Here is a 42,123-nt window from a genome sequence, read left to right as displayed (position 1 = left end):
GCGGTATGTCATCGAGGCGCCACACGGGTGCGTCGGCCTGCTGAGCATGCATGACCTGGTCAGCCACATCCTCTCGGACCCGCCCGATGACCAGTCGGAGGTGTCCCAGCGCTACCGCAGTCGGTTCGTCTCCACGCTGGAGATGCACTACCCGGGGCTCCTGCCGTCCGATTACTTCGACGACCTCACCACGGAAGAGGAGATCAAGGCTCGTACCGCCAAGCTCCGCAAGCAGTACGACACGCTCCGCGGACTCATGGGCGACCTGGAGAACACCTTCGACGCGCTGACCCGCCGGCTCATGGACATACAGGAAGCCCGCCCGCCACGCGAAGTTGCTGAACGCAGCAGTGGAGACGGCGGCTCATGAAGGGATCTACGTACAAGCGGTGCAAGTGCCGCGGCGACGACGGACGCGAGCTCGGTGCCGACTGCCCGAAGCTACGCCGCAAGGACGGGTCGTGGAACCCGCGGCACGGGTCCTGGTACTACTCCCTGGAGTTGGACGCCGGCGCGAACGGGAAGCGGCGCCGTCTCCGCCGCGGCGGGTTCGCGTCCGAGACCGACGCCGAGAAGGCGATGGCCGAGGCCCTCCAGAAGGAGGCCCGCGGCGGCAACGCCCAGAGCAAGATCCTCGTCGGGCAGTACCTCGACGACTGGCTGAAGGCCCAGAAAGGTTTGCGCCGCAACACTCACCGGTTGTACGGGGGCCACATTGCCGCCTATCTGAAGCCGCACCTGGGGCACATCGAGCTGGACCGGCTCCGGGTCCGGCACCTGGACGAGATGTTCGACGCGATCGACGCCGCGAACGAGGGCATCGTCCAGGCTGGGGAAGACCGGCGGCGGCTGCGCGCCGAGGCGCGGGACGCGTGGCGGGCCGGCGACAAGAAGGCGCACCGTGAGGCCCTCGCCGCGATCGACCAGCTCCCACCGCACCGCCGACCGGTCGGCGCGGCGACCAAGCAGCGGATCAAGGCGACGCTGCGGACGGCGCTGTCGGACGCTCTGCGTGAAGGCCTCATCGGCACGAACGTCGCGAAGCTCGTCAAGCTGGAGGCGGGGAAGCGACCGAAGGCCCTGGTCTGGACGCCGGACCGCGTGGCCGCGTGGCAGGTCCGCTACGAGCGCGAGGTCGACGCCGCGCGCACGGCCGCGGACGGCAGGCCCGTCAACGTGATGGGCATCTGGCAGTCCCAGCCCCGGCCGTCGAAGGTCATGGTGTGGACGCCGGAGCAGACAGGGGTGTTCCTCGACCGTGCCGCGCGCCACAGGTTGTACGCGCTGTTCTACCTGGCGGCGTTCGCTGGCCTGCGGCGCGGCGAGGTCTGCGGCATCGAATGGGCTGACGTCGATCTCGACGCTGGCATGGTCGCCATTCGCATCCAGCGCGTCGCGGTGACCTACCGAGACGTCGAGGACAGCGCACCCAAGACCGACTCATCCGACGACACGATCCCGCTCGATGAGTCCACGGTGAAGGTGCTGCGGACGTGGCGCGCGGCGCAGAACGAGGAGCGGCTCGCGTGGGGCGAGGCGTGGGTCGAGTCGGGGAAGGTCTTCACGCGGGAGAACGGGGAGCCGCTCCACCCCGAGATGGTCTTCGACCTCTTCCAGCGGCTGGCGTTCGAGGCCGGCCTGCCACCGATCCGGCTGCACGATCTCCGGCACGGCGCCGCGACCCTGATGCTCGCCGCCGGCGCGGACATGAAGCTCGTTCAGGCTCTGCTGCGCCACTCGTCGATCACGATCACGAGCGACACCTACACCAACGTTCTCCCGGATGTGGCTCGGCAGGCGTCCGCGGCGGCGGTCGCGCTCGTTCCGAGGGCTGCGGCTGGGGGTGACTCCCGGACGGATGGTCTCCCTTCGGTCTCCCCTAGCGGGGGTCCGAACCCATCAGTTTCCAGTACACCGAGAAAAACCCAGGTCGTGAGGCTGGACGGTGGAGCCGGCGAGGGGACTTGAACCCCTAACCTTCTGTTTACAAGACAGATGCTCTGCCAATTGAGCTACGCCGGCGGGCTCGTCCCGCATCGTAGTCGACTTGGGGGCTCGGGGGGATCCGGGGAGGTTTTCTGGGGTGGGTGTCGATCTGCGGGGGGACTCGTTCGTGTAGGGGGCGGGGCGCCGGGTGCGCACGGGCGGGCGTCGCGGGGAAGGAGTGGGGGCAGGGGTGCTGGTGGTCGTGGAGGAGGAGAGATGAAGTCCTACGTGCTCAACATCATCCAGCCGGTGGGGGAGGTGCCGCCGCCGGAGGTGCTGGAGCCGATCATGGCGCGGCTCGCCGAGGTTCGGCGGGATCTGGAGCGGCAGGAGTGCTGGGTGTTCGGGCGGGGGCTGGACCAGCCGGAGGCGAGCACCGTGGTGTGCATGCGGGGGGACGAGGTGATCGCGACGGACGGGCCGTGGACGGAGGGCAAGGAGCACGTCGGGGGCCTCGCCATCGTCAGGGTGAAGGACCTGGACGCGGCGCTGAAGGTGGCGGCCAGGTTCACGCAGGTGACCGGGTTGCCGATCGAGGTGCGGCCGTTCCTCGGCGAGGGGTGATCGAGCGGGTCTTCCGGGAGGAGGACGGGCGCGCGGTGGCCGTGCTGGTCCGGGTGTTCGGCGATGTGGACGTCGCCGAGGAGGCCGTCCAGGAGGCGTTCGCCGAGGCGGTGCGCCGGTGGCCGGTGGAGGGGGTCCCGGCGAGCCCGGCGGGGTGGATCATCACGACGGCGCGGAACAAGGCGATCGACCGGCTGCGGCGGGAGGCCGCGCGGGCCGGGAAGTACGCGCAGGCCGTGCTGCTCAACGCGGCGGAGCCCGTCGAGGCGCCGGTGGTGGAGGACGATCGGCTGCGGCTCATCTTCACGTGCTGCCATCCGGCGCTGAGGATGGAGGCGCGGGTCGCTCTGACGCTCCGGTTGCTGGGCGGGCTGTCGACGGCGGAGATCGCGCGGGCCTTCATGGTGCCGGAGAAGACGATGGCGCAGCGGCTGGTGCGGGCGAAGGCGAAGATCCGGGAGGCCGGGATCCCGTTCCGGGTACCGGAGGAGGGGGAGCTGCCCGGACGGCTCTCCGGCGTGCTGGCGGTCGTCTACCTGGTGTTCAACCAGGGGTACGGCGGTCGGGAGGAGTTGGCGGCCGAGGCGGTTCGGCTGGGGCGGGTGCTGCGGGAGCTGATGCCGGACGAGCCCGAGGTGCTGGGGTTGCTGGCGTTGATGCTGCTCGTCGAGTCCCGCAGGGGCGCCCGGCGGAGGGACGGGGAGCTGGTGCTGCTGTCCGAGCAGGACCGCGGGCTCTGGGACCGGGGGCTCGTCGAGGAGGGGCAGGAGCTGGTGCGGCGGTGCCTCCGGATCGGGCGGCCCGGGCCGTACCAGATCCAGGCGGCGATCAACGCGGTGCACGGGGACGCGGCGAGGGCCGAGGACACTCGGTGGGATCAGGTTCTCCAGCTGTACGACCAGTTGATGGTCGTGGCGCCGAGTCCCGTGGTGGCGCTCAACCGGGCCGTGGCGGTCGGTGAGGTGGAGGGGGCCGGGGCCGCGTTGGAGCTGGTCGAGCGGCTGGAGCTGGGCCGGTACTACCTATTCCATGCGGTGCGTGCTGATCTGCTGCGGCGGCTGGGGCGGGGCGGGGAGGCGGCCGAGGCGTATGGCGAGGCCATGCGGCGTACGGAGGACGAGGCCGAGCGGGCCTTCCTCAGGAGGCGGCGGGCCGCGGTCGCCGGTTGAAGGTCTGGCCGGCGACGAGGGCGCCGAGGGCGACGGTGAAGCCGACGACCTGCCACGGGGTCAGGGTCTGGCCGAGGATCAGCAGGCCCGCCAGGGTGGCGACCATGGGGTTGGTGAGGCCGAGGAGCGAGACGGACGTCGGGGGCAGGCGGTCGATGCCGCGGAACCACAGCGCGTAGGCGATCGCGGTGCCGACGATGCCGAGGTAGGTGAAGCCCAGGAGGTTCTCGCCGGTCAGCGAGGACGGGGCGCCTTCGAGCGCCAGGGTGAGCGGCAGGAGGACGAGGCCGCCGACGGTGAGCTGCCAGCCGGTCATGACCAGGGGCGACTCGGGGCGTCCCCACTTCTTGGCCAGGACGATCGCGGTGGCCATGAGGGACGTCGCGGTGAGCATGGCGGCGATGCCGAGGGGGTCGAGCCGGGCGTCGGCGCCGAGGGTCAGCAGCGCGACGCCGCCGGTGCCGGCGAGGGCCGAGTACAGGACGGCGCGGGCCGGGGCGATCCGCAGGACGCCGAGCGACAGCAGCGCCACGACCAGGGGCTGGACGGAGCCGATCGTCGCGGCGACGCCGCCGGGGAGGCGGTAGGCCGCGAAGAAGATCAGCGGGAAGAAGGCGCCGAAGTTCAGCAGGCCGAGGACGATCGACTTCCACCACCACTCGCCGCGCGGCAGGCGGCGGGTGGCGGCGAGCAGCACCAGTCCGGCGGGCAGGGCGCGCATCGTCGCGGCGAGCAGGGGGCGGCCGTCGGGCAGCAGCGTGGTGGTGACCACGTAGGTGGTGCCCCAGCTCGCCGGAGCGAGGGCGGAGAGGACGAGGTCGGAGGCGTAGCGGGTGCGCAGGGCCGGGGCCGGGAGGGCTGTCGTCTGATTCACTTCAACGTCAATTATCTGAACGTTGAGATTATTTCCGATCTCAGGCGCGAAGGCGGCTGATCTCGTACAGCGCGATGCCCGCGGCGACTCCGGCGTTGAGCGACTCGGCCCTGCCCGGCATCGGGATCGTGACGAGCATGTCGCAGGTGTCGGCGACGAGCCGTCCCAGGCCCTTGCCCTCCGAGCCCACGACCAGCACGAACGGCCCGGACGCGAGTTCCAGGTCGGCGACGGTCACGCCGCCGGCGGCGTCCAGCCCGGCGACGAAGCAGCCGGCCTTCTGGTAGGCCTTGAGCTGGCGGGACAGGTTCGTGGCCTGCGCGACCGGGATGTTCGCGAGGGTCCCCGCGGACGACTTCCAGGCGCCGGCGGTGACGCCCGCCGCGCGCCGCTCGGGGACGACCACGCCGGTCGCGCCGAACGCGGACGCGGAGCGGACGATCGCGCCGAGGTTGCGGGGGTCGGTGATGCCGTCCACCGCGACGATCAGCGGGGCGGTGCCCTTGAGCAGGTCGTCCGGGTGGGCGTAGCGGTAGGGCTTGACCTGCAGCGCGATGCCCTGGTGGACGGCGCCGTCGGTCAGCCGGTCGATCTCGTTCTTGCCCGTCTCCAGCAGCGGGATGCGGCGGTCGGCGGCGATCTGGATCGCCTCGCGCACCCGCTCGTCGGTGCCGGACGTGACGTACAGGGCCGTGCCGGGAACGCCCGCGCGCAGCGCCTCGACGACCGGGTTGCGGCCCGTGACCAGCTCGGGGACCTCGCCGGTCGCGCGCCGCGCGCCCGCGGGACGTCCCGCCGGGCGGTTCTCCGAGGGGGCCTGGCCGCGGCCGCCCGGCCCCAGCGTCGGCGTGCCGGTGCGCTTGGAGTTCTTGACGGCGCGGGCCTTCTGGCGCTTGCCGTGCCAGTGCCGGTCCTCGGCCTTGGGGGTGGGTCCCTTGCGCTTGGCCATTGTCGGTTACGCCCCTCGCGACGATTGCGTGCTCGCCCCTGCCGGGCGGCTCAAGATCTCAGCGGACGGCGACGAACCCCCGCGAACGTTCGATTTTATCCGCAGCGCGGGGTGCGCGATGCACGTCAGCCGCGCTTCAGTTCCCAGCGGGGGCCCTGCGGGGTGTCCTCGACGAGGACGCCGGCCGCCGACAGGCTGTCGCGGATGGCGTCGGCCGCCGCGTAGTCCTTGCGGGCGCGGGCCGCCTGCCGCTGCTCCAGCGCCACCTTGACCAGGGCGTCGACGACGGGGCGCAGGTCGTCCTCCCCCGAGACCGCCCACTGCGGCGAGAGGGGGTCGATGCCGAGGACGCCGGCCATCGCCCGGACGGACGCCAGGTGGCCGTGCACCGCGTCGAGGTCGCCGGACGCCAGGGCGCTGTTGCCCTCCCGGACGGTCTCGTGCAGCACCGCCAGCGCCTGCGGGACGCCGAGGTCGTCGTCCATGGCGGAGGCGAACGCGGACGGGACGGAGGACGGCGTGCCGCCCCCCACCTGCTCGGACGCCCGCGTCACGAAGCCCTCGATCCGCTGGTAGGCGGAGACGGCCTCGGCCAGGGAGGCGTCGGTGTAGTCCATCAGCGAGCGGTAGTGCGCCGAGGCGAGGTAGTAGCGCACCTCGGCGGGGCGGGCCTTGCCCAGCAGGTCGGGCAGTAGCACCACGTTGCCGACCGACTTGCTCATCTTCTCGCCGTCGACGGTGAGCAGGCCGTTGTGCAGCCAGTAGCGCGCGAAGCCGTCGCCCGCGGCGCGGGACTGCGCGATCTCGTTCTCGTGGTGCGGGAAGATCAGGTCGACGCCGCCGCCGTGGATGTCGAACGTCGGGCCGAGGTACCGGGTCGCCATCGCCGAGCACTCCAGGTGCCAGCCGGGGCGCCCGTCGCCCCAGGGCGTCTCCCAGGACGGCTCCCCCGGCTTGGCGCCCTTCCAGAGGGCGAAGTCGCGCGGGTCGCGCTTGAGCTCCTCGTTGGGGGTGTCGCCGGCGGAGCGCATGTTCTCCAGCCGCTGGTTCGACAGCGCGCCGTACTCGTCGGCCCAGGACTTGACGTCGAAGTACACGTCGCCGCCCGCGGCGTACGCGTGGCCGTTCGCGATCAGCCGGCGCATCAGGACGATCATCTCCGGGACGTGCCCGGTGGCGCGCGGCTCGATCGTCGGGGGCAGGCAGCCGAGCAGGTCGTAGCCCTGGGTGAAGGTGCGCTGGTTGCCCTCGGCGACCGCGAACCACGGCACGCCCCGCTCGGCCGCCACCGCGATGATCTTGTCGTCGACGTCGGTGACGTTGCGCGCGAACGTCACCTCGTAGCCGGACGCGCGGAGCCAGCGCAGCAGGACGTCGTAGATGACGCCCGAGCGCAGGTGCCCGATGTGGGGGGCCGCCTGCGGGGTCGCACCGCACACGTACATCCCCACGCGGCCCTCTTCCAGGGGCTCGAACGTGCGGACGCTACGGGTACCGGTGTCGTAAAAGCGCAGGCTCACGGGTTCAGGTTATTGGATCGGCGTCCGGCTCCGTGGCGCATCGCACAGGCCGGAACACGCCATCGCGCCGCGGAGGTCATTCCACCGGGAACGTCTCCGCCAGCCGGGCGGCGAACGCGGCGGCGTGCGGACCGAAGCCGCCGTGGTCGCCGGGGTAGGTCTCGGCGGACGTCCCGAGCCGGTCCGCCAGCTCCAGCGCGGCCCGGTGCGGCGGCTCGCCCGCGGACTCCTCCCCGGCCGCCGGGACGATCCGGACGGACGACGCGCGCAGCGCCTCCACATCGAGCTCGTACCGCCCGAAGCCCGGCACCTCGTACCCGACGAAGAAGTCGGTGTTCCTCTCGAAGCGGGCGAACATCTCCAGCATCTCCGGGCTCGGCGGCTCCTGCTCCCCGGCCGGTCCTTCCTCGGCGGAGCCGTCCTCCTCGCCGCCGCCCATGCCCAGCGCGGCGCCGAACGTCCCCATCGCGGGGCCGGCGCCGCCGTCGCGGTAGGCGCGCTCCACGTCCGCCATGACGGTCTCCCAGTGGTCCGCGTCCGGCAGCAGGGTCAGCAGCGGCGGCTCGTGGGCGACCAGGGCGCGCACCTGCTCGGGATGCCGCGCGGCCAGCTCCAGCCCGATCTGCGCGCCCGAGCTGTTGCCGAACACGAAGGCCGGGCCGTCCGCGACCTCGGCGAGCAGGCGGGACGCGTCGTCCGCGTGCGTCTCGACGCGCTGCCGCTCCGGCGGCCCGTCGAGCGGGCTGCGCGAGTTGCCGCGCCGGTCGTACGTCACGACCGTGTACCGGCCGGCGAGCAGATCGGCGAGGCCGGCGTAGCCCGCCGCGTCGTAGATCCCGCCGCAGATCAGCAGCAGGACGGGCCCGGATCCGCGCACCTCGTAGTGGAGGGTCGCGCCGGGGACGTCAAGCGTTCCCATCGGTGTCTCCTTCGTCGAGCCGGGCGGCGCGGGATTCGAGGTAGCGCCGCTCCGGCAGGCTCGTCGTGCCGCGGGCGGCGTCCCGGTACGCCTCCCGCGCGGCCGGCGCGTCGCCGGCCTTCTCCAGCAGGTGGGCCCGGACGGCCGCCAGCCGGTGGTGGCCCTCCATCCGGGTGTCGCCGTCCAGCGTGCGCAGCAGGTCCAGGCCGGCGGACGGCCCGTCCACCATGGCCAGCGCGACGGCCTCGTTCAGCGTGACCATCGGGTTGGGCGACAGATGGGCCAGCAGCCGGTACAGCGCGAGGATCTGCGGCCAGTCGGTGTCCTGCGGCCGGGCCGCCTCGGCGTGGACGGCGGCGATCGCGGCCTGCACCTGGTACGGGCCGGGCGGCGACCAGGTGAGCGCCTCGGTGATCAGCTCGGTCCCCTCCCGGATCTCCTTGGCGTCCCAGAGCGTGCGGTCCTGCTCGGTGAGCGGGACCAGCAGCCCGCCGTCGGCGGTGCGCGCCGCGCGGCGCGCGTCGGTGAGCAGCATCAGCGCGAGCAGCCCGGCCGCCTCGCCGTCGCCGGGCAGCAGCCGGTGCAGCGCCCGGGCGAGCCTGATCGCCTCGGCGGTGAGGTCCGCGCGCCGCAGGTCGGGCCCGCTGGACGCGGTGTACCCCTCGTTGAAGACGAGGTACAGCACGTGCAGCACGGCCCGCAGCCGCTCGTCGCGCTCGTCCGGCGGCGGGGGCCCGAACCGCGCCCCCGCCGCCTTGATCTTCTGCTTGGCGCGGCTGACCCGCTGCGCCATCGTCGCCTCCGGGACGAGGAAGGCGCGGGCGATCTGCGCCGTCGTCAGGCCGCCGACGGCCCGCAGCGTCAGCGCGACCTGCGAGGACGGCGACAGCGCCGGATGGCAGCACAGGAACAGCAGGGTCAGCGTGTCGTCGCGGTCGGCCGCACGGTATTCATCGGGGCCGGGCTCGGCGGGGTCCTCCGCGGCCACGGCCGCCTCGCGGTCGCGGCGGGCCCGCTCGCTGCGCCACTGGTCGGTGAGCCGCCGGGTCGCGACGGTCAGCAGCCAGCCGCGCGGGTTCTCCGGAACGCCCTCCCCCGGCCATTGGACGGCGGCGGCGAGGAGCGCCTCCTGGACGGCGTCCTCGCACGCGTCGAAGGCGCCGTGCCGCCGCACGAGCGTGCCGAGCACCTGCGGCGCGAGGTCGCGCAGCAGGTCCTCGACGGCCGGGGGCGTCCTCACATCTCCGCCCCGGACTCGTGCATGAGCGCCCTGACCTCCATGTAGCCGCCGTACCGGACGTCGGGCCAGCGGGAGGCGATCTCCACGGCCCGCTCCTCGGTCTCGCAGTCCACGGCGACGTAGCCGGCGAAGTGCTCCTTGGCCTCCAGGAACGGGCCGTCCGTCACGGCCGGCTGCCCGTCCCTGCCGACCACGGTCTTGGTCAGGGACGGGTCGGCCAGCGCCGCCCCGCCGACCAGCTCGCCCGACTCCGTCAGCTCCTTCATGATCGCGTCGACCTCGCCGAACAGCGCGGTCCGCTCCTGCTCCGTCAGGTCCTCCAGGAAGCCGGGACGGTTGTAGATCATCAGCATGTACTTCACGGTCGTCTCCTCGTGGTCGGGCGGCCCCGTCTCCGGGCCCGTCAGAGAAGGATCGGAGCGGCCGGCGCGTTCTCGACACCCCCGCCGAGAAAATCTTCAGAAATCTTCGATCAGGTCCCTGACCTGGTGGCACAGGACGCTGAACGCCAGCGCGTCCGGCATCCGGGAGGCGACCGTCGCCAGATCGGCCCGGCCCGGACCGGCATGGACGGTCACCATCCCGCTCCCGATCACCACGTCCTGGACGGCGCTCCAGGGCAGCCGCTCGCCGTCCTTCCCGACACCGTCCAGGTCCACGGTGAACGGACCGATCCGCACGGACTCCCCCGCCTTCACCGCCGCCAGGAGGCGCGGGACGATCCGGGCGGTCACCTCCTGGGCGACGGCCACGCCGAGCGTCCGGACGTCGGGGATGTCGTCGCCGAGCCGCAGCACGCTCCCGTCGTCCGCGACGACCGTGAAGCACCACCGGACGCGCCCGCCGGGCCCGCCCGGCACCCCGGCGACCGTCACCGAGACGAGCTCGTCCCACGTGCGGGCGCCGCCGCCCGGCCCGGTGACCTCCAGGCCGCCGGTGTGGAGGACGGCGACGCGGGCCCGGACGCGGGGACGGTCGCGTCCCGCGATCCACCCGGCGGCGGCGGCGTACCCCATCGACAGGAGCAGCGCCGGGACGCCCACCCACCACACGTGGTCGTGCAGGTACACGACGGCCGCCGGGACGAGCGCGGCGGCGGCCAGGCACAGCAGCGCCAGCCACGCCCAGGTGCGGCGGGCCGCGGCCCGTCCGTCGAAGATCCGGACCGGTTCGCCGAGCCGGGGCCGCGGGGGCGCCACGGCGGCGCTACCCGGCCGCGCGGGCCCGCGTGACCCGCACGAACCTGCCGCACGCCATCGGTGCCTCCCTCGCCTGACCTCTCCAATACCGTACGTCTCCCCACTTATAGTGCGCAGCGTCACAGTGATCACTAAGAAGTTGCGGTTCGGCGGCGTCCTGGCTGGTTAATCTCGGCGGAGGACCCCTCCCTTCCGGAACGAGAGACATGCCGACTGATCCGACCCGGCCCTCCTACACCGCCGTGCAGCGGCGGCTGCTGACCACCGTCGCCGGCCTCGTCGTCGCCGCGCTGGCGGGCGGCGCCTTCGCGCTGACCTACGACGTGCTGCGCGAGCTCGCCGTCGCGGGCGGGGTGGGCCGCCGCTGGGCGCCGCTGTACCCGGCGATGGCCGACACCCTCACCGCCGTGACGATCCTGTCCCTCGTGGTCACCCGCAACGCCCGCTGGTGGACGCGGCTGCCGCGCTGGACGCTGCTGGTCCTGCTCCTCGCCGGGGGCGCCGCGGCGTCCGTCCAGCGCTCGGTCCGGGGGTTCGGCCCGCTGCCGGACGACGCGGTGCGGACGGGCGTGGCCGTGGCGCCGCACGCGATGCTCGTGATCGCCGTCTGGCTGTGGCTGACGATGGTCAAGCAGATCCGGGTGGCCAGGCCCGCCGCCGGGGAGGAGGCGCCGCCCGAGGCGCAGCGCGGCCACGTCAAGGTCCTCGGGCCCGCGGCGCCGCCGCTCGCGCTGGAGGCGCCTCCCGCGCACGAGGCCGGGCCGGAGCGCGTGCCCGAGCCGGACCCCGAGCCCGAGCCGGAGCGCGAGCCGATCCTGCCGTTCAGGGACGAGCCCGAGTGGCCCGTCGCCGACAGGCCCGAGCCCCTCCCGGAGAACCCCGGGCCCCTCGCCGAGGAGCCCGCGCCGGAGGAGCACGACCCCTTCGCCTTCACCTTCGAGGAGAGCCTGTCGTCGGAGCCGGCGCCGCCGCTCGACCCGCTGCCGCAGCCGCGCCGGCCGCTGGACGCGGTGCCCGACCGGCTGCCGACGGACGTCGAGCTCGTCCGGGGCCGGGACCGCGCCGCCGAGGAGCCCCCGCCCGCCGCGACGACCCGCCCCGACATCGTGGTGCCCCCGCCCTACGACACCGGCGAGGACGAGGACGACGGCCCGCCCGCCGACCGCGCCGAGGACCCCGACGCCGGAGACCCCGGCACGGAGGCCCTCAAGGCGGGCGATCGTCCGGGGGAGGACGACGGGAACCCGCCGCCGTCCAGCAACTTCCGCAGCGGGCCCGTCCCTCCCGCCGAGTAGGGAGCGGGCCCCGGCATGGCAACCGCGGCCTTTGCCCTGATCTGAAAAGCCGCCTTTCCTCCCACCTCGGCTGATCTACCCGCACCGGGTGAAAGGGAGGCGGCGGGGGAAGGTATGCCTCCATGACGACCGTTTCATGGGTCGAGGGCAGCCAGGACGGCGGCTTCGGTATCGAGAACCTGCCGTACGGGATCTTCTCGCGCCCGGGAGAACTGCCGCGCGTCGGCGTGGCCATCGGCGACCGCGTCCTCGACCTGGCCGAGATGTCGGCCGCGGGCCTGGTGGAGGACCGGCGGTACTTCGCCTCCGGGTCGCTGAACGCCTTCATGGTCGCGGGACGCGCCGCCTGGCGGGCGAACCGGGAGCGGGTGACGGAGCTGCTCACCGACGAGGCGTACCGCGAGCGCGTCGAGCCGCACCTGATCCCGGTCGCGGACGTGGAGCTGCAGAAGCCGTTCGAGGTCGCCGACTACGTCGACTTCTACTCCTCGGAGCACCACGCGACGAACGCGGGACGGATCCTGCGGCCCCAGGGCGAGCCGCTGCCGCCGAACTGGAAGCACATGCCGGTCGCCTACCACGGCCGCTCCGGGACCGTGTACCCGGCGGGGACGCCGATCATCCGGCCGTCGGGGCAGCGGCGGGCGAAGGACGACCCGGCGCCGTCCTACGGCCCGTCGCGGCGCCTGGACTTCGAGGCGGAGGTCGGCTTCGTCGTGGGCGTCCCCTCCCCCGCCGGGCGCGGGGTCCCGGCCTCCGCGTTCCGCGACCACGTGTTCGGGTTCGTGCTGGTGAACGACTGGAGCGCGCGCGACCTGCAGATGTGGGAGTCGCAGCCGCTCGGCCCGTTCCTCGGCAAGTCGTTCGCGACGTCGGTCTCGTCGTGGGTGGTGCCGGTCGCGGCCTTGGAGCCCGCGCGCGTCCCGCCGCCCGTCCAGGACCCGGCGCCGCTGCCCTACCTGCGCTGCGACGAGCCGTGGGGCCTGGACCTGCACCTGGAGGTCCTGATCAACGGGCGGGTGGCGGCGCGGCCGAGGTTCGCGTCGATGTACTGGACGCCGCCGCAGCAGCTCGCGCACGCGACGGTGAACGGCGCCCCGCTCCGCACCGGCGACCTGTTCGCGTCCGGCACGGTTTCGGGACCCGAGCGCGAGGAGCGCGGCTGCCTTCTGGAGCTCAGCTGGAACGGCCAGGAGCCCCTGCTGCTGGACGACGGCACGGAGCGCACGTTCCTGGAGGACGGCGACACCGTGACCATCCGCGCCCAGGCGCCGGGAGCCGCCGGTTCCCGCATCGCCCTCGGCGAGGTGACGGGCACCGTCCACCCGGCTCCGTCGTAGCCGCGCCCGTCAGGCGGGCGGGAGGACGAGGGCGTTGGCGATGGCCGCGAGGCCCTCGCCCCGCCCCGTCAGGCCCAGGCCGTCGGTGGTGGTGGCGGAGACGGTGACCGGCGCGCCGGACAGCGCCTCGCTGAGGGTCTTCTCCGCCTCGGCGCGCCGCTTGCCGATCTTGGGGCGGTTGCCGATGACCTGGATGGCGACGTTGCCGATCGTGTGACCGGCCTCGTCGACGAGGCGGGCGACCTCGCGCAGCAGGGCGACGCCGGACGCGCCGGACCAGCGCGGGTCGGACGTGCCGAAGACGGCGCCGAGATCACCGAGACCGCAGGCCGAGAGCAGCGCGTCGCAGGCGGCGTGCGCGGCGACGTCGCCGTCGGAGTGCCCGGCGAGGCCGTGGCCCTCGCCCGGCCATTCGAGCCCCGCGACCCACAGGGGCCGGGGCTCGGACGCGAACGGGTGGACGTCGGTGCCGACGCCCACCCGAGGGAGCCTTGAGTTCAACGCGGCCGGCCTCTCAGCTGGCCAGGACCTCGTCGAGCAGAGCCTCTGCCTTGTCCTCGTTGGTCTTCTCGGCGAGCGCGAGCTCGCTCACGAGGATCTGGCGCGCCTTGGCGAGCATCCGCTTCTCACCCGCGGACAGCCCACGCTCCTTGTCGCGCCGCCAGAGGTCGCGGACGACCTCCGCGACCTTGTTGACATCGCCGGAGGCGAGCTTCTCAAGATTCGCCTTGTACCGGCGCGACCAGTTGGTGGGCTCCTCGGTGTAGGGTGCGCGAAGCACCTCGAACACCTTCTCCAGCCCGTCCTGGCCGACGACGTCCCGGACGCCCACGTCCTCGACGTTCTCGACCGGGACCCGTACCGTCAGGTCACCCTTGTCAACCTTCAGGACCAGGTAGGTCCTGTCCTCACCCTTGATGGTGCGAGTCTCGATGGCCTCGATCCGAGCAGCCCCATGGTGGGGGTAGACGACGGTGTCGCCGACCTGGAAAGTCATGTGACAAGTACCCCTTCCGCTAGAACCAGGGTAGCACGGAAACGAGCGTGCCCGAACCCGCCTTCCTGACAAATGCGCAGGTCAAGCCACATATTGAGGTATTGACAAACCCCTTTATTGGTGCATCGAGGACCAGTTCCCCTCGCTCAGCGTAGCCGGAAGAACACCGTGATCCCTCCCCGCGCCCTTACCGGCAACCGGCCCCCGGATACAAGCATCATTCCGCCGACGGTGCGGACGGGTTCCATACTGGGATGTGAGCACCCTGCGCCGCGCGGGTACGAAGCGCCCGGAAGGGTCTTAATAGGACACGGGGTCGGGACGCGCGTCCCGCGGGAACACCGATCGGCGAGGGAGGTGCCGCGTGAGGCCGGACGGCGGCGACCCGGAACCCGACGACTACGGGCTTCCGCGCGTTGACGTCGTCGTGCCCGACGACGCCCGCGAGCTGGAGCGGGACGTCGCCGCCTACCACCGGGAGCGGCGCCGGAGGCGGCGCAGGGCCCGCGTGCGGCGGCTGTACCGCCCGCTGACGCGGTTCGGGGTCGCCGTCCCGATCATCGCGGGCGCGCTGCTGGTCGCGCTGCTGAGCGGCGTGCTGATGACCGCGTTCGGCCCCCGTCCCGCCCCGCGGCCGACGACCGCCCAGCTGGCCCCGCGCCCCACCGCGAGCCCCGGCAGGGTCGGCGGGCTGCTGCCCGACCGCCGGGTCGACCTCGTGACCGCCGGCCGCGTCTCCCGGCCGCTGCGCGACCTGCGCCCCGGCGTGATCGCCGTCGTCTCGCCCGGGTACCGGTGCGAGGGCCTGGTGGCGGAGCTGGCCGGCCGGACGCAGGAGTACACCCTCACCTTCTGGCTCGTCGCCGACCCGCGCCCCGCGGGCGCCCGGAAGCCCCTGTCCCTGAAAGACCTCAAGGCGTGCGCGGGCACGGCCCACAACGGGACGCCGCAGATCCTGGAGGACCGCGCCGGGGTCCTGGCCGGCGCCTACTCGCCCGCGCCCGGCACGCCCGGCCCGACGGGCACCGGCCTCACCGCCGTCTTCGTGCGGCCGGACGGCGTGGTCACCGAGGTCGTCCGGGCGCCCGCGGCCGGGCCCGGACTCACCGGGAAGATCAAGGGTCTGGGTTCCGGTTAGGTCTCCCGCCAGGGCGTGTCGGCCACCCCGGGGAGGGGTTTCCGGCAAGACCTCGCTACGCTTCCCCTGGCGTATCTCACGCCCGTCCCACAATTCTCTGAAACCACCTCTTCACCTGATATCTCGCGAGGAGACCGCCGCCGTGATCCGAAACAGCCGTCGAATGGTCGTGCTCGCCGTCGCGGGCGCCGTCGCCATCGCGCCGGTGGTCTCCGGCTGCGGCGCGGGCGAGAAGCCCCAGACCGCCGCCCCCACGCAGCTCACCGAGGGCGTCAACGTGTCGGTGCCGCTGAACAGGCCGCAGGCCCCGCAGATCGACCTGCGCGACATGTTCCTGCTGGGCCCGGAGGCGGGGCCGCCCATCCCCGCGGGCACGTCCCTGCCCCTCTACGGCGCGATCATCAACCAGGTGCAGGGCCGGCCGGACCGCCTGGTCTCCGTCAGCTCCCCGGCGTTCGGCGGCGAGGCGAAGATCGAGGGCGGCTCGCTCACGCTGCCCCCCGCCGCCTCGGACGGGACGGGCAGCTTCACCAAGCTGCTCGGCAAGCCTTCGGCGGCCCCCACCCCGCAGCAGCAGGGCGGCAAGAAGAAGACGCAGCAGCCCGGCGCCACTCCCACCGGCGGCACGCCCTCCGGCCCGGCCGCGCCGTCCGGCGGCGCCACCCCGGGGCCGACCGGCCAGGGCGCGACGCCGAACGTGTCCGAGACCCCGACCTCGCAGAACACCATGGGCCCGCAGGGCAGCGGTCCGTCGGTCTCGCCGGGCGCCGGCGGGGAGGTGCCGCTCGTGGTGCTGCCCCAGCTCAACAAGGAGCTCCTCGCCGGGTCCACGGTCCCGCTGACGATGCGGTTCGAGCGCGCCGGGTCCGTCGAGTTCCAGGTGCCCGTCGTGGCGCGGCAGGACCAGTTCAGCACCTACCCGCTGCCCATGACCCCCGCCACGCCGCAGACGCCGGGCGGCCAGACCCCCGGCGGCCAGACGCCCGGCCAGACCCCGGGCGGAAGGGCGAGCACGTCCCCGTCCCCGGGCGCTGAGCAGGGCGGCCCCGAGGCGTCCCCGTCCCCGGGCGCCGTCCAGACGCCGGCCACCGGAGAGACGCCGACCGCCGGCTGACCCGCCGAACCCGGCCCCCACACATAAGGAACGGCCCGTCCCATCCGGGACGGGCCGTTCCTCATGTCCGTCAGGGCTCGAACTTGTAGCCGAGGCCTCGGACGGTGACGATGTACCGCGGTGTGGAGGGGACTTCCTCGACCTTGGCGCGGAGGCGCTTGATGTGGACGTCCAGCGTCTTGGTGTCGCCCACGTAGTCGGCGCCCCACACGCGGTCGATGAGCTGCATCCGGGTGAGGACGCGGCCGGCGTTGCGCAGCAGCACCTCCAGCAGCTCGAACTCCTTGAGCGGGAGCTGGACGGGCTCGCCGCCCACGCTGACGACGTGGCGTTCCACGTCCATCCGGACCGGACCGGCCTCCAGCGTCGCGGGCGCCGGCTCCTCGACCTCGCCCTGGCGGCGCAGCACGGCCCGCATGCGGGCGATCAGCTCGCGGGTGGAGAACGGCTTGGTGACGTAGTCGTCGGCGCCGAGCTCCAGGCCGACGACCTTGTCGACCTCGCTGTCCTTGGCGGTCAGCATGATCACCGGGACGCTGGAGCGCGCGCGCAGCTCGCGGCACACCTCGGTGCCGGGCAGCCCGGGGAGCATCAGGTCGAGCAGCACGAGGTCGGCACCGTTGCGCTCGAAGATGTCCAGCGCGTCGGGGCCGGTGGCGGCGACGGCCACCTCGAAGCCCTCCTTGCGCAGGTTGTACGAGAGTGCGTCGCTGAAGGACTCCTCGTCCTCCACGACGAGCACGCGGGTCACGGTGTTGCCTCCCGGGCGGTGTTCTGTGGGGCTGGAAAAGCGGTGGCGCCGGCCGCCGGGCGGCGCGGCGTGTCGATCAGGGGGAGCCGGATCGTGAACGTCGACCCGTGCCCCTCCTTGCTCCACACCGTGACGTCGCCGCCGTGCTTGCTGGTGACGTGCTTGACGATGGCGAGGCCGAGGCCGGTGCCGCCGGTCTGGCGGGAGCGGGCGGGGTCGACCCGGTAGAACCGTTCGAAGATCCGCTCGATCTCGGCCTCCGGGATGCCGATGCCCTGGTCGGTCACGTTGATCTCGACGTGCGTCTCGTCGCACCGGCGGGTCGAGACGACGACCCGGGTGTGCTCGGGGCTGTAGGCGACGGCGTTGTCGACGAGGTTGCGCAGCGCGGTGACCAGCAGCTCCTGGTCGGCGCGGACGCGCAGCCCGTCCTCGCCGCCGGCCGCGAGCTGGATGTCCTTGGCGACCGCCTTGATCTGGCAGCGTTCGAGCGCCTCCGCCATCACCTCCTCAAGGGTGACCGGGGTGAGCTCGGGCAGCGGCTCGTCGCCCTGGACGCGCGACAGCGTCATCAGGTCCTGGACGAGGTTGTTCAGCCGCACCGACTCGTACTGCATCCGGCCGGCGAACCGGCGGACGGCCTCCGGGTCGTCGGCGGCGCTCTCGACCGTCTCGGCGAGCAGGGACAGCGCGCCCACGGGGGTCTTCAGCTCGTGGCTGACGTTCGCCACGAAGTCGCGGCGGATCGCCTCGGTGCGGCGCATGTCGGTGAGGTCCTCGGCGAGCACGAGGACGAGCCCGTGGGAGCCGAGCGGCGCGACGCGGACCGCGAACCAGCGCCCGTCGGCCCGCCGGCGGCCGCCGTTCGGGCCGACCTGTATCTCGGTCTCGCGGATCTCCCCGTCGCGGCGCACCAGCCGGGTCATCGCGATAACCTCGTCCACCACGACGTGGTCGCCGCTGACCAGTCCGTACGCCCGCGCCGCGGAGCTGGCCCGCAGCACCCGGTCCTCGCCGTCCACCACGACGGCCGAGGACCGCAGGACGCTGAGGACCGAGGCGACGCCCGGCGGCAGGCTGCCCACCGGGTTCGTCGCTACCGCCGTCCGCTGGGCTCGCTCGCTCACCCGCACCGCCAATCCAGTCGCGAGCCCGATCGCGAGCCCGGCGAGCCCTGTCAGGCTCGCGACAATCTCGACCTCCACACCTCGGATCGTAAGCGGCGATCGGAGCAACGCTTCCCCCCTGCCCTGGTCAGCGCCTTCTCGTTACCCGAAAGTTCACCTTTCCCTCCGGATGCGTTCATGCCCGTGGGGCAAAGTGTGGCGTGGGCGAGTCCGCCCTGCCCCGCCCGCCCCCGTCCACATCGAAGGATTCTCAAGTGCGCGACGCCTACCACGAGGAACTCGACTCCCTCACCGACAGCCTGGTGGAGATGACCCGCCTCGTCCGGTCCGCGATGGCCCGCGCGGTGACCGCCCTCCTGGACGCCGACCTGCGGCTGTCGGAGGAGGTCATCAGCGGGGACGAGCACGTCAACAAGATCGACGCCGACATCGAGGCGACGGTGTTCGACCTCATGGCCCGCCAGCAGCCGGTCGCCGGCGACCTGCGGACCCTGATCACCGCGCTGCGGATGAGCGGCGACCTGGAGCGCATGGGCGACCTCGCCGTGCACATCGCCAAGACGGCCCGGCGGCGCCACCCCGAGTCGGCCGTCCCGCCCGAGCTGCAGGCGACCGTGCTGGAGATGGGGCAGATCGCCGAGCGGATGATCGCCAAGACCGGCAGCGTGATCGCGTCCCAGGACGTCGAGATGGGCCTGGAGCTGGACGCCGACGACGACCAGATGGACCGGCTGCACCGCCGCCTGTTCGACATCCTGCTGTCCCCGAAGTGGCGGCACGGCGTCGAGCCGGCCGTGGACATCACGCTCGCCGGGCGCTACTTCGAGCGCTTCGCCGACCACGCCGTGCACGTCGCGGAGAACGTCGTCTACCTGGTCACCGGCCAGCGTCCCGAGGAGATCGTCGACTCGGCCTGATCCGGTCGCGCCCGCGCGCCCGCGCGGCGGCGGCGCACGAAGGGCGCGAGGGGTCTGGACGGCTTGATCAACGTTCGTTAGCTTGCGCGTCATGAGACCGATGCGGGCACTGGTGCGGGCGATGGCGTCGGCCGGGCTGTGCGGGGCGGTGGCGGCGGCGTCCCTCGGGGTGCCCGGCACCGCGTCGGCGCGGGCCACGCCGGGGGCGCACCGGCCCGCCTGGCGCCTCACTCCGACCGGCAGCGAGGCGCGGTTCCGCGGCCTGGCGGCGGTCGGCCGCGAGACCGCCTGGCTGGCGGGCGGCGGCGGGACCGTGCTGCGGACGACCGACGGCGGCCGCACGTGGCGCGACGTCGCCCCGGCCGGCGCGGAGGGCCTGGAGTTCCGCGACATCGAGGCGTTCGACGCGCGGCGGGCGGTCGTGCTGGCCATCGGCGAGGGCGACGCGTCCCGCGTCTACCGGACCTCGGACGGCGGCGTCACCTGGACGCTCGGCTTCAGGAACGACGATCCCAGGGCGTTCTACGACTGCCTCACGTTCTTCGACTCCCGGCACGGGCTGGCGGTCAGCGACCCGGTGGACGGCCGGTTCCGGATCATCGCCACCGGCGACGCGGGCCGCAGCTGGCGGGTCCTGCCGCCTGGGGGCATGCCCCCGGCGCTGGAGGGCGAGGCCGGGTTCGCCGCCAGCGGGCAGTGCCTGGTGAGCCACGGGCCGCGGGACGTGTGGCTGGCGACGGGCGGGGCGTCGCGCTCGCGCGTGTTCCATTCCGGGGACCGCGGCCTCACCTGGACCGTCGCCGACACGCCGCTGCCGTCCAGCCCGTCCCAGGGCGTGTTCGCGGTGGCGTTCCGCGACTCCCGGCACGGCGTCGCGGTCGGCGGCGACTACCGGCCCGGACAGCCGTCGCCGGCGGCCGCGGCGACGACCGCCGACGGGGGCCGCACGTGGCGTCCCGCGCGCCGCCCGCCGGCCGAGTACCGCTCAGGAAGCGTGTGGCCTGCGTATGCGGGTCCGGCGGTGTTGGCGGTGGGCCCCACGGGCAGCGACGGCAGCCTCGACGGAGGCCGCACGTGGACCCGGTTCGACACCGGGAGCTTCGACACCGTCGACTGCGCGCCCGACGGCGGCTGCTGGGCCGCGGGCGAGAAGGGCCGCGCCGCCCGCCTCTCCATCACCCGCTAGACGGGCTCTCGGCTAGACGGACTCCCCCAGGAGCGACCTGAGGAGGTCGCGCAGGGACTCCTGCTGGGCCGGGGCGAGCGCGGTCAGCGGCGATTCGGCGTCGAGGCGTTCGAGGACGTCGGCGCGACAGCGTTCGCCGTCCGGCGTGAGGACGATCTGCTTGGCGCGGCGGTCGGTCGGGTGGGGGCGGCGCTCGACGAGGCCCTGCCCTTCGAGGCGGTCGACCAGGAAGGTCGCGTTCGACGCCTCGCAGGCCATGCGGTGGGCGAGCTCGCGGGCCGTGATCGGCTCGGACAGCTCGCGGAGCGCGACGACCTGGGCCGCGGTCATGCCCACCTCGTCGGCGACCCGCCGGGCGTGGACGTCGAGCCGCTGCGCGAACCGGTGGACCAGCTTGCACACGTCCCGTTCCATCTGCTCGCCCATGCCCCGAGTGTAGCGCCTGTACTTCGAATCATGATATTGCTAACTCGAATCATCCGAGTTCGAAGTAAATGGAGCGTGCGTGCCCCCCTCCCTCTTCTCCCTGATGCTGGTCGTCTTCGGCCTGACCACCGGCGAGTTCGTCATCGCGGGCATCCTGCCGGACGTGGCGGCGGACCTCGGCGTCTCGGTGCCCGCCGCCGGGCGCCTGGTGAGCGCCTACGCGCTCGGCATGATCGTCGGCGGTCCGGTCGTCACCGTCCTGACGGCGCGGGTGCCGCGCAAACCGCTCGTCACCGGCCTCATCGCCGTGTCGGTCCTCGGCAACCTCGGCTCCGCCCTGGCGCCGAACTACCCGGTGCTGCTCGCGGCGCGGTTCGCCGCGGGACTGGTCGTGGCCACGTTCTTCGCGGTCGCCATCGCCACCGCCGCCTCCACGGCCCCCGCGGGCCGGGAGTCCTCCACCATCGCGAAGGTGGCGCTCGGGCTGAACCTCGGCATCGTCCTCGGCGCCCCGCTGGGCACCGTGATCGGCCAGACCCTCGGCTGGCGGGCGACCTTCGGCGCGGTCGCCGCGCTCACCGCCGCGGGCCTGCTCATGGTGCTGCGGTTCGTGCCCGCCCTGCCCGCCGCCGCGACCGGTCCGCTCTGGGGCGAGCTGCGCGTGTTCGCGGGACGGGACGTCCGCCTGGCGATCGCCCTCACCGCCCTGGGCAACGTGGGCGTGGTGACCGTCTTCACCTACATCGCGCCGCTGCTCACCGAGGTCAGCGGGTTCCCCGAGGGCGCCGTCCCGGCGCTGCTCCTGGTGTACGGCGCGGGCGCGGTCGCGGGCAACTTCCTCGGCGGCCGGCTCTCGGACCGGGCCCTGATGCCCTCACTGGCCTGGCTCCTCGGCGCGTTGGCAGGCGCCCTGGCGCTGTTCTGGGCGGTCGGCGGGGTCCGGCCCCTGGCCGCCGTGATGACGTTCGCGCTCGGCCTGCTCGCCTTCGCGATCCTCCCGGGCATGCAGACCCGCGTCCTGACCACGGCGGGCGCGGCCCCCACGCTGGCGGTGGCCGTGAACGCCTCGGGGTTCCAGGTCGCCGCCGCGTTCGCCGGCTGGCTCGGCGGGACGCTGATCGGCGACGGGCCGGGCCCGCGCTCGCTCTTCCCCGTCGCGGCCGCGCTCACCGTCGCCGGGCTCGCCGTGGCCGTGCGCATCCACCGCGGCGACCGCGCGGCCGTTCCCGCGGGCGCCGGCTCCGGGTGACCTCGCCGGCCCGCGTCCGGCTTGCGAGGGGCCGCCGGGAGGCGGCCCCTCGCGGGCTACTTGCGCTTGCCGCGCCTGGACTTGCGCTCGTCCTTCGGGTCGGGGCTCTTCGCGGCGGGCTTGGGGGCGCTCCCGCCCTTGGCGGCGCCCTGGTTCTTGACGGCCTCGATGGCGGCCTTCGCGGCGGCCGGGTCGAGGTACTCGCCGCCGCGCTTGAGCGGGGAGAAGTCGTCGTCCAGCTCGTAGACGAGCGGGATGCCGGTGGGGATGTTCAGGCCGACGATCTTCTCGTCGGAGATGTCGTCCAGGTGCTTGACCAGGGCGCGCAGGGAGTTGCCGTGCGCGGCGACCATGACGGTCTTGCCGGCGGCCAGGTCGGGGATGATCGAGTCGTACCAGTACGGCAGCATGCGGTCGACGACGTCGGCGAGGCACTCCGAGCGCGGGATCAGCTCGGACGGCAGCTCGGCGTAGCGCAGGTCGTTGACCTGGGACAGGGGGTCGTCGTCCTTGATGGGCGGCGGCGGGGTGTCGTAGGAGCGGCGCCAGGTCATGAACTGCTCTTCGCCGAACTCCTCGCGCGTCTGCGCCTTGTTCTTGCCCTGGAGGGCGCCGTAGTGGCGCTCGTTGAGGCGCCAGGAGCGCCTCACCGGGATCCAGAGCAGGTCGGCCACGTCGAGGGCGATGTTGGCGGTGCGGATGGCCCGCTTCAGCAGGGAGGTGTGCAGCACGTCGGGGGTGATGTCGGCGTCGAGCAGCAGATCGCCGCCCTTGGTCGCCTCGCTCTCGCCCTTCGCGGAGAGGTCGACGTCCACCCAGCCGGTGAACAGCCCTTCCGCGTTCCAGACGCTTTCGCCATGCCGGAGCAATACCAGGGTCGCCATGGCACCAGAGCCTAGCGGCCCCGCGCGCGTCACTCGCGGTTGGCCGGGTCCGCGAAGGAGGCGAAGGCCTGGAGGTTGGCGAGGCTCTCGCCGCGCTTGACGCGCCAGTCCCACTCGCGCTGGATGGACGACTTGAACCCGCGCTCCAGCGCCTTGTCGAAGTTCTCGTCGGAGTAGGTGAGGACGCAGCCGAGGAGGCGGTCGATCTCCTCCGGGGACACCGATTCGAGCGGGACCTTCCCGACGAGGTGGACGTCGCCGACGTCGTCCAGCGCGAAGGCGACCCCGTACATGCGGCCGTTCTTCTCCAGGAGGAACCGGTAGAACTCGGCGTGGTTCTCGTCGGGACGGCGGCAGAAGAACGCCTCGACGTGCAGCGAGTGGTCGCCGGCGATGAGCCACGTCATGGTGGCGAGCTTGTGCTGGCCGGGGAGCTTGACGAAGAACGCGTTGTCGCGCGGCTCCTCGAACTCCAGCTCGTTGGACCTCAGCGTCTCGCGGATGGTCTCGACGACGGTCACGTGTGCTCCCCCCTGGAGGGCGGCTCCCCGCGCCCCCGGTCGGCTCGGCTAAACGGTGGCCCGCGCGGCCGCGGTCGGCGCCGGCATGGCACCGGTATACACGTCGAGAAGGCGGTCGACGGTGGCGTCCCAGCCGAAGTCGTGGGCGTGCCGGACGGCGCCGCGGGCGAGGCGGGCGTGCAGGCCGGGCTCGGCGTGCAGGCGCCGCAGGACGGCGGCGTAGCCGGCGGGGTCGTGGCCGGAGACCAGCACGCCGGACTCGCCGTCGGCGACCGCCGTGCACAGGCCGCCGACGCGGGACGCCACCACGGGGGTCCCGCAGGCCTGGGACTCGACGGCGACGAGTCCGAACGACTCGCTGCGGGACGGGACGACGGTGACGTCCGCGGCGCGGTACCAGTCGGCCAGCTCGCGCTGCGGGGCCGGCGGCTCGAAGCGCATGACGTCGGAGATGCCGAGTTCGGCGGCGAGCAGTTGCAGGCCCGCGGGGCGGCACAGCCCGGAGCCGCTCGGGCCGCCGACGACGGCGACGACGAGACGCGAGCGCAGCGCGGGGTCGTCGGCCAGCATGCGGGCGACGGCGCGCAGCATCACGTCGGGCGCCTTCAGCGGCTGGATGCGGCCGACGAACAGCAGCACGTAGGCGTCGCGGGGCAGGCCGAGGCGGCGGCGGGCGGGGCCGGTCCGGTGGGGCAGGAGGCCGGTGCCGCGGGCGATGAGGGGCGACTCGGGGCGGAACAGCGACAGGTCGACGCCGGGGCTGACGGTCGCGACGCGGGAGGGGTCGGCGCCGTAGAGGTCGACGAGCTCCCCGGCCTCCTTGGCGGTGTTGGCGACGAGCTGGTCGGCCGAGGCCACGACCTGCTCCTCGCCGAGGACGCGCTCGGCCGGCTCGGGCTGGTCGTCGTCGGCGAGGGCCGCGTTCTTGACCTTGGCCATCGTGTGCATGGAGTGGACGAGCGGGACGCCCCACCGCTCCTTGGCCGCCCAGCCCGCCTGGCCGGAGAGCCAGTAGTGCGTGTGGAGGAGGTCGTAGTGGCCGGGCTCGTGGGCGGCCTCGGCGCGCAGCACTCCGGAGGTGAACCCGCACAGGTGCCGGGGAAGCTCGGCCTTGTCGAGCTCCTCGAACGGCCCGGCGACCACGTTGCGGACGACGACGCCCGGCGCGAGCTCCACGACGGGCGGAAGGGCCCGCGAGGTCGCGCGGGTGAAGATGTCCACCTCGACGCCCCTGGCGGCGAGCCGCTTGGCGACCTCGACCACGTAGACGTTCAGCCCGCCCGCGTCGCCGGTGCCCGGTTGGTCCAGAGGGGACGTATGCACACTGACTGTCGCAACCCGGCTGATACGACGCGACACCCGACACCACCTCCGACAGTGCAACCTACCGACCGGGTTTCGTGTTCCCTCGGTTCGGGGGGCAAGCGCGACCGTCCGCCACAGTGACGCACCTCACCCAGGGGCGACGCGCGGATAGGCTGCCGTCCGGGCTTACTCTGCCGATCCACGCTCACCCACCCGGAAGACTGGACGCATGCGCAAGACGGCGATAGTGACCGGAGCAAGCAGCGGCATCGGGGCCGCCACGGCGAGGCGCCTGGCGGCCGAGGGGTTCAACGTCGTGCTCGCCGCACGGCGCCGCGACCGCCTCGACGCCCTCGCCGAGGAGATCGCGCAGAGCGTGCCGGGCGCGGGGAAGGTGGCGCCGTTCACCCTGGACGTCACCTCGCAGGAGTCGGTGGACGCGCTCGCGGCGGCCGTCGGCGCCTGCCACGTCCTGGTCAACAACGCCGGCGGGGCCCTCGGCCTGGACAGCGTCGCGACCGCCGACCTCGACGACTGGCGGTCGATGTACGAGAGCAACGTCATCGGCCTCGTCCGCGTCACCAAGGCGATCCTGCCGAAGCTGGTCGAGAGCGGCGCGGGCCACGTCGTGAACATCACCTCGCTGGCCGGGCACGTCGCCTACGAGGGCGGCGGCGGGTACAACGCGGCCAAGCACGCCGCCTACGCGGTCAACGAGGTGCTGCGCCTGGAACTGGTCGCCGAGCCCGTCCGGGTCACCGAGATCGCGCCGGGCCTGGTGAAGACCGAGGAGTTCTCGCTGGTCCGCTTCCGCGGGGACGAGGAGAAGGCCGCCAAGCCGTACGAGGGCGTCCCCGAGCCGCTGGTCGCCGACGACGTCGCGGACTGCGTCGCCTGGGCCGTGACCCGCCCGCCGCACGTCAACATCGACCGCATCGACGTCCAGCCCCGCGTCCAGGCCGCCCCGCACAAGCTTCACCGCGAGTAGGGGTTCTCACCGCGAGGGCGCGACGGCGCTCCAGGGGAGCGTGACCTCGCCGAGGCGCCACCGGTTCCGGCCGCCGTACGGGGGCCGCGCCAAGACGGGATGGGTCCGCGCCAGCAGCGACACCGCCTCGACCCAGCGCGCGCGGGGGCCGAACGCCGAGTGGGGCGCCGCGGTCGCCCAGCAGCGGTCGAACGCGGTCAGGAACTCGTGGACGGGCTCGCCGGGGACGTTGCGGTGGATCAGCGTCTTGGGCAGCCGTTCGGCCAGGGCGGACGGCCGTTCGAGCGAGCGCACGTGGGCCGCGAAGGTGATGGTCCGAGGGCCGTCGGCGGTGAGCGTCACCCAGACGGCGCGGCGCCCGATCTCGTCGCACGTCCCCTCGACGAGGACGCCGGAGGGGGCGAGGCGCGCCCGCAGGTCGTCCCATGCCCGCCACGCCGCGGCCTCGTCGTACTGCCGCAGGACGTTGAACGCCCGCACCAGCACCGGCGGGCGCGGCACCGGCAGTTCGAAGCCGCCGCGCCGGAAGGACAGGCCTTCGTGGGGGCCGGTCGCGGCCGCGAAGGCGACCCCGGCGGCGACCCGGGCCGGCTCGATCTCGATGCCGACGACCTCCAGGCGCGGCGACACCGGGCGGAGCCGCGAGTACAGCTCGAAGGTGGTGACCGGGGACGCGCCGTAGCCGAGGTCGACGGCCAGCGGCCGCACGCCCGAGCGCAGCGCGGAGGTCTGGGTGGCGGCGATCCAGCGGTCGATCCGGCGCAGCCGGTTGGGGGCGGTGGTGCCGCGGGTCACCTCCCCCCGCGGCCTCGGGACAGGGGGCACGGGGTAATTGTCGGCGGTCCGGCCCTATGCCTCGTACATCAGTTCACTTCGTGAGATCGCACCCACTGAACCGGATTCGGTAAGTCATCGGTTACGGTGCTGCCGACGCCCCGTCCCCCGGAGGAGTGCCGATGCTCGACCTGGCGACCCTGCACGAGGCCATCGCCGCCGCGATCCCCGACCGCGAGTGCCTGGTGTGGCGCGAGCGCCGGGCCACCTGGCGCGAGGTCGCCGACCGGACGCGGCGGCTGGCGAACGTCCTGCACGCCCACGGGCTCGGCGTGCGCGCCCGGGACGGCGGCGGCGCGGCGCACGAGCCGTGGGAGTCGCCCCACGACCATCTCGCCCTCTACCTGCACAACGGACCCGAGTACCTGGAGGGCCTCGTCGGCGCGCACAAGGCACGGGTCGCGCCGTTCAACGTCAACTACCGGTACGTGGACGACGAGCTGGCCCAGCTGTTCGCCGACGCCCGGCCGGCCGCCGTCCTCTACCACGCGCGGTTCGCGGACGTGATCGGCCGGGTCGTCCGCAGGCTCGGCACCGGCCCGCTCCTGCTCCAGGTGGCGGACGGCTCGGGGGCCGCCCTCCTTCCCGGCGCGCTCGACTACGAGGACGCGCTCGCCGAGGCGTCCCGCGAACCCCTCCCCGTCCGGCCGAGCCCGGACGATCTCCACATCCTCTACACCGGCGGCACGACGGGGCTGCCGAAGGGCGTGCTGTGGCGGATCGGCGACCTGATGACCGGGCCGCTCGGCCTGCGGCGCCGCGACGGCACGCCCCTCACCGACCTCGGCGAGGCGGTCGAGCGGGCCGTCCGCAGCGACGTCCGCGTGCTGGTCGGGCCGCCGCTCATGCACGGCGGGGGCACGTGGTCGGCGCTCGGCGGCTGGTGCGGCGGCGGCTGCGTGGTGTTCCCCGACCGGGTGGACGGCCTGGACGCCGCCGACCTGATGGCCACCGCCGAGCGCGAGCGCGCCACCCGGATGCCGCTGGTCGGGGACGCGTTCGCCCGTCCGATCGTGGCGGCCCTGGAGGCGCGCCCGCACGACCTCGGCTCCCTGCGGACGCTGATCAACTCCGCGGCGGGCGTCAGCCCGGGGGTGAAGGCGCGGCTCCTCGAACTCCTCCCTCACGCCCGGCTCGTGGACGTCCTCGGCTCCTCCGAGAGCGGCTTCCAGGTCACCCGGCACGGCCCGGCGGCGCGGACGTTCCGCGCGGCGCCGGGCACGGCCGTGCTCAGCGCGGACCGGTCCCGGCGGCTCGCCCCCGGCGAGGACGAGCTCGGCTGGCTGGCCAAGGGCGGCGACGCGATCCCGCTCGGCTACCTCGGCGACCCGGTGAAGACCGCGTCGACCTTCCTCACCGTGGACGGCGAGCGCCTCGTCGTCGCGGGCGACCGGGCCCGGCTCCTCGCCGACGGCGCCGTCGAGGTGCACGGGCGCGAGGCCACCACGATCAACACCGGCGGCGAGAAGGTGTTCGCGGAGGAGGTCGAGACCGTCCTGCGCGGGCTGCCCGGCGTCACCGACGCGCTGGTGGTCGGCCGCCCGAGCGAGCGCTGGGGGACGGAGATCGTCGCGGTGGTCGGCCCGTCCGGCGCCCCGTCCGACCGGGAGCTGCGCGCGGGCTGCGCCGTCCATCTCGCCCGCTACAAGATCCCGAAGGCGTTCGTGCGGACCGACCGCGGGCTGCGGCTGCCGAACGGGAAGGCCGACTACGCCGCCGCGCGCGAGCTCCTCGGCTGAACGGGATTCCGTCCGGCCCTGTACCGGCCGCCCCCGGCACGGGATCATGGCGGGATGCCGGACCTGACGCTCCTGCTCGCCGACCTCGCCGCCGAGGGCGACTCCGTCGACGCCCTGGTCGCGCCGCTGGCCGCCGGCCGCTGGGCCGACCCGACCCCGGCCGAGGGCTGGACGATCGCGCACCAGATCGCGCACCTGGCCTGGACGGACGCGCAGGCCGTCGTCGCGGCCACCGACGCCGCCGCGTTCGCGGGGATCGTCGAGGAGGCCATGGCCGACCCCGGCGGCTACGTCGAGGCCGGCGCGCGGGAGGGCGCCCGGGAGGAGCCCGCCCGCCTGCTCGCCCGCTGGCGGGAGAGCCGCACCCGGATGGTGGAGGCGCTGGCCGCCGTCCCGCCGGGAACGCGCCTGCCCTGGTTCGGCCCCCCGATGAGCGCCGCGTCCATGGCGACCGCGCGGCTCATGGAGACCTGGGCGCACGGCGAGGACGTCGCCGACGCGCTCGGCGAGCGCCGCGCGCCCACGTCCCGCCTCCGGCACGTCGCGCACATCGGCGTCCGCACCCGCGACTTCGCGTTCCGCACCCGGGGCCTGGAGCCCCCGGCCGAGGAGTTCCGCGTCGTCCTGCGAGGACCGGACGGCGACGAGTGGACCTGGGGCCCGCCGGACGCCCGCCAGTCGGTCACCGGCCCCGCCCTCGACTTCTGCCACGCGGTGACCCAGCGCCGCCACCGCGCCGACCTGGACCTCACCGCGACCGGCCCCGACGCCGACCGCTGGCTGGACGTGGCGCAGGCCTTCGCGGGCCCGCCCGGCGCCGGCCGCGCCCCGGCGCGCGGCTGAGCGGGTCCCGCGCCTGAGAGATTCGCCACTGACCTCCGCGTTCGCGTTCGCGGCGCGCGGCGGTGGAGAAGTTGATCGTATGACAGTTCTCATCGCATACGACGGTTCTGACGACGCGCGGGCGGCCGTGGAGTACGTCGCGCGGCACCTGCGCCCCGGCCCGACCGTGATCATGACCGTGTGGGAGCCGCTGCTGACCCAGATCTCCTGGGCGCCGCTGGCCGCCGCGGTGCCCGTGGCGGGCAGGATCGACGAGGGCGAGCAGTACGAGGAGGAGAAGCAGGCGGAGCGGCTCGCCCAGCAGGGCGCCGACATCGCCGCCAAGGCGGGGCTGACCGACGTGGCGGTGCGCGCCGAGCGCGGCGGCGGGCCGGTGTGGGCCGCGATCGTGGACGTGGCGGAGGAGCTGAACGCCTCCCTCGTCGTCACCGGCTCCCGCGGTCTGGCGGGGGCCCGGTCGGTGATCCTGGGCAGCGTGTCCACCCGCGTGCTGCACCATGCCCACCGCCCGGTCCTGGTGGTGCCGCCGCCGAAGGGCGACGACGAGGGCTGAGCGTTCCCCCGGGGAGCGCTAGAGCGCTCCCACGACACGCTCGAAGGCGTCGTAGGCGGCCTCGGTGAACAGGACGAAGCGGGCGTCCATCACCTGGGTCGGGGTGCCCCGGACGGTGCCGACCGCGATGCGGGCGGCGTCGTCCATGGGCCAGCCGTAGATGCCGGCCGACACGGCGGGGAAGGCGATCGAGTCGACGCCCAGCTCGTCGGCGACGCGGAGGGACTCGCGGTAGCAGGAGGCGAGCTGGTGGGAGCGGTCCTCGGAGGAGGAGTACACGGGGCCGACGGTGTGGATCACCCACGCGGCGGGCAGCAGGCCCGCCGTCGTGGCCACCGCCTGGCCGGTCGGCAGGCCGCCGCCGTAGTGCGACGAGCGGAGCCGGCGGCACTCCTCCAGGATCTCCGGACCGCCCCTGCGGTGGATCGCGCCGTCCACCCCGCTCCCGCCCAGCAGCGACGAGTTCGCCGCGTTCACGACCGCGCCGACCCTCTGCTCGGTGATGTCGCCGTGGACAAGAGTGATCTTCATGTGCCGCCGATCCTTCGCAGTGCCGAATCCCGTCAGAGAACAAGAATTCTCGCCCGCGGCGCACGCGAAACGCGTTCGGGCGCTTCCCGGCGGTACGCTCATGGCGGACGAGCCGCCGGGGGGCGGTGTGGCCCGTCCGACTTCGTCCGGCCGGACGCAGGGGGGTGTCCATGCGGAACGCCGGGCGTGACCAGTGCTGGCAGACCCCACAGCAGACGATGCACGATGGCGTGAAAGTCGCGGAGGTACCCCCTTGAAGATTCTCCTCGCCGGAGCGACCGGAGTAGTCGGCCGCCGGCTGATCCCGCTGCTCGTCCAGGCGGGCCACGAGGTCGCAGGGACGACACGCCGAACCGAACGCACCGGCATGGTCCGCGACCTCGGGGCCGCGCCGGTCGTGCTGGACGTGCTCGACGCCGCCGCGGTGCGCGAGGTCATGGAGGCCGAGCGCCCCGACGCCGTGGTCCACCAGCTCACCGACCTCAGCGCCGAGGACTTCCAGGCCAACTCGCACCTGCGGATCGTGGGCACCCGCAACCTGGTCGACGCGGCGAAGGCCGCCGGCGTGCGGACCATGGTCGCGCAGAGCATCGCCTGGCTGTACGTGCCGGGCGACGCGCCCGCCGTCGAGACCGACCCGCTCGACTCGCACCTGCCGCCCTACGCGGGCATCGCGGCGCTGGAGCAGGCCGTCTCGGAGATGCCGCACGGCGTCGTCCTGCGGTACGGGGCGCTCTACGGCCCCGGCACCTGGTACGCCCCCGACGGCGCGATCGCCGAGCGGGTGCGGGCGGGCGGCCTGCGCGAGGCGCCGTCCTGGACGTCGTTCGTGCACGTCGACGACGCGGCGTCGGCGGCGCTCGCCGCCCTGGAGTGGCCGGCCGGGCCCGTCAACATCGTCGACGACGAGCCGGCGACCACGGCGGACTGGCTGCCGGTCTACAGCGCGGCGCTCGGCGCGCCCAGCCCGGGCAGCGCCGGCAAGCACGCGGCGGCGACGGGCCGTCCGGCGTCCAACGCCAGGGCGCTGAGCCTCGGCTGGAAGCCGCGGGTCGCGTCCTGGCGCACCGGTTTCGCGCGGATGGACGTGCCCGTCCGGACCGACTGACCTCCCGGTCAGCCGAACTGGAACGAGCGCTTGGCCAGTCCGAGCCAGTAGCCGTCGATGACCGACCGCCGTCCCGAGGCGGCGTCGGCGTCGGCGCCGAGCGCCACGAACAGGGGCGCGAAGTGCTCCGTCCGGGGGTGCGCGATGCGCGCCGCCGGGGCCTTGGCGCGGAAGTCGAGCAGGGAGTCGACGTCGCCGCCCCGCACGGCCCGGTCCGTCCACTCGTCGAACTCCGCCGACCAGGCGGGCGGCGCCGCGTCCGGGTCCGGGCGCATCTCCCGCAGGTTGTGCGTGGTGAAACCGCTCCCGACGATGAGGACGCCCTGGTCGCGCAGCGGCGCGAGGCTCCGCCCGATCTCGAAGAGCCGCTCGGGCTCCAGGGTGGGCATCGACATCTGCAGCACGGGGACGTCGGCGTCCGGGTACATCTCCACGAGCGGGACGTACGCGCCGTGGTCCAGCCCCCGCTGCTCGTCCTGGTGGACGCCGGGGATCAGCTTGCGCACGTCGTCGGCGAGGGCCGGCGCGCCGGGCGCGTCGTACCGGACGTCGTAGTAGCGCTGGGGGAAGCCCCAGAAGTCGTACACGAGCGGCACCGGCCGGGTCGCGCCGATGCTCAGCGGCGCCTCCTCCCAGTGCGCCGACACCATGAGGATCGCCTCCGGCCTCGGCAGTTCCGCCGACCAGCGGGCCAGCTCGGCGGTCCACCGGTCGTCGTCGGCCAGCGGAGGCGCGCCGTGGCTGAGATAGAGCACCGGCATCCTGGTCATGTCCACCCTCCCCTTACTTGAGAGTTCAACCATACTCGACATCATTGAACTTTCAAGTCTTGAGGGTTCAAATGCCGGGTAGAGTGGAGGCATGGCCGAGACGATGACCGGCGACGGGACGACGACCGACGAGACGATGACCGGCGAGACCACCGGCGAGGCGACCGGCGGGACGACGGCCGAGCCGCGCTGGCTCGACGACGACGAGCAGGAGACCTGGCGCGCCTTCCTGTGGACGTCCCGGCTGCTCGGCGAGGCGCTCGACCGCCAGCTCCAGCGCGACTCGGGCCTGCCGCACGCCTACTACATGATCCTGGCGATGCTGTCGGAGGCGCCCGGCCGCGCGCTGACGATGACCGAGCTCGCCGAGATCGTCCACTCGTCCCCGAGCCGCCTGTCGCACGCGGTGAACCGGCTGGAGGAGGCCGGCTGGGTGAGCCGGTGCAAGCCCGCCGCCGACCGGCGCACCACGATCGCCCACCTCACCGACGAGGGCTTCGCCGTCCTCGCGAAGGCGGCGCCGGGCCACGTCGCCGAGGTCAGGCGCCACCTGTTCGACCCGCTCACCCGCGAGCAGATGCTGGCCTACCGCGAGATCCTGCACGCCCTCCTGGGATCCCTCGACCCGAACCGCGAGGCGCCGTGCGCCCGCGAGGGCTAGACGAACTCCACGCCGTGCGACTTCGCCTTGGGGTGCGCGGCGGCGAGCAGGCGCATGCCCTCCTCCTCCAGCGCGGCGCGCTCCGGCGCCGGGACGGGGGCGAACGGCTCGATCCGCAGGACCGCCTCGCCGCGCCCCTTCTCGATCTTCCACATGCCGTGGACGAAGCCGTCCACGAGGAACGTCGCCCGGATGATGCCGTTGACGGTGAAGACGCGCCTGCGGTGCTCCTCGGAGATGATCCGCGCCCGGTCGGCGTGGGACAGCAGCAGGTTGTCGAAGTCGGGGACGAACCGGACCGGCGCCTCCGCGCCGGGACCGGGGCGCGGCGCGTCCGGCAGGTCGTACAGCGTCCTGCCGTCCTCGTCGCGGAAGGTCACCAGCTCCGGCCCGAGCCGCTCGACGACCTCGCCGAGGCGCGTGAGCCCGGCCCACTGCTGGACGTCCTGGACGCTCGCGGGCCCGAACGCCCCCAGGTAGCGCCGCACGAGGTCGTCCAGGGACGGGTCGGGCGCCGCGGGCCCGAGCCAGTTCTCCAGCGTCGTGTGCCGGGCGGTCCCGGACGAGCCCCAGATCCCCCGCGGCGGGACCTGCACGAGCGGCAGCCGGCAGCGGACGGCCCACGCCAACAGCGCCGGGTCCTCGTCCGGCCACCGTTCGGCCAGTAGCGCGCGCAAATCCTTGTCGGAGCGCGGCTCCTCCTCCAGCAGGGCCCGCGCCCACGCCGTGACGGCCTCCAGGTCGAGGTGCCCCAGTTCGGCCGCCCGCGCCTTCAGATAGTTGTCGAGGATGACCTGGGTGATCGGCCGCAGAGCGCGGGCGTCGCGGGCGCTGACCAGGTGCAGCGTCCCGCGCATCAGGACCATCCGCAGCGCCCGGCGGTCGGCGATCAGCTCCCCGGCCTCGTCGAGCGCGTAGTCCGCGAGCCGCGTCCACAGCCCGATGTGGGGCGGGTTCGGGGCCTGCGCCTGCAGGCCGACCAGATGCTCGATCGCCTCCAGCGCGGGCATGGCGTGCCGCTCCAGCAGGAGCTGGCGGGCCAGCAGTGCGCGGTTGAGCGCGCGTCGTCCCAGCTCAGTCGTCATAACGGGTGACCAGCTCCTGCCAGCTCGGCGCGGGACCGGGCGGTTCCGGCCGGTCCGCGAGGTTCAGGGCGTCCAGGAACAGCGCCAGGTAGCGGTGCCGCAGCCGGTTCATCCGCTCGTCGTCCCCGATCCGGATGCCGTGCAGGTGTTCGAGGATCACCGAGACGTCGCCGACCTCGATCCCGGGGCGCAGCGCGCCCGCTTCCCGGGTGCGCTCCAGCAGCCGCCGCGTCGCGACGTGGATCTCCCGGCCCTTGCGGCTCATGTCCTCGGTGACCTCGAAGCCGCCCGCCAGCCGCATGGTGAGCGAGCCCGCTCCGATGTCCAGGCAGCGGCGCATGAACGCGGCGAACGCCTCCCACGCGTCGCCGTCGTCGTCCAGGGCCGCCTCCACCTCGGCGAGGTAGCGGTCCATGCCCTCGTCGGCCAGCTTCTGGAGCAGGTCCTCCTTGCTCTTGTAGCGCCGGTACAGCGCGCTGATCCCCACCCCGGCGTGCTCGGCCACCGCCGAGATCGGCGCGCCGGGGTCGGCGGTGAACACCGCCCGCGCCGCCTCCTTGATCAGCTCGTCGTTGCGGGCGGCCTGCGCCTTCCGCCCGCTCATGGGCTCCCGTGCCGTCTCCATGCCCGCCATCCTAGCGGAACGAAGAATTCCGTTCTACGTCTGGGAACCGGCGGCCTTGACCGGGCCGCCGTCCGCCTCCATTATGAACACACGTTCATGAACAAGTGTTCACATGAAGGAGACAGGATGACGGAGATCGTCAACACCCACCAGGCGGAGGCGTGGAACGGGTACGAGGGCGAGCACTGGGCCGAGAACCACGACCGGTACGACGCCATGAACTGCGGGTTCAACGACGCCCTGCTGGAGGCGGCGCGGATCGGGCCGCGCGACCGGGTCCTCGACATCGGCTGCGGGAACGGGCAGATCACCCGGCTCGCGGCGAGGCGGGCGTCCCTCGGCAGCGCGACGGGCGTCGACCTGTCCCGGCCGATGCTCGCCCGCGCCCGCTCCCTCGCCGGGAGGGAGGGCGTCGCGAACGTGGCCTTCGAGCGGGGCGACGCGCAGGTGCACCCGTTCCCCGCGGCCGGCTTCGACGTCGCCCTCAGCCGGTTCGGGATCATGTTCTTCACCGACCCGGTCGCCGCGTTCGGCAACGTCCGGCGGGCCCTGCGCGAGGGCGGCCGGCTGGCGTTCCTGTGCATGACGCCCCCCGCCGAGAGCGACATGGCGGCCCTCGCGGCCGCGCTCCCGCCCCTGGACCGTCCGCCCGTCGGGCACGGCGGCCCGCTGTCGCTCTCCGACCCCGACCGCATCGAGGCGGTTCTCGGCGGCGCCGGTTTCCACGACGTGTCCAGCCGCAGGGTCGAGGCCGAACAGGTCTGGGGACGGGACGCCCGCGACGCCGGGGAGTTCTTCGCCGGGTGGGGGCCGATCCGCCACAACTACGGCGCGGGCGAGGAGGTGCGCGTCGCCCTCGTCGAGGCGATGCGCTCCTTCGAGCGCGACGGCGCCGTCCGCCTGCGCGCCACCGCGTGGCTGGTCACGGCACGGCGATGAGGCGCGCCACCGGGCGGCGGCCCCCGCCCGGACTCGCCGCGCACGGGTCCGGGGCCGCTCATTACGATGCGGGGTGATGTCACCTCGAAGAGCGGCGGCGCTGGGCGCCGGCGACCGCACCCTGCGCGACCACCTGATCGCCACGGCCGAGCGGATGATCGCCGAGCGCGGGACGGCGGGCCTGACCGTCCGGGCGATCGCGCGGGAGGCCGGCGTCGCCGACGGCGTCCTCTACAACCACTTCGCCGACAAGGAGGAGCTGCTCGCGCACGCGCTGCGGGCGCACGCCGAGTCGGTCGCGCGGCCGCTCGGCCCCCTGCCCGAGCCCGGCGCCGGCACGGTCGAGGAGAACCTGCGCGCGTACGTGGCGTACGGTCTCGCCCTGCACGACGGGATGCTGCCCGCGCTGGCCGGGCTGGTCGGGCACCCGGCCGTCCTCGCCCGGTTCGCGGCGCTGAGCGGCGGGGGCGACACCTGGCGGGACCGGCTCGCCGCCTACCTGCGCGGCGAGCGCGACCTCGGCCGCCTCGCCCCGCAGGCCCGGGTCGAGGCGGCGGCCTCGCTGATCGTCGGCGCGTGCCACGAGCCGGTGCTGTCGGTGCTGTTCCAGGGCCAGGGCCTCGCGCACCGCGTGTCGCCGGACGTCGTGGACGACCTCGTCGCGACCGTCCTCAACGGCCTCGCCCCCCGCTAGGGCGCCCCGCTCCTCACGACGCCATCGCCTCCCTGACCTCCGCCAGCGTGCGGTCCGCGATCGCGTTGGCGCGCTCGTCTCCCTCCGCAAGGACCTGGCGCAGGTACGCGCGGTCGGCGGCCAGCTCGGCGCGGCGGGCGCGGATCGGGCGCAGGAACTCGTTCACCGAGTCGGTCACGACCTTCTTCAGCGCCGCCGAGCCGCCGTCGCCGATCTCGGCGGCGACGGCGTGCGGGTCGCGGTCCTGGCAGAGCGCGGCGAGCAGCACCAGCCCGGAGACCTCCGGGCGGGTCTCAGGCGCGTAGGCGATGGTCCGGTCGGCGTCGGTCACGGCCCGCCTGATCAGCCGTGCCGTCTCGTCCTCGGTGGCGGAGAGCGCGACGGCGTTGCCGCGGCTCTTGCTCATCTTGCGGCCGTCGGTTCCGAGCAGGAGCGGCGCGGACGACAGCAGGGCGTCCGGCACCGGGAAGACGGGCCCGTAGCGCTCGTTGAAGCGGCGCGCGACGGTCCGGGTGATCTCCTGGTGCGGGAGCTGGTCCCGGCCGACGGGCACCAGGTTGGCCTTGCAGAACAGGATGTCGGCGGCCTGGTGGACGGGGTAGGTGAACATCAGCCCGCTGACGGCCGCCTGCCGGGACGTCGCGATCTCGTCCTTCACCGTGGGGTTGCGGCTCAGCTCCGCGATCGACACCAGCGACAGGAACGGCAGCATGAGCTGGTTCAGCGCGGGGACGGAGCTGTGCCGGAAGATCGTCGCCTGGGCCGGGTCGATCCCGGCCGCGAGGTAGTCGGCGACCAGGCCCTCGACGTACTCCGACAGGTGGTCGGCGACGTCCCGGTCGGTGAGCACCTGGTAGTCGGCCACGAGCACGAACAGCTCCACGCCCGCGCGCTGGAGCCGCACCCGGTTGGCCAGGGTGCCGAAGTAGTGCCCGAGGTGCAGCGGGCCGGTGGGGCGGTCGCCGGTCAGGATCCGGAAGGCTCCGGGGTCGACCGCGATGCGTTCTTCCAGCTCGCGGCTGCGGGCTTCAGGGGTGGTGTCCATGGGGTCCTCCTCGTCGGGTCCGGCCGTCCGCCGGTCCGGTCCCGGTTCGCCGAGGAGGAGAAAGGGCCGCCCAGCGGACGGCCCGATCGCATGCGTCGTTGTGGCCGTCCTAGGACGGCCACCAGCCGAGACATGCGGTGCGCTTCACCCCTCGATGCTACTCCACCGGATGCGCGGGCTGCCAGATAATCTAGAACGGAACCATCTTGGGTAGGCTGGGCGCATGACCTCGATGGCCCCCGCCCGCACGCAGACGGACCTGTCCTTCCTGCTCGACCACACCAGCCACGTGCTGCGCGGCCGCATGACCGCGGCGCTCGCGGAGATCGGGCTGACGCCGCGCATGCACTGCGTCCTGGTGCACGCGCTGGAGGAGGAGCGCACCCAGATCCAGCTCGCCGAGATCGGCGACATGGACAAGACCACCATGGTCGTGACCGTGGACGCGCTGGAGAAGGCCGGGCTCGCCGAGCGGCGCCCCTCGTCCCGGGACCGGCGGGCCCGGATCATCGCCGTCACCGAGGAGGGCGCGCGGGTCGCCGCCCGCAGCCAGGAGATCGTGGACGGCGTCCACGCGGCGGCCCTCGGCTCGCTGCCGGACGACCAGCGCGAGGCTCTCGTCCGCGCACTGAACACCCTGGTCACCGGGCATCTGGCCACCCCGCCGGAGGCGTCGGCGCCGGCCCGGCGGGCCCGCGAGCGCCAGAAATAAGCCCGTCCCAGATCGTCTGTAACAAAACCATCTGCTACGGTCTCTCCTGTACCTCCCGACAGGAGATGACCAATGCCCTCCCTCTCGCTCTCCCCGCTCCGCTCCCGATGGGCGGCGCTCGGCGTGCTGTCGGCCACGATGCTGATGACCATCCTCGACGGCAGCATCGTCACGGTCGCCGCCCCCGCCATCCAGGACGACCTCGGCTTCTCGCCCGCCGGGCTCAGCTGGATCATGAACGCCTACCTGATCCCCCTCGGCGGCCTGCTGCTCCTCGCCGGACGGCTCGGCGACCTCGTCGGCCGCCGCACGCTGTTCCTCGCCGGGAACGCCGTCTTCACCGCGGCGTCGGTGCTGGCGGGCGCCGCCACCTCGTCCGGCCTGCTGATCGCCGCTCGGTTCCTGCAGGGCGTCGGCAGCGCCCTCGCCTCCGCCGTCGTGCTCGGCATCCTCGTGACGCTGTTCGCCGACCCCCGCGAACGGACGAAGGCGATCGGGGTGTTCAGCTTCACCGGCGCGGCCGGCGCCTCCATCGGGCAGGTGCTCGGCGGCGTGCTCACCGACGCGCTGAGCTGGCACTGGATCTTCCTGATCAACCTGCCGATCGGCCTCGCCGTGATGCTGCTCGCCCTCCCCGCGCTCCCCCGCGACCGGGGCGCCGGCCTGGCCGCCGGCGCCGACGTCGCGGGCGCGGCGCTCGTCACGTCCGGGCTGATGCTCGGCATCTACACGGTCGTCAAGGTCGAGCGGTTCGGCTGGCTCTCGGCGCACACGCTCGGCCTCGGCGCCGTGTCGCTGCTGCTGCTCGCCGGGTTCGCCGTCCGCCAGTCCCGCGCCGCGACCCCGCTGATGCCGCTGCGGATCCTGCGCTCCCGCAACGTGTCCGGCGCCTACGTCGTCCAGCTGCTGACCCTGTCGGCGATGTTCTCGTTCCAGGTGATCGTCGCCCTCTACATGCAGCAGGTCCTCGGCTACAGCGCGCTCGGCACCGGCCTCGCGATGCTCCCCGCCGCCGTCTCGATCGGCGCGGTGTCGCTGCTGGCCTCCGCCCGGCTCTCCAACCGCTTCGGCGAGCGCTTCGTGCTGGTCGCCGGGCTCGTCCTGCTCATCGGCGCGATGGCCTGGCTCACGACCGTCCCGGTGGACGCCGACTACGTCACCGACCTGCTCCCGGTCTTCGTGCTGATCGCCGGCGGCGGGCTCGTGCTGCCGTCCCTGACCGGGCTCGGCATGTCCAGCGCCCGTCCCGAGGACGCGGGCCTGGCGTCCGGCCTGTTCAACACCGTCCAGCAGGTCGGGATGGCGCTCGGCGTCGCGGTCATGACCACGCTCGCGGCGTCCCGCGTCGCGTCCCTGCGGGCGGACGGGCGGGACACCGCCGCCGCCCTCACCGGCGGCTACCACCTGGCGTTCACCGTCTCGGCCGGCCTGCTGGTCGCCGCGCTCGCGGTGTCGCTGCTCGTCCTCCGCCGCCCGGCGCCGGCGGCCGCCGCCGCGCCCGTCGAGTCGGTCCCCACCACCGTCTGACCCCACCACCACCTGAAGGAGATCACGATGACCGAGTACGGCCCCGGCCAGGGACCCGGCCCCAAGCCCGTCGGCGAGGACGAGCTGTCCCGCCTCCTCGGCGAGCAGCAGTTCGGCGTCCTCGCCACGAACAGGAAGAGCGGCCACCCCCACGTGTCCACGGTCGTCTACACGTGGGACCCGGACGAGCGCGTCGTGCGGATCTCCACGACGGCCGATCGGGCGAAGGTGAAGCAGCTCCGGCGCGACCCGCGCGCCGCCCTGCACGCCTCCGGCCCCGGCCACCTGTCGTTCGCGGTCGCCGAGGGCGCCGCGGAGCTGTCCGCCGTCAGCGAGGAGCCCGGGGACGCGACCGGGCGCGAGCTGCTCGCGATGACGCCGGGCTTCGACGACCCGGCGGACGAGCGGGCGTTCCTGGAGCAGATGGTGAAGGACCGGCGGCTGGTCATCCGCCTGCGCGTCGCCCGCCTCTACGGCACGGTCCTGGCCGACTAGCGGCAGGCGAGCGAAGTGGGCCGGGACTGCGAAAAGACTAGTGCGGCAGGACCAGGAGCAGCAGCGGGAGGACGGCGATGACCGGGACGGCGACCGACGCGGCGAGGCGGGTCCGGCGGGGCAGCGGCTCCGGCTCCAGCAGCCGGTTCACCCGCGCCATCACCGGGATGTCGCTGTGGGAGGCGACGCCGAGCGTGCCGGACGGCGCGGCGGCCGGGCGGGCGGCCGCGAAGCGCAGCAGCGCGGTCGCCAGCTCGCGCGGCGGCCGGCCGTGCCGGGCGCGGTCGTCGGCGGCCATCTCGATCAGCAGCTCCACCGCGTCCAGGCACCGCCCGACCAGCCGGAACTGCGGGAAGACCTGGCGCAGCGACGCGAACGGCAGCAGCACCAGGTCGTGGCGCTCGCGGGCGTGCGCGCGCTCGTGCGCGAGGACCGCGGCCAGCTCGCCGCGGTCGAGCAGCTCCAGCGTCCCGGCGCTGACGACGACCTTGGACGAGCGGACGCCCGGCACGCAGTACGCCGCGGCGCCGGGGTGGTCGAGGACGAGGGTGCCGGGCACCGAGGAGTCGCGGCGCGACACCAGCGCGAGCAGGGCCCGGTGCCGCCTCCGGGCCCGCACGACCCGCAGCACCGCGAACATCAGCATGACCAGCAGCACGCCGGTCAGGCTGATCGCGGCGAGCAGGGCCGCCACCTGCGCCGGGTTGAGCCGGGCCGCCTGGTCGTCGTACAGGCCGGGCAGCCCGCCGAGGACGCCCTTGCGGTACGGCAGGAGGGCGAGCCCGAGCAGGGCGCCGATCGTGGCGACGCCCCAGCACAGCCCGAGGGCCTGCCAGAGCGCGATCCCGATCCGGGGCGTGCGCCACGTCCACCGGGCCCGGGACAGCAGGTGCGCCCCGCCGACGGTCCCCAGTGAGATCAATGCGAGCAGGGCGGTGCCGGTCATGCCGGAGGTTCCTTACCGGTGAGGCCCGCGAGGGTCTGGCGGATCACGTCGATCTCGTCCCGCGACACGGAGCGGACGAAGTGCGCGAGCGCCGCGTCGCGGTCACCGGTCTCGTTCAGGGCCCCGAGCATCAGCTCGGTGACGTACATCTCGCGGCTCGCCACCGGGTGGTAGCGCCAGGCGCGGCCGTCGCGCTCGCGTTCCAGGAAGCCCTTCTTCGCGAGCCTGTCGAGGACGGTCATGACCGTGGTGTGCGCGAGGTCCCGGTCGTCGGCGAGGGCACGGCTCACGTCGCGCGCGGTGGCCGCCTGGTGCCCGGCTTCCTGCCGCGCCCACAGGACCTCCATGACCGTGCGTTCAAGCTCTCCCAGACCCTTCACGCGTCCCAGATTATCCGACGGCCACCGCGCTGACCACGTCAGGTAGTACTACCGCCCGTAGGGGGCGCGACGAGGCCGGACTCGTAGGCGATGATGACGAGCTGGACGCGGTCGCGGGCGGCGAGCTTGGCGAGCAGCCGCGCGACGTGCGCCTTCGCGGTGGCCACGCTGATCACCAGCTCCGCGGCGATCTCCTGGTTGGACAGGCCGCGCCCGACCAGGGTCAGCACCTCCCGCTCTCGCTCGGTGACGCCCTCCACGTGCCGGGGGCGTCCCGCGGCCGGTCGCGGACGCGCCGCGAACTCCTCGATCAGCCGGCGGGTGACGCTCGGCGCGATCAGGGCGTCCCCGGCCGCGACGACGCGGATCGCCGCGAGGATCTCCTCCAGCGCCATGTCCTTGACGAGGAAGCCGCTGGCGCCCGCCCGGAGCGAGCCGTAGACGTAGTCGTCGTCGTCGAAGGTCGTCAGCATCAGCACGCGGGCGGTGCCGGGCCCCGCGCCGCGGATCCGGCGGGTGGCCTCGATGCCGTCCATGTCGGGCATGCGGATGTCCATCACGACCACGTCCGGGGCCAGGTCCGCCGCGAGGCGGACCGCCTCGGCGCCCGTCCCGGCCTCGCCCGCGATCTCCAGGTCGGGGGTGTCGGCGATCAGGACGCGCAGCCCGGCGCGGATCAGCGGCTGGTCGTCGGCCAGCAGGACGCGGATCGTCATGCGGCCGCCGGCGCCGGGATCCGCGCCGCCACCCGGAACCCCCCGCCGGGCCGCGGGCCCGCGGCGAACTCGCCGCGCAGCAGGGCGACGCGCTCCCGCATCCCGACGAGGCCGTACCCGGTGCCGACCACGCCGCCGGCCCCGTCGTCCTCGATCTCGACGGCCAGCTCGCCGTCGCCGTAGCCGATCGTCACCCGGCAGCGGTCGGTGCCCGCGTGCCGGACGACGTTCGTGACCGCCTCCTGGACACGATCCGGTGGGG

The 42,123-nt window shown here is 73.7% G+C and carries 47 protein-coding genes and 1 tRNA gene; 22 read left to right on the top strand and 26 right to left on the bottom strand.

Going from position 1 to position 42,123, the window contains the following annotated elements; genetic code table 11:
- A partial coding sequence (locus AB0C69_RS03975) for a hypothetical protein (protein ID WP_360349420.1) occupies window positions 1-370 on the top strand: 370 nt, incomplete at its 5' end.
- Entirely contained in the window at window positions 367-1,968 is a 1,602-nt protein-coding gene (locus tag AB0C69_RS03970; RefSeq protein ID WP_360349417.1) for a tyrosine-type recombinase/integrase, read from the top strand. The genes AB0C69_RS03975 and AB0C69_RS03970, both read left to right, overlap by 4 nt.
- Here AB0C69_RS03970 and AB0C69_RS03965 read toward each other — a convergent pair.
- Window positions 1,947-2,022 (bottom strand) — tRNA-Thr (locus AB0C69_RS03965). The genes AB0C69_RS03970 and AB0C69_RS03965 overlap by 22 nt on opposite strands.
- Before the next feature lie 180 nt (window positions 2,023-2,202).
- Here AB0C69_RS03965 and AB0C69_RS03960 point away from each other — a divergent pair.
- Together AB0C69_RS03960 and AB0C69_RS03955 are read left to right on the top strand one after the other, a co-directional pair.
- A complete protein-coding gene (locus AB0C69_RS03960; RefSeq protein ID WP_345173032.1) occupies window positions 2,203-2,550 on the top strand; it encodes a YciI family protein in 348 nt (115 codons plus the stop codon).
- A complete protein-coding gene (locus AB0C69_RS03955) occupies window positions 2,547-3,719 on the top strand; it encodes a sigma-70 family RNA polymerase sigma factor (RefSeq protein ID WP_360349412.1) in 1,173 nt (390 codons plus the stop codon). The genes AB0C69_RS03960 and AB0C69_RS03955 overlap by 4 nt, the downstream gene beginning before the upstream one ends.
- Here AB0C69_RS03955 and AB0C69_RS03950 read toward each other — a convergent pair.
- The 7 genes from AB0C69_RS03950 to AB0C69_RS03920 form a co-directional block, all read right to left on the bottom strand.
- Complete coding sequence (locus tag AB0C69_RS03950; RefSeq protein ID WP_345173029.1) at window positions 3,688-4,593, bottom strand: EamA family transporter; 906 nt, start codon at window positions 4,591-4,593, stop codon at window positions 3,688-3,690. The two genes, AB0C69_RS03955 and AB0C69_RS03950, sit on opposite strands and share 32 nt — an antisense overlap.
- Window positions 4,594-4,633: 40 nt before the next feature.
- Complete coding sequence (rlmB, locus tag AB0C69_RS03945; protein WP_360349408.1) at window positions 4,634-5,542, bottom strand: 23S rRNA (guanosine(2251)-2'-O)-methyltransferase RlmB; 909 nt, start codon at window positions 5,540-5,542, stop codon at window positions 4,634-4,636.
- Between the two features lie 125 nt (window positions 5,543-5,667).
- The gene (gene cysS, locus AB0C69_RS03940) at window positions 5,668-7,062 is read right to left on the bottom strand and encodes a cysteine--tRNA ligase (RefSeq protein ID WP_360349405.1); all 1,395 of its coding nucleotides are present in this window, start codon (window positions 7,060-7,062) and stop codon (window positions 5,668-5,670) included.
- A gap of 76 nt (window positions 7,063-7,138) precedes the next feature.
- Complete coding sequence (locus AB0C69_RS03935) at window positions 7,139-7,981, bottom strand: alpha/beta hydrolase (protein ID WP_360349402.1); 843 nt, start codon at window positions 7,979-7,981, stop codon at window positions 7,139-7,141.
- Window positions 7,968-9,221, bottom strand: a complete 1,254-nt coding sequence (locus AB0C69_RS03930; RefSeq protein ID WP_360349399.1) for a sigma-70 family RNA polymerase sigma factor — start codon at window positions 9,219-9,221, stop codon at window positions 7,968-7,970. Before AB0C69_RS03930 ends, AB0C69_RS03935 begins: the two co-directional genes overlap by 14 nt.
- On the bottom strand, window positions 9,218-9,574 hold the full coding sequence (locus AB0C69_RS03925) for a YciI family protein (protein ID WP_360349423.1): 357 nt from the start codon (window positions 9,572-9,574) through the stop codon (window positions 9,218-9,220). Before AB0C69_RS03925 ends, AB0C69_RS03930 begins: the two co-directional genes overlap by 4 nt.
- A 105-nt stretch (window positions 9,575-9,679) precedes the next feature.
- Window positions 9,680-10,420 (bottom strand): DUF6585 family protein, encoded by a 741-nt coding sequence (locus tag AB0C69_RS03920; RefSeq protein WP_360349396.1) that lies wholly within the window; start codon window positions 10,418-10,420, stop codon window positions 9,680-9,682.
- Between the two features lie 206 nt (window positions 10,421-10,626).
- Here AB0C69_RS03920 and AB0C69_RS03915 point away from each other — a divergent pair, with 206 nt between their 5' ends.
- On the top strand, window positions 10,627-11,715 hold the full coding sequence (locus tag AB0C69_RS03915) for a DUF2637 domain-containing protein (protein WP_360349393.1): 1,089 nt from the start codon (window positions 10,627-10,629) through the stop codon (window positions 11,713-11,715).
- Window positions 11,716-11,837: 122 nt separating this feature from the next.
- A complete protein-coding gene (gene fahA / locus AB0C69_RS03910) occupies window positions 11,838-13,055 on the top strand; it encodes a fumarylacetoacetase (protein ID WP_360349390.1) in 1,218 nt (405 codons plus the stop codon).
- Window positions 13,056-13,064: 9 nt separating this feature from the next.
- Here the strand turns inward: fahA and ispF are convergent, their stop codons facing one another.
- Window positions 13,065-13,535 carry a 2-C-methyl-D-erythritol 2,4-cyclodiphosphate synthase gene (gene ispF, locus AB0C69_RS03905; RefSeq protein WP_360349387.1) on the bottom strand — a complete coding sequence of 157 codons (471 nt, stop codon included), beginning with the start codon at window positions 13,533-13,535 and terminating at the stop codon, window positions 13,065-13,067.
- A gap of 34 nt (window positions 13,536-13,569) precedes the next feature.
- Window positions 13,570-14,052, bottom strand: coding sequence for a CarD family transcriptional regulator (locus AB0C69_RS03900; protein WP_021599843.1), 483 nt, complete (start codon window positions 14,050-14,052; stop codon window positions 13,570-13,572).
- A 364-nt stretch (window positions 14,053-14,416) separates the two neighbouring features.
- On the opposite strand from AB0C69_RS03900, the gene AB0C69_RS03895 reads away from it, so the two are divergent.
- Window positions 14,417-15,190, top strand: coding sequence for a hypothetical protein (locus AB0C69_RS03895; protein WP_360349384.1), 774 nt, complete (start codon window positions 14,417-14,419; stop codon window positions 15,188-15,190).
- A gap of 142 nt (window positions 15,191-15,332) precedes the next feature.
- Window positions 15,333-16,304, top strand: coding sequence for a hypothetical protein (locus AB0C69_RS03890; protein ID WP_360349381.1), 972 nt, complete (start codon window positions 15,333-15,335; stop codon window positions 16,302-16,304).
- Between the two features lie 70 nt (window positions 16,305-16,374).
- Here AB0C69_RS03890 and AB0C69_RS03885 read toward each other — a convergent pair whose 3' ends face one another.
- The gene (locus AB0C69_RS03885; protein WP_185031642.1) at window positions 16,375-17,055 is read right to left on the bottom strand and encodes a response regulator transcription factor; all 681 of its coding nucleotides are present in this window, start codon (window positions 17,053-17,055) and stop codon (window positions 16,375-16,377) included.
- Window positions 17,052-18,260: an ATP-binding protein gene (locus AB0C69_RS03880; protein WP_353831393.1), complete on the bottom strand. Its 1,209-nt coding sequence runs from the start codon at window positions 18,258-18,260 to the stop codon at window positions 17,052-17,054. Before AB0C69_RS03880 ends, AB0C69_RS03885 begins: the two co-directional genes overlap by 4 nt.
- A gap of 176 nt (window positions 18,261-18,436) precedes the next feature.
- Here AB0C69_RS03880 and phoU point away from each other — a divergent pair, with 176 nt between their 5' ends.
- Together phoU and AB0C69_RS03870 are read left to right on the top strand one after the other, a co-directional pair.
- On the top strand, window positions 18,437-19,099 hold the full coding sequence (gene phoU / locus AB0C69_RS03875) for a phosphate signaling complex protein PhoU (protein WP_345173003.1): 663 nt from the start codon (window positions 18,437-18,439) through the stop codon (window positions 19,097-19,099).
- A gap of 91 nt (window positions 19,100-19,190) precedes the next feature.
- Window positions 19,191-20,285 (top strand): oxidoreductase, encoded by a 1,095-nt coding sequence (locus tag AB0C69_RS03870; protein ID WP_360349376.1) that lies wholly within the window; start codon window positions 19,191-19,193, stop codon window positions 20,283-20,285.
- Between the two features lie 12 nt (window positions 20,286-20,297).
- Here the strand turns inward: AB0C69_RS03870 and AB0C69_RS03865 are convergent, their stop codons facing one another.
- The gene (locus AB0C69_RS03865; protein WP_360349373.1) at window positions 20,298-20,711 is read right to left on the bottom strand and encodes a MarR family transcriptional regulator; all 414 of its coding nucleotides are present in this window, start codon (window positions 20,709-20,711) and stop codon (window positions 20,298-20,300) included.
- Window positions 20,712-20,790: 79 nt separating this feature from the next.
- Here AB0C69_RS03865 and AB0C69_RS03860 point away from each other — a divergent pair, with 79 nt between their 5' ends.
- Window positions 20,791-21,960, top strand: a complete 1,170-nt coding sequence (locus tag AB0C69_RS03860; RefSeq protein ID WP_360349370.1) for an MFS transporter — start codon at window positions 20,791-20,793, stop codon at window positions 21,958-21,960.
- A 56-nt stretch (window positions 21,961-22,016) separates the two neighbouring features.
- Here the strand turns inward: AB0C69_RS03860 and AB0C69_RS03855 are convergent, their stop codons facing one another.
- Genes AB0C69_RS03855 through mshA form a run of 3 tightly spaced genes read right to left on the bottom strand, consistent with a single transcriptional unit; the run spans window position 22,017 to window position 24,724 of the window.
- Window positions 22,017-22,844 (bottom strand): phosphoglyceromutase, encoded by an 828-nt coding sequence (locus tag AB0C69_RS03855; protein ID WP_345172995.1) that lies wholly within the window; start codon window positions 22,842-22,844, stop codon window positions 22,017-22,019.
- 29 nt (window positions 22,845-22,873) lie between these two features.
- Window positions 22,874-23,365: a YbjN domain-containing protein gene (locus tag AB0C69_RS03850; RefSeq protein WP_345172993.1), complete on the bottom strand. Its 492-nt coding sequence runs from the start codon at window positions 23,363-23,365 to the stop codon at window positions 22,874-22,876.
- A 48-nt stretch (window positions 23,366-23,413) separates the two neighbouring features.
- Entirely contained in the window at window positions 23,414-24,724 is a 1,311-nt protein-coding gene (gene mshA, locus AB0C69_RS03845) for a D-inositol-3-phosphate glycosyltransferase (protein ID WP_360349365.1), read from the bottom strand.
- Between the two features lie 175 nt (window positions 24,725-24,899).
- On the opposite strand from mshA, the gene AB0C69_RS03840 reads away from it, so the two are divergent.
- Window positions 24,900-25,658, top strand: coding sequence for an SDR family NAD(P)-dependent oxidoreductase (locus AB0C69_RS03840; protein ID WP_360349362.1), 759 nt, complete (start codon window positions 24,900-24,902; stop codon window positions 25,656-25,658).
- Between the two features lie 6 nt (window positions 25,659-25,664).
- Here the strand turns inward: AB0C69_RS03840 and AB0C69_RS03835 are convergent, their stop codons facing one another.
- Window positions 25,665-26,483, bottom strand: coding sequence for a class I SAM-dependent methyltransferase (locus AB0C69_RS03835; protein ID WP_345172987.1), 819 nt, complete (start codon window positions 26,481-26,483; stop codon window positions 25,665-25,667).
- A gap of 131 nt (window positions 26,484-26,614) precedes the next feature.
- Here AB0C69_RS03835 and AB0C69_RS03830 point away from each other — a divergent pair, with 131 nt between their 5' ends.
- The 3 genes from AB0C69_RS03830 (at window position 26,615) to AB0C69_RS03820 (ending at window position 29,627) form a co-directional block, all read left to right on the top strand.
- Window positions 26,615-28,231 carry an AMP-binding protein gene (locus AB0C69_RS03830; RefSeq protein WP_360349358.1) on the top strand — a complete coding sequence of 539 codons (1,617 nt, stop codon included), beginning with the start codon at window positions 26,615-26,617 and terminating at the stop codon, window positions 28,229-28,231.
- Window positions 28,232-28,285: 54 nt separating this feature from the next.
- Window positions 28,286-29,074 (top strand): TIGR03084 family metal-binding protein, encoded by a 789-nt coding sequence (locus tag AB0C69_RS03825; protein WP_360349355.1) that lies wholly within the window; start codon window positions 28,286-28,288, stop codon window positions 29,072-29,074.
- 79 nt (window positions 29,075-29,153) lie between these two features.
- Window positions 29,154-29,627 (top strand): universal stress protein, encoded by a 474-nt coding sequence (locus tag AB0C69_RS03820; protein WP_345172980.1) that lies wholly within the window; start codon window positions 29,154-29,156, stop codon window positions 29,625-29,627.
- Between the two features lie 18 nt (window positions 29,628-29,645).
- Here AB0C69_RS03820 and AB0C69_RS03815 read toward each other — a convergent pair whose 3' ends face one another.
- Window positions 29,646-30,158, bottom strand: coding sequence for an O-acetyl-ADP-ribose deacetylase (locus AB0C69_RS03815; RefSeq protein ID WP_360349351.1), 513 nt, complete (start codon window positions 30,156-30,158; stop codon window positions 29,646-29,648).
- A 253-nt stretch (window positions 30,159-30,411) separates the two neighbouring features.
- Between AB0C69_RS03815 and AB0C69_RS03810 the strand changes: the two genes are divergently transcribed.
- Window positions 30,412-31,266 carry an NAD(P)-dependent oxidoreductase gene (locus tag AB0C69_RS03810; protein WP_360349348.1) on the top strand — a complete coding sequence of 285 codons (855 nt, stop codon included), beginning with the start codon at window positions 30,412-30,414 and terminating at the stop codon, window positions 31,264-31,266.
- 8 nt (window positions 31,267-31,274) lie between these two features.
- On the opposite strand, the gene AB0C69_RS03805 is transcribed toward AB0C69_RS03810, so the two are convergent.
- On the bottom strand, window positions 31,275-32,036 hold the full coding sequence (locus tag AB0C69_RS03805) for a class III extradiol ring-cleavage dioxygenase (RefSeq protein WP_360349344.1): 762 nt from the start codon (window positions 32,034-32,036) through the stop codon (window positions 31,275-31,277).
- Window positions 32,037-32,172: 136 nt separating this feature from the next.
- Between AB0C69_RS03805 and AB0C69_RS03800 the strand changes: the two genes are divergently transcribed.
- Window positions 32,173-32,697, top strand: a complete 525-nt coding sequence (locus AB0C69_RS03800; protein ID WP_345173123.1) for a MarR family transcriptional regulator — start codon at window positions 32,173-32,175, stop codon at window positions 32,695-32,697.
- Here the strand turns inward: AB0C69_RS03800 and AB0C69_RS03795 are convergent.
- Entirely contained in the window at window positions 32,694-33,782 is a 1,089-nt protein-coding gene (locus AB0C69_RS03795; protein WP_360349341.1) for a winged helix DNA-binding domain-containing protein, read from the bottom strand. The two genes, AB0C69_RS03800 and AB0C69_RS03795, sit on opposite strands and share 4 nt — an antisense overlap.
- Entirely contained in the window at window positions 33,772-34,407 is a 636-nt protein-coding gene (locus AB0C69_RS03790; RefSeq protein WP_345172970.1) for a TetR/AcrR family transcriptional regulator, read from the bottom strand. Before AB0C69_RS03790 ends, AB0C69_RS03795 begins: the two co-directional genes overlap by 11 nt.
- 126 nt (window positions 34,408-34,533) lie before the next feature.
- On the opposite strand from AB0C69_RS03790, the gene AB0C69_RS03785 reads away from it, so the two are divergent.
- Both AB0C69_RS03785 and AB0C69_RS03780 read left to right on the top strand, forming a co-directional pair.
- Window positions 34,534-35,346, top strand: a complete 813-nt coding sequence (locus tag AB0C69_RS03785) for a methyltransferase domain-containing protein (protein ID WP_360349337.1) — start codon at window positions 34,534-34,536, stop codon at window positions 35,344-35,346.
- Window positions 35,347-35,422: 76 nt separating this feature from the next.
- Complete coding sequence (locus AB0C69_RS03780) at window positions 35,423-36,040, top strand: TetR family transcriptional regulator (RefSeq protein WP_360349334.1); 618 nt, start codon at window positions 35,423-35,425, stop codon at window positions 36,038-36,040.
- 13 nt (window positions 36,041-36,053) lie between these two features.
- On the opposite strand, the gene trpS is transcribed toward AB0C69_RS03780, so the two are convergent.
- Window positions 36,054-37,085 (bottom strand): tryptophan--tRNA ligase, encoded by a 1,032-nt coding sequence (trpS, locus tag AB0C69_RS03775; RefSeq protein ID WP_360349331.1) that lies wholly within the window; start codon window positions 37,083-37,085, stop codon window positions 36,054-36,056.
- Between the two features lie 223 nt (window positions 37,086-37,308).
- On the opposite strand from trpS, the gene AB0C69_RS03770 reads away from it, so the two are divergent.
- From AB0C69_RS03770 to AB0C69_RS03760, 3 genes are all read left to right on the top strand, one after another.
- Complete coding sequence (locus AB0C69_RS03770) at window positions 37,309-37,797, top strand: MarR family winged helix-turn-helix transcriptional regulator (protein ID WP_345172959.1); 489 nt, start codon at window positions 37,309-37,311, stop codon at window positions 37,795-37,797.
- 72 nt (window positions 37,798-37,869) lie between these two features.
- Window positions 37,870-39,324: an MFS transporter gene (locus AB0C69_RS03765; protein ID WP_360349327.1), complete on the top strand. Its 1,455-nt coding sequence runs from the start codon at window positions 37,870-37,872 to the stop codon at window positions 39,322-39,324.
- A gap of 27 nt (window positions 39,325-39,351) precedes the next feature.
- Window positions 39,352-39,819, top strand: a complete 468-nt coding sequence (locus tag AB0C69_RS03760) for a TIGR03618 family F420-dependent PPOX class oxidoreductase (RefSeq protein ID WP_345172955.1) — start codon at window positions 39,352-39,354, stop codon at window positions 39,817-39,819.
- A gap of 37 nt (window positions 39,820-39,856) precedes the next feature.
- Here the strand turns inward: AB0C69_RS03760 and AB0C69_RS03755 are convergent, their stop codons facing one another.
- From AB0C69_RS03755 to AB0C69_RS03740, 4 genes are all read right to left on the bottom strand, one after another.
- Complete coding sequence (locus tag AB0C69_RS03755) at window positions 39,857-40,765, bottom strand: M56 family metallopeptidase (protein WP_345172952.1); 909 nt, start codon at window positions 40,763-40,765, stop codon at window positions 39,857-39,859.
- Complete coding sequence (locus tag AB0C69_RS03750; RefSeq protein ID WP_345172950.1) at window positions 40,762-41,145, bottom strand: BlaI/MecI/CopY family transcriptional regulator; 384 nt, start codon at window positions 41,143-41,145, stop codon at window positions 40,762-40,764. Before AB0C69_RS03750 ends, AB0C69_RS03755 begins: the two co-directional genes overlap by 4 nt.
- 38 nt (window positions 41,146-41,183) lie before the next feature.
- Entirely contained in the window at window positions 41,184-41,861 is a 678-nt protein-coding gene (locus AB0C69_RS03745) for a response regulator transcription factor (protein WP_345172948.1), read from the bottom strand.
- A partial coding sequence (locus AB0C69_RS03740) for an ATP-binding protein (protein WP_360349322.1) occupies window positions 41,858-42,123 on the bottom strand: 266 nt, incomplete at its 5' end. The genes AB0C69_RS03745 and AB0C69_RS03740, both read right to left, overlap by 4 nt.

Source organism: Actinomadura sp. NPDC048032 (assembly GCF_040653175.1).
Lineage (GTDB): Bacteria > Actinomycetota > Actinomycetes > Streptosporangiales > Streptosporangiaceae > Spirillospora > Spirillospora verrucosospora.
Note: the sequence above shows the minus strand (reverse complement) of the source record. Positions and strands in the feature narration are given on the sequence as shown.

Bases quoted from the DNA above. Each gene is read 5' to 3' on its own strand.
- AB0C69_RS03770 (WP_345172959.1), top strand. From the start codon at position 37,309: ATGACCTCGATGGCCCCCGCCCGCACGCAGACGGACCTGTCCTTCCTG.
- AB0C69_RS03800 (WP_345173123.1), top strand. From the start codon at position 32,173: ATGACCGGCGAGACCACCGGCGAGGCGACCGGCGGGACGACGGCCGAG.
- AB0C69_RS03820 (WP_345172980.1), top strand. From the start codon at position 29,154: ATGACAGTTCTCATCGCATACGACGGTTCTGACGACGCGCGGGCGGCC.
- trpS (WP_360349331.1), bottom strand. From the start codon at position 37,085: ATGGACACCACCCCTGAAGCCCGCAGCCGCGAGCTGGAAGAACGCATC.
- fahA (WP_360349390.1), top strand. From the start codon at position 11,838: ATGACGACCGTTTCATGGGTCGAGGGCAGCCAGGACGGCGGCTTCGGT.
- AB0C69_RS03915 (WP_360349393.1), top strand. From the start codon at position 10,627: ATGCCGACTGATCCGACCCGGCCCTCCTACACCGCCGTGCAGCGGCGG.
- AB0C69_RS03815 (WP_360349351.1), bottom strand. From the start codon at position 30,158: ATGAAGATCACTCTTGTCCACGGCGACATCACCGAGCAGAGGGTCGGC.
- AB0C69_RS03780 (WP_360349334.1), top strand. From the start codon at position 35,423: ATGTCACCTCGAAGAGCGGCGGCGCTGGGCGCCGGCGACCGCACCCTG.
- AB0C69_RS03760 (WP_345172955.1), top strand. From the start codon at position 39,352: ATGACCGAGTACGGCCCCGGCCAGGGACCCGGCCCCAAGCCCGTCGGC.
- AB0C69_RS03745 (WP_345172948.1), bottom strand. From the start codon at position 41,861: ATGACGATCCGCGTCCTGCTGGCCGACGACCAGCCGCTGATCCGCGCC.
- AB0C69_RS03830 (WP_360349358.1), top strand. From the start codon at position 26,615: ATGCTCGACCTGGCGACCCTGCACGAGGCCATCGCCGCCGCGATCCCC.
- AB0C69_RS03900 (WP_021599843.1), bottom strand. From the start codon at position 14,052: ATGACTTTCCAGGTCGGCGACACCGTCGTCTACCCCCACCATGGGGCT.
- AB0C69_RS03865 (WP_360349373.1), bottom strand. From the start codon at position 20,711: ATGGGCGAGCAGATGGAACGGGACGTGTGCAAGCTGGTCCACCGGTTC.
- AB0C69_RS03790 (WP_345172970.1), bottom strand. From the start codon at position 34,407: ATGGAGACGGCACGGGAGCCCATGAGCGGGCGGAAGGCGCAGGCCGCC.
- AB0C69_RS03840 (WP_360349362.1), top strand. From the start codon at position 24,900: ATGCGCAAGACGGCGATAGTGACCGGAGCAAGCAGCGGCATCGGGGCC.
- AB0C69_RS03925 (WP_360349423.1), bottom strand. From the start codon at position 9,574: ATGCTGATGATCTACAACCGTCCCGGCTTCCTGGAGGACCTGACGGAG.
- rlmB (WP_360349408.1), bottom strand. From the start codon at position 5,542: ATGGCCAAGCGCAAGGGACCCACCCCCAAGGCCGAGGACCGGCACTGG.
- AB0C69_RS03795 (WP_360349341.1), bottom strand. From the start codon at position 33,782: ATGACGACTGAGCTGGGACGACGCGCGCTCAACCGCGCACTGCTGGCC.
- AB0C69_RS03785 (WP_360349337.1), top strand. From the start codon at position 34,534: ATGACGGAGATCGTCAACACCCACCAGGCGGAGGCGTGGAACGGGTAC.
- AB0C69_RS03765 (WP_360349327.1), top strand. From the start codon at position 37,870: ATGCCCTCCCTCTCGCTCTCCCCGCTCCGCTCCCGATGGGCGGCGCTC.
- AB0C69_RS03805 (WP_360349344.1), bottom strand. From the start codon at position 32,036: ATGACCAGGATGCCGGTGCTCTATCTCAGCCACGGCGCGCCTCCGCTG.
- AB0C69_RS03755 (WP_345172952.1), bottom strand. From the start codon at position 40,765: ATGACCGGCACCGCCCTGCTCGCATTGATCTCACTGGGGACCGTCGGC.
- AB0C69_RS03970 (WP_360349417.1), top strand. From the start codon at position 367: ATGAAGGGATCTACGTACAAGCGGTGCAAGTGCCGCGGCGACGACGGA.
- AB0C69_RS03935 (WP_360349402.1), bottom strand. From the start codon at position 7,981: ATGGGAACGCTTGACGTCCCCGGCGCGACCCTCCACTACGAGGTGCGC.
- AB0C69_RS03960 (WP_345173032.1), top strand. From the start codon at position 2,203: ATGAAGTCCTACGTGCTCAACATCATCCAGCCGGTGGGGGAGGTGCCG.
- AB0C69_RS03855 (WP_345172995.1), bottom strand. From the start codon at position 22,844: ATGGCGACCCTGGTATTGCTCCGGCATGGCGAAAGCGTCTGGAACGCG.
- AB0C69_RS03870 (WP_360349376.1), top strand. From the start codon at position 19,191: ATGAGACCGATGCGGGCACTGGTGCGGGCGATGGCGTCGGCCGGGCTG.
- AB0C69_RS03825 (WP_360349355.1), top strand. From the start codon at position 28,286: ATGCCGGACCTGACGCTCCTGCTCGCCGACCTCGCCGCCGAGGGCGAC.